The sequence below is a fragment of the Tabrizicola sp. genome, assembly GCF_036781545.1.
In the GTDB taxonomy this organism is placed as follows: domain Bacteria; phylum Pseudomonadota; class Alphaproteobacteria; order Rhodobacterales; family Rhodobacteraceae; genus Tabrizicola.
In genome coordinates this window covers 1-46,404 of the sequence record NZ_DAIQAT010000013.1, presented here as the reverse complement: position 1 = coordinate 46,404, position 46,404 = coordinate 1, and the positions used below count along the sequence as shown (strand labels likewise).

32 protein-coding genes are annotated in these 46,404 nt (G+C 67.5%); 18 read left to right on the top strand and 14 right to left on the bottom strand.

All coding sequences use genetic code 11. From position 1 onward, the window contains the following. From V7Q39_RS04410 to V7Q39_RS04395, 4 genes are all read left to right on the top strand, one after another. Positions 1-820, top strand: an 820-nt coding sequence (locus V7Q39_RS04410) for a Gfo/Idh/MocA family protein (protein ID WP_333815280.1), incomplete at its 5' end; no start/stop codon positions are given. 192 nt (positions 821-1,012) lie between these two features. Next, complete coding sequence (locus tag V7Q39_RS04405; protein WP_333815279.1) at positions 1,013-1,492, top strand: MarR family winged helix-turn-helix transcriptional regulator; 480 nt, start codon at positions 1,013-1,015, stop codon at positions 1,490-1,492. Next, complete coding sequence (locus tag V7Q39_RS04400; RefSeq protein WP_333815277.1) at positions 1,489-2,619, top strand: HlyD family secretion protein; 1,131 nt, start codon at positions 1,489-1,491, stop codon at positions 2,617-2,619. Before V7Q39_RS04405 ends, V7Q39_RS04400 begins: the two co-directional genes overlap by 4 nt. Before the next feature lie 7 nt (positions 2,620-2,626). Further along, positions 2,627-4,159 carry a DHA2 family efflux MFS transporter permease subunit gene (locus V7Q39_RS04395; protein WP_333815276.1) on the top strand — a complete coding sequence of 511 codons (1,533 nt, stop codon included), beginning with the start codon at positions 2,627-2,629 and terminating at the stop codon, positions 4,157-4,159. Positions 4,160-4,210: 51 nt separating this feature from the next. Here V7Q39_RS04395 and V7Q39_RS04390 read toward each other — a convergent pair whose 3' ends face one another. The 9 genes from V7Q39_RS04390 to menC all read right to left on the bottom strand — a co-directional run bounded on the left by V7Q39_RS04390 (position 4,211) and on the right by menC (position 14,823). Then, positions 4,211-5,104: an FAD:protein FMN transferase gene (locus V7Q39_RS04390; protein WP_333815274.1), complete on the bottom strand. Its 894-nt coding sequence runs from the start codon at positions 5,102-5,104 to the stop codon at positions 4,211-4,213. Positions 5,105-5,106: 2 nt separating this feature from the next. After that, a complete protein-coding gene (locus V7Q39_RS04385) occupies positions 5,107-5,661 on the bottom strand; it encodes a nitrous oxide reductase accessory protein NosL (RefSeq protein WP_333815273.1) in 555 nt (184 codons plus the stop codon). Then, positions 5,658-6,479, bottom strand: a complete 822-nt coding sequence (locus V7Q39_RS04380) for an ABC transporter permease (RefSeq protein ID WP_333815271.1) — start codon at positions 6,477-6,479, stop codon at positions 5,658-5,660. The genes V7Q39_RS04385 and V7Q39_RS04380 overlap by 4 nt, the downstream gene beginning before the upstream one ends. Beyond that, positions 6,476-7,372 carry an ABC transporter ATP-binding protein gene (locus V7Q39_RS04375; protein ID WP_333815269.1) on the bottom strand — a complete coding sequence of 299 codons (897 nt, stop codon included), beginning with the start codon at positions 7,370-7,372 and terminating at the stop codon, positions 6,476-6,478. The genes V7Q39_RS04380 and V7Q39_RS04375 overlap by 4 nt, the downstream gene beginning before the upstream one ends. After that, complete coding sequence (locus V7Q39_RS04370) at positions 7,338-8,663, bottom strand: nitrous oxide reductase family maturation protein NosD (protein WP_333815268.1); 1,326 nt, start codon at positions 8,661-8,663, stop codon at positions 7,338-7,340. The genes V7Q39_RS04375 and V7Q39_RS04370 overlap by 35 nt, the downstream gene beginning before the upstream one ends. A gap of 2 nt (positions 8,664-8,665) precedes the next feature. Then, a complete protein-coding gene (gene nosZ, locus V7Q39_RS04365) occupies positions 8,666-10,630 on the bottom strand; it encodes a TAT-dependent nitrous-oxide reductase (protein ID WP_333815267.1) in 1,965 nt (654 codons plus the stop codon). 11 nt (positions 10,631-10,641) lie between these two features. Then, positions 10,642-12,783: a 4Fe-4S binding protein gene (locus V7Q39_RS04360; protein WP_333815265.1), complete on the bottom strand. Its 2,142-nt coding sequence runs from the start codon at positions 12,781-12,783 to the stop codon at positions 10,642-10,644. 181 nt (positions 12,784-12,964) lie between these two features. After that, entirely contained in the window at positions 12,965-13,693 is a 729-nt protein-coding gene (locus V7Q39_RS04355) for a GNAT family N-acetyltransferase (protein ID WP_333815263.1), read from the bottom strand. Next, positions 13,690-14,823, bottom strand: coding sequence for an o-succinylbenzoate synthase (menC, locus tag V7Q39_RS04350; RefSeq protein WP_333815261.1), 1,134 nt, complete (start codon positions 14,821-14,823; stop codon positions 13,690-13,692). The genes V7Q39_RS04355 and menC overlap by 4 nt, the downstream gene beginning before the upstream one ends. A 97-nt stretch (positions 14,824-14,920) precedes the next feature. Between menC and V7Q39_RS04345 the strand changes: the two genes are divergently transcribed. Genes V7Q39_RS04345 through V7Q39_RS04315 form a run of 7 tightly spaced genes read left to right on the top strand, consistent with a single transcriptional unit; the run spans position 14,921 to position 22,662 of the window. Further along, complete coding sequence (locus V7Q39_RS04345; protein ID WP_333815260.1) at positions 14,921-15,847, top strand: MurR/RpiR family transcriptional regulator; 927 nt, start codon at positions 14,921-14,923, stop codon at positions 15,845-15,847. A gap of 26 nt (positions 15,848-15,873) precedes the next feature. Beyond that, positions 15,874-17,457, top strand: a complete 1,584-nt coding sequence (locus V7Q39_RS04340; RefSeq protein WP_333815258.1) for an ABC transporter substrate-binding protein — start codon at positions 15,874-15,876, stop codon at positions 17,455-17,457. Between the two features lie 23 nt (positions 17,458-17,480). Then, complete coding sequence (locus tag V7Q39_RS04335) at positions 17,481-18,407, top strand: ABC transporter permease (RefSeq protein ID WP_333815256.1); 927 nt, start codon at positions 17,481-17,483, stop codon at positions 18,405-18,407. Continuing rightward, positions 18,404-19,243 carry an ABC transporter permease gene (locus V7Q39_RS04330; RefSeq protein ID WP_333815254.1) on the top strand — a complete coding sequence of 280 codons (840 nt, stop codon included), beginning with the start codon at positions 18,404-18,406 and terminating at the stop codon, positions 19,241-19,243. Before V7Q39_RS04335 ends, V7Q39_RS04330 begins: the two co-directional genes overlap by 4 nt. After that, positions 19,240-20,199 (top strand): ABC transporter ATP-binding protein, encoded by a 960-nt coding sequence (locus V7Q39_RS04325; RefSeq protein ID WP_333815253.1) that lies wholly within the window; start codon positions 19,240-19,242, stop codon positions 20,197-20,199. The genes V7Q39_RS04330 and V7Q39_RS04325 overlap by 4 nt, the downstream gene beginning before the upstream one ends. After that, positions 20,196-21,143, top strand: a complete 948-nt coding sequence (locus tag V7Q39_RS04320; RefSeq protein WP_333815252.1) for an ABC transporter ATP-binding protein — start codon at positions 20,196-20,198, stop codon at positions 21,141-21,143. Before V7Q39_RS04325 ends, V7Q39_RS04320 begins: the two co-directional genes overlap by 4 nt. Before the next feature lie 13 nt (positions 21,144-21,156). Then, positions 21,157-22,662, top strand: coding sequence for a M81 family metallopeptidase (locus tag V7Q39_RS04315; RefSeq protein WP_333815251.1), 1,506 nt, complete (start codon positions 21,157-21,159; stop codon positions 22,660-22,662). Between the two features lie 38 nt (positions 22,663-22,700). On the opposite strand, the gene V7Q39_RS04310 is transcribed toward V7Q39_RS04315, so the two are convergent. Beyond that, positions 22,701-26,288: an outer membrane beta-barrel protein gene (locus V7Q39_RS04310; RefSeq protein ID WP_333815250.1), complete on the bottom strand. Its 3,588-nt coding sequence runs from the start codon at positions 26,286-26,288 to the stop codon at positions 22,701-22,703. Further along, the gene (locus V7Q39_RS04305) at positions 26,281-33,477 is read right to left on the bottom strand and encodes a DUF7507 domain-containing protein (protein WP_333815249.1); all 7,197 of its coding nucleotides are present in this window, start codon (positions 33,475-33,477) and stop codon (positions 26,281-26,283) included. The genes V7Q39_RS04310 and V7Q39_RS04305 overlap by 8 nt, the downstream gene beginning before the upstream one ends. A 380-nt stretch (positions 33,478-33,857) precedes the next feature. On the opposite strand from V7Q39_RS04305, the gene V7Q39_RS04300 reads away from it, so the two are divergent. Then, positions 33,858-36,251 carry an HWE histidine kinase domain-containing protein gene (locus V7Q39_RS04300; RefSeq protein WP_333815247.1) on the top strand — a complete coding sequence of 798 codons (2,394 nt, stop codon included), beginning with the start codon at positions 33,858-33,860 and terminating at the stop codon, positions 36,249-36,251. On the opposite strand, the gene V7Q39_RS04295 is transcribed toward V7Q39_RS04300, so the two are convergent. The 3 genes from V7Q39_RS04295 to V7Q39_RS04285 form a co-directional block, all read right to left on the bottom strand. Further along, on the bottom strand, positions 36,248-37,675 hold the full coding sequence (locus tag V7Q39_RS04295) for a UdgX family uracil-DNA binding protein (protein WP_333815245.1): 1,428 nt from the start codon (positions 37,673-37,675) through the stop codon (positions 36,248-36,250). The two genes, V7Q39_RS04300 and V7Q39_RS04295, sit on opposite strands and share 4 nt — an antisense overlap. Further along, on the bottom strand, positions 37,675-38,904 hold the full coding sequence (locus V7Q39_RS04290; protein ID WP_333815244.1) for a putative DNA modification/repair radical SAM protein: 1,230 nt from the start codon (positions 38,902-38,904) through the stop codon (positions 37,675-37,677). Before V7Q39_RS04290 ends, V7Q39_RS04295 begins: the two co-directional genes overlap by 1 nt. An 85-nt stretch (positions 38,905-38,989) precedes the next feature. After that, positions 38,990-39,856, bottom strand: coding sequence for a MurR/RpiR family transcriptional regulator (locus V7Q39_RS04285; protein WP_333815243.1), 867 nt, complete (start codon positions 39,854-39,856; stop codon positions 38,990-38,992). Between the two features lie 125 nt (positions 39,857-39,981). Here V7Q39_RS04285 and V7Q39_RS04280 point away from each other — a divergent pair, with 125 nt between their 5' ends. The 6 genes from V7Q39_RS04280 to V7Q39_RS04255 all read left to right on the top strand — a co-directional run. Then, positions 39,982-41,001: a polyamine ABC transporter substrate-binding protein gene (locus V7Q39_RS04280; RefSeq protein WP_333815242.1), complete on the top strand. Its 1,020-nt coding sequence runs from the start codon at positions 39,982-39,984 to the stop codon at positions 40,999-41,001. After that, positions 41,002-42,069: an ABC transporter ATP-binding protein gene (locus tag V7Q39_RS04275; RefSeq protein WP_333815241.1), complete on the top strand. Its 1,068-nt coding sequence runs from the start codon at positions 41,002-41,004 to the stop codon at positions 42,067-42,069. It abuts the gene before it with no gap. After that, a complete protein-coding gene (locus tag V7Q39_RS04270) occupies positions 42,069-42,953 on the top strand; it encodes an ABC transporter permease (RefSeq protein ID WP_333815240.1) in 885 nt (294 codons plus the stop codon). Before V7Q39_RS04275 ends, V7Q39_RS04270 begins: the two co-directional genes overlap by 1 nt. Further along, positions 42,946-43,782, top strand: a complete 837-nt coding sequence (locus tag V7Q39_RS04265) for an ABC transporter permease (protein WP_333815239.1) — start codon at positions 42,946-42,948, stop codon at positions 43,780-43,782. The genes V7Q39_RS04270 and V7Q39_RS04265 overlap by 8 nt, the downstream gene beginning before the upstream one ends. A gap of 1 nt (position 43,783) precedes the next feature. Then, positions 43,784-44,848, top strand: a complete 1,065-nt coding sequence (locus V7Q39_RS04260; protein WP_333815238.1) for a DmpA family aminopeptidase — start codon at positions 43,784-43,786, stop codon at positions 44,846-44,848. Positions 44,849-44,921: 73 nt separating this feature from the next. After that, positions 44,922-46,404: CocE/NonD family hydrolase (locus V7Q39_RS04255; protein WP_333815237.1), on the top strand; the 1,483-nt coding region annotated here is incomplete at its 3' end.

Genomic DNA, 46,404 nt, shown 5'->3' with positions numbered 1-46,404 from the left:
CCCCGCCATCGACGTGGTCGACATCACCCCCCATCCCGCCGACCGGCTGCCGATCCTAGAAGCGGCGTTGAAGGCGGGCAAACATGTCCTGTCGCAAAAGCCCTTCGTCCTCGACCTCGCCGAGGGCCGCCGCCTTGTCGCGCTGGCCCGGGAGAATGGCGTGAAGCTTGCGGTCAACCAGAACGGCCGCTGGGCACCCCATCTCGCGTATATGCGCGAGGCGGTGCGGGCGGGGCTCATCGGCGAGGTGATCTCTGCCCATGTCTCGATCCACTGGAACCACGGCTGGATCGCCGGAACGCCGTTCGAGACGATGGAGGACGTGATCCTCTACGATTTCGGCATCCACTGGTTCGACTTCCTGCGCAGCATCACCGGTGCCCGGGCGCAGTCCGTCTTCGCCACCGCCGCCCGCGCGACCGGCCAGGCCGCTGCCGCGCCGCTTCTGGCGCAGGTGCTGGTGCAGATGGAGGGCGGGCAGGCCTCGCTGGTGTTCGACGGCGGCACCCCCTTCGGGTCCCGCGACACCACCTTCATCGCGGGCACGAAGGGCAGCCTGCAAAGCGACGGGCCGGACCTTGGCCAGCAATCCGTGATCTTGACCACCGCCGAAGGCGTTGCCCGGCCGAAGCTGTCCGGGACCTGGTTCAACGACGGGTTCCGCGGGGCGATGGGGGCGCTGCTGGTCGCGATCGAGGACGGGGGCGAGCCCGCGAACGGGGCGGAGGAGAATCTCGACAGTCTGGCGCTTGCCTTTGCTGCCATCCAGTCGCGGCGGACGGGTCAGCCGGTCGAGATCGGGACAGTCTCGCGGCTTTGACGGGCCGCTGCCCGCGCGCGGGCAGATTTATTTCCCTTTCCTATCAAGGTCATGATTGCGGACGTTCACGAATTCGCAAGGATTTGCGCAGACCACCTCTGCCTGCCGCCATGCGACGGTCGCAAGGCAGCCATGCAGGTTGGGCGCGCCGAATTTCTTGAATCATAACATTGCTTATAGTAAGCAAGCTCAATGAATTACCGCATCGAGAAACTCGGCCCCCTCTTGCAGGACGCCACCCGCAGGATCTGGACCCGCTTCGAGCAGCGCACGGCCTCGCACGGGTTGTCGGCGGCGCAATGGCGGCTGCTGGGCCATGTCCTGCGCGAAGGCCCGTCGACCCAGACGGCGCTGGCCACGCTGCTGGAGGTGGAGCCGATCAGCGTCTCGCGACTTATCGACCGTATGGAACAGGGCGGCTGGCTGCACCGCGAGCCGCATCCCGACGACCGCCGCGCCCGGATCGTGGTGGCCAGCGACAAGGCCCGCCGCATCGGACCCGAGGCCAAGGAGATCGTGGCCGCGCTGTATGACGAGGCGCTGGCCGGACTGAGTGACGATGACCGGCGCGTGCTGCAGGCCGCCCTGGTGAAGATCATCGAGAACCTGAAGGCCACGGACCCGACCAGGGTTTCCGACGCCCTTCCCGAGAACCTAGAGACCCTGACATGAACGCCCGCACCTCGCCCAACGAACCCGCTGTCGCCCTGCCGGCCGCCGCTGCACCAGCGCCGGCCCCGGCCCACGCCGCCCCTGCGGCCAAACCCGCCCGTCGGCTGCGCAAGGCGCTGCTGATGCTGTCGGTGCCCGCCCTGCTGGTCGCGGGCGGGGCAGTCTGGTGGCTGACCGGCGCCGCGCAGGAAAGCACCGAGAACGCCTATCTGCATCAGGCGCGCATCTCGGTCGCACCGACCGTCGGCGGGCGCGTCGTCGCGGTGAATGTCCACGAACTGCAACCGGTCAAGGCCGGGGACCTTCTGTTCCAGGTCGACCCGCAGCCCTATGAGCTTGCCGTCGCGCAGGCCGAGGTCGCGGTGAACGCGGCGCGCCTGCAGGTGGAGCAGCTGAAGGCCGCCCTGGCCCAGGCCGAGGCGCAAGCCGCGCTGGCCGAGGACGATGCCGGCTACCAGTCCGACGAGCTTGCCCGGCAGGAGGCGCTGTCCGGCAAGGGCGTGACGTCGACCAGTGCGCTGGACCAGACCCGCCATGCCAGCCGCCAGGCCCGCGAGAAGGCCGAGGTGGCGCGGCTGACCGCCGAGGCCGCCCGGGCCGCGCTGGGCGGCGATGCGAAGATCGCGACCGATGACCATCCCGCCGTCCGGGCCGCCCTGGTCGAGCTGGACCGCGCCCGCTACAACCTGTCGGTCACCCGCGTCACCGCGCCTGCGGATGGGCTGATCTATCAGGCCTCCTCGTTCCATGAGGGGGTGATGCTTGCGGCGGGCCAGGCGGTCTTTGCCCTGGTCGAGACCGGCGATGCCTGGGTCGAGGCCAATTTCAAGGAAACCCAGCTGGGCGACCTGGCGCAGGGCCAGCCCGCCAAGGTCGTCTTCGACGCCGCCCCCGGCAAGACCTTCACCGGCAAGGTCGAAGCCATTGGCGCGGGGACGGGAGCCGAGTTCTCGCTGCTGCCCGCCCAGAACGCCACCGGCAACTGGGTGAAGGTGACGCAGCGCGTACCGGTCCGCATCAAGCTGGACGATGCCGAGGGCGCGGCCGCGCTGGCCTCGGGCCTCAGCGCGGAGGTGACGGTCGATACCTCCGCCGCTGCCGACACGCGGCTTGCCGCGAAGGAGTGACGGCGCCATGTCGGACATCCCGGAAGCGGCGCCCACGGGCCCCGCAGGCTCCTCGGTTGCCGTCGAGGTCAAGCACCGCGGGCTGATCACGCTGTCGATCATGGCGGCGACGATCATGCAGGTGCTGGACACCACGATCGCCAACGTGGCCCTGCCCTCGATGACCGGCGACCTTGGCGCCTCGCAGGATACCATCACCTGGGTCCTGACCAGCTATATCGTCGCCTCGGCGATCATGACGCCGGTCACCGGCTGGCTGGCCGACCGGCTGGGCAAGCGCGAACTGTTCCTGATCTCCATCGTCGGCTTCGTGGCCAGTTCGCTGGCCTGCGGCATCGCCTGGAGCCTGCCCTCCATGGTGGCTTTCCGGCTGCTGCAGGGGGTCTTCGGCGCGGCCATCGTGCCGCTGTCGCAGACGTTCCTCCTCGACATCAACCCGCGCGAGAAGGCGGGGCAGGCGATGGCGATGTGGGGCGCGGGGATCATGGTCGGCCCGATCATCGGCCCGACGCTGGGCGGCTGGCTGACCGAAAGCTACAACTGGCGCTGGGTCTTCCTGATCAACCTGCCGGTGGGCGCGCTGGCGCTGCTGGGCTGCCTTGCCTACCTGCCCAAACTGCCCCGCAAACGGCGCAGCTTCGACATGGCGGGCTTCGCGCTGCTGTCGCTGGCCATCGGGTCGTTGCAGCTGATGCTGGACCGCGGCGGCGAGGTCGACTGGTTCTCGGCGATGGAGACCTGGATCTACCTCATGGTCTCGATCTCGGGCTTCTGGATGTTCTGCGTGCATATCCTGACGAAGGAGCACCCGTTCCTCGATCCGCAGATGTTCCGCGACAGCAACTTCCGCATCGGGCTGGTGTTCATCTTCGTGGTCGGGATCATCCTGTTGGCGAGCCTTGCGCTGCTGCCACCGATGCTGTCGCGCATCCTGGGCTATCCAGTGATCACCACCGGCGTGGTCATGGCGCCGCGCGGGGTGGGGACGATGATCTCGATGCTGGTCGTCGGGCGGCTGGTGCGTGTGGTCGATCCCCGCGCGCTGGTGCTGGCGGGGCTGTCGCTGACGGCGCTGTCGCTGTATGAGATGACGGGCTTCACCCCGCAGATGGACAGCTGGCCGATCATCCGCAGCGGGGTGGTGCAGGGGCTGGGGCTGGGGCTGGTGTTCGTGCCGCTCTCCACCATCGCCTTCGCCACGCTGGAGCCGCGCTTCCGCGCCGATGCGACCAGCCTTTTCAGCCTGGTTCGGAACATCGGGTCGTCCATCGGGATATCCCTGGTGACGGCGGCGCTGACCCGCAACGTGCAGATCAACCACGCCGAGCTGGGGGCCTTCATCCAGCCCTACAACCCGGTGCTGGCGCAGGCCTATCCGACGGCCCTGTCGGGGAATGCCACAACGCTGCAGATGCTGGACGGGCTGGTGAACGTGCAGGCGGCGATGATCTCGTATGTCGACGACTTCTACCTGATGATGTGGGTGACGCTGCTGGCGATGCCGCTGGCGCTGATCCTGCGTCGACCGGCACGGGCTTGACCGGTCGCCCCGGTCGGGCGGGGCAGCGGGCGGGTTTGATGGCGCGCTGACTCAGGTTACGGCCCGTTCGACGACCGCGCCGGGAAACGCGCCGACGATCCGCTCCATCGTCTCGCGGTCCCCGGTCAGGCAGCCCGCTGTCGACAGCGCATCCGCCAGCGCGGCGGAGGGGGCGGAGATCGTGACAACGCGCCAGGGCGACAGGACCGGCCGCGCGGTCCGCGGGTCGAGGATGTGGCTGGTGGTGCCATCGCCTGCGAAGGTCATCCCCAGCGGAGCCGAGGTCGCGAGCGCCCGGTTCCGCAGCGCCAGGCTGCCCCCCGCCTGCAGCTGGACCGGCCAGTCGCCTTCGGGCAGGGCCACCATCTCGCCGGTGTCGATCAGCGCGCGGGTCAGGCCGTGCCCGGCCAGCAGTGCGGCGACCCGGTCGGCGATATAGCCCTGAGCGATGCCGTTCAGCGTCAGAGCCATGCCGGGGCGCAGGGTGATCGCCTCCGGCTCCAGCCGGACCGAGACCCAGTCGATCAGCGCCCCGGCCCGCGCCCGGTCGGCGTCGGAAAGCGGTGTCCCGGCCTCGCGCGCGACCGCTTCGGCCCGCCACAACGGCTGAACCGTGGGGTCGAAGCGCCCTTCGCTGGCAGAATGGACCGAACCGGCGAGGGCCAGGCATTCCAGGAGCTCGAATGGCGGTTCGGGAAGCCTGCCGTCGCGGTTCAGCCGGGCCAGGGCGCTGTCGGGCAGATACAGCGAGAACACCCGCTCCAGCCGCCGGATTTCGGCCATGGCAAGCGCGGCGAGATGCGGCGCGTCCGGGTGCTGAAGCCGCAGGGTGACCTTGGCACCGAGGGCGAGGCCGGTCTCGATGTGAAGGCCGGGCTGCTGGGCAAGCGCCATCGAGGGGGCGAGGGCGGCGGAAATCGCGATGAAGCGGCGGCGGGTCAGCATGGTCAGCCCTTTGTTCCGGACAGGGATTTCAGGCGGTCGGAATAGTCGTCGTCACCCCCGGCGGGATCGGGGGGCAGGGGCGCAAGCGCGCTGTCCGGGATCGCCTCCAGCCCCATGACCGAACCGCCGTGCAGCGCTGCGAAAGCTTCGGCCTTGGCCGGATCGGCGAAGGGCGCGAGTTCCGGCGCGCCCATGCCGCCGGTGACATCGGCGCCGACGACATAGGTGGCGGTCGTCGCATCGGTCCAGTTCGTCGCACCCGGCTGCTCCCAAGTCGCCCCTTCGGCCCCCATGTCGCTGACATAGATGGCGAGCACGGTGTTGCTTTGTTCAGGCAGGCGCAGATAGGTGACGAGGTCGGTGACCTGGCTGAAGAACAGCGGCGCACCAGGCAGACCCTCAAGATGGACCTGCCCTTTCGGGCCTTCATGCTCCAGAAGGTTCATCTGGCAGAAATAGCCCAGGGTTTCTGGCGCGAGCGGCAGCGGGTCGGTGTTCTGCGCCACCTCTTCCTTGCAGGCGGCAAGGGCCAGGGCGAAGAGAAGCGCGCGTTTCATGGCGTGACCTTTCGGAAGGCGGCGGCGGCAAGGGCCAGCGCGGCAAAGGGCCAGACGAGGACCGAGGCGAGCGATTGCCAGAGCGGTATGGCATCGGCGGCCCCGCCCACCCCGGCAGCGGCAGCGGTTGCGCCCGAGGCGGTAAGGTTGAACAGGCGGAACGCATCGGCCGGGTTGGCGAGAAGCGTGATGGGGAAGACGTCGGTGGTGAACCAGCCGCCGTTGTCGGCGACGATCGCCGACAGGAGTGCCAGGTCGTAAAGCACGACAAGGCCGAGCCAGAGGCCGATGGCCAGCCCCGCTGCGCCTGACGGGCGGCGCGACAGCGACGACAGCGCGTAGCCCGCGCCGAGGAAGGTCGCGCCCAGCAGGATCGAGGACCAGGACAGCCGCCATAGCGCGGGCAGGCCCTTCACCGCGGTCGGGTCGGACCAAAAGGTCACGGCGGCGGCGAGGCCGTGGCCCAGAAGGACCGCCAGCGTCAGGATGGCGAGATGGGCGAGAAGCTTGCCCAGCAGGATCTCCCATCGCGCGATGGGATAGGCGAGGAGGAGCGGCAGCGTGCCGCGCTCGGTTTCCCCGGCGATGGCGTCGAAGCTCATCAGAAGGGCGAGGAGCGGGATCAGATAGACCGAGAGCGAGGTGAGCGAGGCCACCGTCACCGACAGCCGGTCAACCCCCAGCCCGCCCGTGGGCGCGGACCCGGCCAACGCCAGCACCAGCGAGAACACCCCCATCAGGACCAGCGCGATGGCGACCCAGCGGTTGCGCAGCGCGATACGGAACTCGGTCCGCGCGGTGGAGAGGATGCGGATCATTGGGCGGCCCCCTGACTGAAATGGGCGTAGAGGTCCTCAAGACTGGGCGGCAGGACCTCAAGGTCGGCCACCTTGTCGCCGAGGCCCGCGATCCGGCCCAGCGTCTGAAGCTTCTCGGCCTGCGGGCAGGTCAGGTGCAAGGCACCGTCCACCAGGATCGCTCCCGGCAGCGCCTTCGCGATGTCCGGCGCATAGCCGTTGCGCGCGGTGACATGCAGCGCGACCGGCAGGTCGGCCCGGCGGCGCAATTCGGGCAGCGAGCCCTCGGCCACCATCCGGCCCTTCGACAGGATCACGATGCGGTCGGTCCGCGCCTCGACCTCGGTCAGTGCGTGCGAGGACAAAAGGATCGAGGCCCCCTGCGCCGCCAGAGCGTCGAGGAGCGCATAGAACTCCCGCCGCGAGACCGGGTCGAGGCCCGAGGTCGGCTCGTCCAGCACCAGCAGGCGTGGGTGGCCGATCAGCGCCTGCGCCAGACCGACGCGCTGGCGCATCCCCTTGGAATAGGTGCCGATCCGCCGGCGCGCGGCCTGAGCGAGGCCGACCTTTTCCAGCAGGCCCATCGCCAGCGCAGGGCTTTCGCCGCGGAGCGCAAGGTAGTGCCGGATCTCCTCCAGCCCGGTCAGCGCCGGATGGAAGGCGGCGTTTTCCGGCAGGTAGGCCACCGCGCGGCGGGCGGCGGGCGAACCGGGGGCGGCGTCGCAGATCGTGACCGCGCCGCTGGTGGCCGGGATCAGGCCGAGGATGATCTTCATCAGCGTGGATTTCCCCGCGCCGTTGTGGCCGAGCAGCGCCACACGCTCACCGGGGGCCACCGACAGGCTGACCCCGGTCAGCGCCGCGACCTCGCCAAAGCGCTTAGTGAGTTCCGAGATCGTCAGCGTCGATGTCATCGTAAGTGCCTTTGCTCCAGCGCCCGGCGACCGCTGCTTCCATCGCGGCGATATCGTCGGGGACGGGGATGGTGACCGGCTGCATCAGCGGATGGCTGTCGGTCACGCCGCCCGGCAGGATCGCCGGGAACGAGGACTGCGACCAGCGCACCAGCTGCACCGCCGGAGAGCCGGTGAGAAGGGCCGCCGAGGGTTGCGACCACAGGATATGGTCCATCAGGTCGTTCGGGCGATAGACGCCGTCGGCGATCCCGTCGCCGTTCAGGTCGAAGGCGGGATGGTCCGACCAATAGTTGCCGCGCCCCTCGTAGCTCCATTCCATGAAGCGGGTGCCGACGTATTTCACCTGCTCCTGATTGCCGATGAACGCATTGCCGGTCAGCATGTTGCGCTCGGACCCCGCGGTGAAGTGGATGCCGATGCCGCAGCCCTGAAAGCGGTTGCCGAAGATCAGGTTCTTGTGGGCGTTGTAGATGAAGAGGCATTTCTTCGTGCCGCCCCGCACCAGGTTGCCCGCCACGTCGGCGCTGTTGGCGAAGTTCAGCATCAGCCCATGTTCCCGGTCGCCGAGCGACAGGTTGTCCTTCAGCACCACCCGGTCTGAGAACATGATGGCGAAGCCCAGGTGGTTGCCGATCGAGATGTTGCCCGAGACTTCGCTGTCATGCGTATACATGTAGTGGACGGCGAAGCGCAGGTCGCGGAACAGGTTGTTGCGGTAGGTGCCCTTCTTCGAGGCGTTCGAGAAGATGCCGTCGCGGCCCCAGCGGACATCGTTGCCCTCGACCACGGTGCCGGGGCTGTTCCAGATGTAGATGCCGTTGCCGCGTTCGTTCATCCGCAGGTTCTGCCGGCCCAGGATCACGTTGTTCCGGACCAGCGTATCGAGCCCGCCGTGGACGTCGACGCCGTGCATGTTCTCGACCAGCCGGTTGCCCTCGATCCTTGTGCCGTCGGCGCCCTTGACCACCTTGATCGCGGAATCGATGGCCTGGTTGTCGTTGCCGGATCCGATGATTTCCAGCCCGGTCAGGACGACGCCGTCGCCGGTGACGGTGATCACGGTTCCCTTGCCCTGACCGTCGATCACGGCGGTGCCGTCGCCTTGCAGGATCAGGGTCCGGTCGATGGTGACGGGGCCAAGATAGGCCCCGCCCGAGAGGATGAGCACATCGCCGGGGGCGGCCCCGGCGATGGCCTCGGCCAGCGTGTCCTCGCCCGGCGCGACATGCACTTCCGCCGCCCGGAGGGGCGTGGCAAGCAGCAGGACAAGGGCAAGGACACGCATCATGGTCAGGCCCCGGCGGGTTCCACGAACATCCGGCCGCGCATCTCCATGTGCAGCGCATGGCAGAACCACTGGCAATAGTACCAGTAGACCCCGGCATTCGCCGCCGTGAAGGTGACGGAGGATGTCGCCTGCGGCCCGATCTCCATCGCGACGCCGTGGTTGCCCATGGTGAAGCCGTGGGTCAGGTCGTCGATGTCGTCGAGGTTGGTGACGATCACCGTGACCTCGTCGCCCTCCTTCACGGTGAAGCTTTCCAGCGCGAAGCTGGGGGCCTGGCTGGAGATGTAGACGCGGACCTTCTTCGGGTCGTCCTTGTCGCGGATCACCATGTCCTGCCAGTCGTCCAGGTTCACCCCGTCCGCCTCGGCCTGCTTGCGGGTCTCGGCCCACATCTTGTCCTGACGGTCCCAGACCGACAGCGGGTTCAGCTTCGAGGCCGCCACGGCGATGGCGTCATGCGGTTCGGCAAAGTTCGGCCCGTCATGCACCACCACCATCTTGTCGCCCGAGATGTCGATCAGCTGGTCGTTCTCCGGCTTCAGCGGGCCCACGTTCAGGAAGCGGTCCTTCGAGAACTTGCACAGGCAGACGAGCCACTGGCTTTCCGCCTCCAGCGTCTCGCCCATCACGGTCTTCAGGTGACCGGGCTGGTATTGCACGTCCACCTTGTCCTTGATCGGGTCGACCTGTTCCCCGGCATAGGCCTTGACCGCGTCGGCGATGTTCCACTTCACCACCTGGCTGTCCAGGAACAGCGAGGTATAGGCGTTGCCCTTGCCGTCGAAGGCGGTGTGCAGCGGGCCGAGGCCCAGTTCCGGCTGCGCGACAATGGCGGATTGCGGATCGGCGTTGTCGTTGAACAGCGCGTCGAACCTGGTCACGTCCAGCACGGTGACGGTGGGCGAGAGCTTGCCGCCGATGCAGAGATGAACCTTGTCCGGCGCCATGTTGCAGCCGTGCGGGTTGTTCGGGATCGGGATGTAGCGGGTGAACTGGCTTTTCGCGTCCTTGCGGCCGTCCAGCACCCGGACGCCGTTCAGCTCCTGGCCCTCGCCCGCAGCGACGGCGGCCTCGATCGCGGCGATGTTGAAGACGACGACATGGTCGGCCTCGGCTGCGGTCATGTCGGCCAGCGTCATGCCCATTTCGCTGTTGTAGCTGGTCGAGAAGGCCCACTTGCCTTCGTAATCCGCGTCGCAGTTGTCGAGGTTGCCCGAGACCATCACCTGCCACGCGGGCAGCATCGCCTCGGCATCGACTGCGGTGAAGATGTTCACATAGGTCGAGACGTCCTGCATCGTGCTGCCGTCGTTGACCAGCGGGGCCTCGTCCTCGCCGTTGCAGAAGACGTATTTCGTGCCTGGGAACTTCTGTGGCCGCATCCCGTGGATCGCCTTGGCGTTCGGGATTTCCAGGATCGCGTCGCATTTCATCACGTCGGCGCGGACCCGGGCGACGCGGGTGTTCGCCTTGTCGTTCATGAACAGGTATTTGCCGTCGTATTTGCCGTCGGTGAACGACATGTGGACGTGGTGCAGGTCGCCGTTGTCGTGGATCTTCTTGCCGTTGGCGGCCAGTTGCTTCCTGGTCTTCTCGGTCATCGTGCGCTGATGGATGCGCAGCGATTCGTTGGTCTCGCCCCAGCCGGTGGCCGAGCAGCGGTTGAACACCGGCACCCGCATCAGCTCGCGCATCGAGGGGATGCCGAGGATGCGCATCTCGCCGGTCTGGCCCGAGGACCAGAAGCCGTAATGCGTGTCCAGCTGGCCGGGCGGCACGTTGAAGCCTTCCGTCGCGGCCTGCGCCGCAGTGCTGCCAAGTGCCAGCGCGCCGAGGCCCGCGCCGAGGCCCGCGCCGGTGCCGAGCGCGAGGCGGCCCCCGCCGATGGCGCCCGCAAGCGCCGCTCCGCCAGCCGTGGCCCCCAGAAGGCCGCGGCGTGAGATGCCAGAGGTGGGTCGTTCAGACATGACTGTCCCTTTCATTCAGCTGGTTGGGGTTTGGGTGAGTTCGGATGGCCCGAGATGTTCCGGGCAGGGCTGGCTGCAGCAGTCTCGCGCCGCTTCAGCTTCTTGATGACGACCGGGCATTTGGCGGTCGACTGGTACAGGACCTGGCAATGCAGGCAGTCAATGCATTCGTTCGGGTTGATCTCTCCCGTGGGGTGGATCGACTGGACCGGGCATTCGATTGCGCAGGTCTGGCAGGGGTTGCCGCATTCCTTGTAGCGTTTCAGCCAGTCGAACATCCGCATCCGCGCCGGGATCGCCAGCGCTGCGCCCAGCGGGCAGAGGTAACGGCAGTAGAAGCGTTCCACGAACAGCCCCGCCGCCAGCAGCGCCAGCGCATAGGCGACGAAGGGCCAGGCGCGGACGAACTTCAGGATGATCGCGGTCTTGAACGGTTCCACTTCGGCCAGATGCTCGGCCTGCTCGATGCTCATCAGGCTGACGCCGAAGAGGCCCAGGAAGATCATGTACTTGATCGGCCACAGCCGTTCGTGCAGGCCCCAGGGCAGCGTCCATTGCGGGATGTGCAGCTTGCGGGCGATCTGGTTGGTCAGCTCCTGAAGCGCGCCGAAGGGGCAGAGCCAGCCGCAATAGGCGCCACGACCCCAGAAGATCAGCGCGGCAGCGACGCTGAACCACAGGATGAAGGTGAGGGGGTCCAGCAGGAAGGCCTGCCAAGAAAAGCCCGAGGTCAGCGCCCCGAAAAGCGCCATCAGGTTCACCACCGAAAGTTGCGCATTGGCATACCAGCCCAGGAAGACCAGCGTCACGGTCAGATAGGACATGCGGAACCACCAGAACCGGCGCTCGTTCCGGGTGGCGAATCCCTGGAAGAAGAAGACCAGCGTCAGCACCGCCAGCATCGCCGCCGTCACCGCGATCTCGGGCCGCTTGTCCTGCCAGATGCGCTTCCACAGCGCCTGATGCGCCGCGGTCTCTTCCTGCGCGGCCACCGCCTCGGCCGGGCCGGTGTCTTCGGTCGCGACGGGCACTGCGACGGGGCGCAGGTATTTCTCGGGCAGTTGGTAGCCCAGGTCAAAGGTGGTGAAGAGCTTCTCGATCGGCCCCACCTCGCGGTGTACCAGAAGCTGGATGCGGAACGGCTTGGTCGGGTCGAATCCCACATCGGCGGGAATCTTGAACAGATCGGCCTCGGCGAATTCGGGGGCGCCCTTGGCTTCCACCCCCACCACCCGCTTGTGCATCTTGTCGCGGAACCGCACCGAGACATCGTCCTGGATCAGCACGATCCGGTCGAAGATGCCGCCCCGCACATAGCCCGAGCCCTTGAAGCTGTAGAGCCCTCGCCCGACGATCACGATGGCATTCTCGCCCGGCTGCAGCCAGTTGGCGAGGTTCGCCGCCTCGCCTTCGCCCAGGATTGCCCTGGCGATGGCTGGGTGCGACACCAGCGCCGCCTGCATCTCGATGAAGCTGGTCTCCGGCGGCTCGGTCAGCGCCCTGGCCGCGGCACGCGGGTCACCGAGGCCCGCGAAGGCCGCGTTGACCTGGCCCACGTCCAGCGACAGCCGGCGCAGCGTGCCGTCACCCTCCAGCGTCATCCAGTCCAGGGCCGCCGTCGCATCGGGGTTCACTTCGAAGGCCGGTCCGGCGCTGGCCGCATCGGGCGCGAGGCCCCCCAGCCCCAGCGCCCGCGCCGCCTTCAGCCCGGCCCGCACGATGGAATCGTCGATCACCATCACCGTGACGGTTGCGCCCGAGATGATGTCGAGGTCATGCGAGGTGCCGCCCGACTTCGCCTCGGCCACAAGGTCGACGCCGACATAGCTTTGAGCCAGCGCGTCGATCTTGGCCTGGGGAATGCCGATCAGCACGATGGGCTCGGAATGCTTCAGAAGCTTCACCCCGATGATCCGCGCGTCCTTGTCCACCGCGACGAGGGTGTGGATCGGCTTGCCCGAATAGCCGGTGGTCGACACGAAATCGCTGGTGACGAAGGCCCAGCCTATCGTCTCGCCGCCTTTCAGGACCGGAACCGCAGGCGGATCCTTCCGGATTGGCCCGAAGCCTTCGGCGCCCTCGACCAGTTCTGCTGCAGTCACCTTGGGCAGCAGGTCCTGCAACACCGATTCTGCCGCCGATGGCAGGGGCATCAGCAGGACAACCGCAAGAAGGAATTGGACAAAAGCTTTCATGGGCCCCCCAAAGGCTGGCCCTTGATTACTGCGGTGCGGCGAAGGGGGCCTTGACCAAACTCAAGTCGCTGGGCTGGAGGCCTGGCCCCAGGGAAGGGACCCACGGCCTCTGCCGGAAAGTTACAGATTTTCTAGGCAGTTACCGCCGTGGCGACGCGTCAGGCGCCAGAAGATATTGCCGGCGGGACCTGTCGAAATCCACGATCCGGTGCCCCTTTGCAAAGGCCGCCTGCAGGTCCTGCCGCAGCGCCAGGCGCAGGGCGCGGGCGCGATCCGGGGCGTCGCGCGTGAGCGCCTCCAGATCCTCGGGCAAAGTCAGGTCCAGCGGCACGACGGCTTGCGGCGGTCGCGACCCTCCCTCTGCCAGTGCCGCCGCCACCGGGGCCGCCAGATCCCAGTCCACCATCAGCCGATCCGAGGAGAGCCCGCTGTTGATGCCTGCCATCTCGCCATAGTAATCCGGCAGATAGGTGCCCGAGGTCGCCCCCAGTCGGTGGATGTTCAGGCCCGCATTGGCCGCGCGCAGTGGATCGAAGGTCCAGCGCACATGGCCGATCCCATGATCCAGGCACCAGCGCCGCTGATAGGCTTTCATCCGCAGACCCAGGTGCCGCCCGCGCGCCTCGGGCAGTACGGCCAGCCGGTGCGAATGCTGGACCTGCGGGTCGCGCGTCGGGAAGCCGAAGATATAGGCCAGAAGCCGACCACCCGCGAAGGCCCCGCCGACCAGACCGCCCTCGGCCTGGATCACCATCATCAGGTCGCTCGGGTCGGGCAGGTCGCCCTCGCCCCAGACGGTGCGCTGCAGGTCCTCGGCAGCGCGGAACTCGGCCATGCTGTTGAGATCGCGGAAGACCACCTCGGTCATGCGGCGAAGTCCTGCTGCGACAGCGTGGCGGTCTTCAGATAGTCGAGGTCGAGGGTCACCCCGATCCCCGGGCCCTGCGGCACCGGCATCCGGCCGCTGACGCATTCCAGCTTCTCGCAGATGATGTCGCGGGTGAAGTAGCGGCTGGCCGAGGAAGTATCGCCGGGCTTGGTGAAGTTCGGCAGGGTCGAGAGGTGGATGTTGTGCGCCCGGCCGATGCCGGATTCCAGCATCCCGCCGCACCAGACCGGCACCTGGAAGGCCTGACATAGATCATGGATCTGCCGTGCCGCCGCGTGCCCCCCCGACCGGCCGACCTTGATGTTGATCACCCGCGCAGCATCGGTCTGCAGCGCCTTGCGGGCGTGATCGACGGTACGGATGCATTCATCCAGACAGAGCGGCGTGCGGATGCGCTGTTGCAGGGTGGCGTGGTCGTGGATGTCGTCCCAGGCCAGCGGTTGCTCGATATAATCCAGCGCGAAGTCATCCATCCGGCGGATCAGGTCCCTGTCGGCCAGCGTGTAGCAGCAATTGGCATCGACCGTCAGATGCGCCTCGGGGAAATCCCGACGCACGGCCTGCAGAAGGCCGATGTCATGGCCCGGCTTCACCTTCAGCTTGATCCGCCTGTAGCCCTGCTCCAGGTGCGCCGCCACCCGGTCCAGCGTATCCGCGACGGGGCCGATCCCCAACGAGACGCCGACGTCGATCGCCTCTCCTTCGCCGCCCAGCACGGTCTGAAGCGGCAGTCCCAGCGCTTTCGCCCAGAGGTCCCAGAAGGCCATCTCGACCGTGGCCCGGGCCATGAAATTCGCCCGCCAGGGTGCGAAGAGCCGGGACAGCGATTCGGGATGGGCGAAGGTCTGCCCCAGCACCTGCGGCAGCAGCACCTTCGCCAGCAGGTCCATCGCCCCCGCCACCGTTTCCTCGAGATAGTCGGGCAGCGGATCCATCACCCCTTCGGCATGGCCCTCCAGCCCGTCGGCCCGCAAGGTCAACAGAGGAAACAGCTTTTCCGTCATCGTGCCGGTCGCGATGGTGAAAGGCGTGACCAGCGGCAGGCGCACGAGGCGCAGGGTGGCGCCGTCGATCCGCAGGGGAGCTCGGGTCGCTGCGGGGGTGGGCATGGCGGTCCTCCGGTCTGGCGGGGTCCATTTCAGCTTACTTGCATTATTGACCGAATGAAAGATTCCTGACACGCTTGTCCTGCAGCGGGGGACACCGATGGATCAGGTCAGAAGCACGGGAGCAGAGGACAAGGGCGATGCCCCGTCCGGCGACCTGCGCCAACGCCTGTCCAATGCCGCCGAATGCGGCACCCCCGGCGAGCGGGTCCTTGCGCATTACCTGCTTGCAAACCTGTCCTCGCTGCCGTTCGAGACCGCGGCGACGGTGGCGGCCAAGGTCGGCATGTCCGAGGCGTCGGTCGGACGCTTCTGCCGGTCGATCGGCTATCGCCACCTGAAGGACCTGAAATCCAGCCTGCAGGTGGACCTGGGCGAAAAGGCCTGGCTGATCGGCGACCGGCTGAAGGACTTCCACCGCCGCAGCCAGGAGGGCAATGCCGAACTTGCCCGCGCGCTGGAGCAGGAGATCGCGGCGCTGGTCTCGGTCTACGAGTTGGCGGCGACCCCGGATTTCGCCGCCGCCGTGCACCGGCTGGCCCATCGCCGTGCGGTCTGGGTGGCCGGGTTCCAGACCGAGCGCAGCCATGCGGCGGAGTTGGTTCACAACCTGCAATACCTGCGGGCGGGCGTGCATCTGGCCGATGTCGCGGGCGGGCATTTCGCCGAGGTGCTGCTGTCGGACCCGTCGGAGACGACGCTGGTCCTGATCGACGGCCGCCGCTATTCGCGCCTGACCCGCGACCTTGCCCTTGCCGCGCGCGACGCGGGCATTCCCGTGACGCTGATCACCGACCCCTATTGCGACTGGGCCCCCGGCCTGGTCAGCGAGATGTTCGCCGTGCCGACCGATCTCAACCATTTCTGGGACACGACATCATCCATGTCCTCGCTGATCGGGCTGATGGTGAACGGCGTCTTCCGCGATCTCGGCGCCGAGGTAGAAACCCGGATGGCCCGCGTCTCGACGCTTTACGGCACCTTCATCGGACATACCGCCCCGGGACGAAACCCGGGCAGACCCTGACCCACCCAACAGCAAGAGGACCCGCCATGACCCATTCCTTCCGCAAGAGCCTGCTTGCCGCCAGCGTCAGCCTGGCCGCATTGCTCGCCGCCCAGGCCGCCACCGCTCAGGAGGCCGTCTTCGTGGTGGCCGGCAACGAGGTGGGCGCGCCCACCTACAACCCGATCAAGGCCACGATGCTGAACACGGCGACCGGGCTCATCTTCGACCGTCTGGTCAGCCAGGCTGCCGATCTGTCCTATCACCCCTGGCTCGCCGAAAGCTGGGACGAGGCCCCTGACGGCATGTCCTGGACCTTTCACCTGAAACAGGGGGTGACCTTCCACAACGGCGAGCCCTTCAACGCCGAGGCGGTGAAAGCCTGGATCGAGCTGTTCAAGACCTCCGAGGGCGAAAACGCCTACATGGCCGAGGCCATCGCTTCGGTCGAGGTGATCGACGACCTGACCGTCAAGTTCGTCATGGCGCGGCCCGAGCCCAACCTTCTTTACAACCTCTCCTCGACCTTCATGAGCGTGGTGGAGCCGAAATCCTTTGTCGCGCTCGGCGACGATTACGGCGTGACCGAGGTGTACGGGACCGGCCCCTTCAAGCTGGAAAGCTTCAGCATCGGCCAGGAAACCGTGCTGGTGCGGAACGACGATTACACCTGGGGGCCGCAACTCGCCGCGAACCACGGCCCGGCCAAGATCGAACGCGCCACCTTCCGCGAGATCCCCGAGGATTCGACGGCATTCCTGGAACTCAAGACCGGCGGCGTCGACATGCTGCTTTCGGTCCCGCCCGACCTGACCGGCGAGATCGAGAAGGAGGCGAACCTTGCCGTCGTCACCTTGCCGGGCGCCGATGTCTGGTACATGCCGATAAACGTGACCAAGGCGCCCTTCGACGACATCCGCGTCCGCGAGGCCGCCGCCAAGGCGATCAACCAGGAGGAAATCCTAGCCTCGGTCTTCGGTGGCGTGGGGTCGATCGCAGACACCTTCCTGATTTCCGCCCTGCCCGAAAGCCATGTCTCGGAGAGCGCCAAGATCCACTACGACCCCGACCGCGCCAATGCGCTTCTGGACGAGGCTGGCTGGGTCAAGGGCGCCGACGGCATCCGCAGCAAGGATGGCCAGCCGCTGAAAGTCACACTCTGGACGCAAAGCGACAGCATCTTCCGCCGCCTGACCGAAGTGGTGCAGGCCCAGCTGAAAGCCGTGGGGATCGAGGCCGAGATCACCACCTTCGACAGCTCGATGATCCGCGACCAGTACAAGACCGGCGAGCAGCAGCTGGCGGTGCGGTCCTACAACTGGGACAATGCCGATATCGTCGACTGGTTCTTCGGCGGCGACCGGCTGGGCTATCCGAACGTGTCGATGTTCAACGATCCCAAGGCCGAAGAGCTGCGCGCCGCAGCGATGACGGGCGCGAAGAACATGGAAGAGCGGATCGCCAACTTCACCGCCTATCATGAATACGTGCTGAGCCAGTTCCCGATGGCCCCGATCTATCAGCCGGTCCAGGCGATGGCCTACAACAAGGACCGCCTGTCGGTGCCGGAAAAGATCGACTCGCCCTCGTTCGGGTCGGCGATGTTCATGGACCTGGAAGTCAAGGAGTAGCAGACGACAGCAGGAGCACCGGCATGTTCGCCTATCTGGTCCGACGGGTCCTGATGCTGGTGCCGGTGTTCCTGGCGGTATCGGTCGTCATCTTCTCGATCCTGCACTTCATCCCCGGCGATCCGATCGACAACCTGCTGAAACCCGGGTCGTCGCCGACGGCCCGGGCCGAGATGGAGGTGCGCTACGGACTGGACCGGCCCCTGCCGGTGCAATACGGCATCTGGCTGTCGAAGGTGGTGCGGGGCGATCTGGGCACGGCCATCGTCGCCCGCCGCCCGGTGGCCGACCTGATCGCCCAGGCCCTGCCGCATTCGCTGCGGCTGGGCGGACTTGCCCTGCTGTTCTCCACGCTGGTCGGCGTCGGGCTGGGGGTGGTCGCCGCGCTGAACCGCGACCGCTGGATCGACCGCACGATCATGGGCGGGGTCCTCCTCGGATCGACCATGCCCAGCTTCTGGCTGGGGCTGATCCTGATGCTGGTCTTCTCGGTGCAGCTGGGCTGGTTTCCCGTCTCCGGTGCGCGCGGGTGGCAGTCTCTGGTGCTGCCGGTCCTGACGATCGGCCTCGGTGGCACCGCGCTGGTGGCCCGCATCACCCGCGTCGCGATGATCGAGGCATCCGAGCGCGATTTCGTCATGCTTCTTCACGCCAAGGGCCTGTCGCCCCTGCGCATCCAGCTGGCCCATGTGCTGCGCCACGCGCTGATTCCGGTGGTGACGATCCTCGCCTTGCGCATCGGCTGGATCTTGGGCGGGGCCGTCACGGTCGAGGTGGTCTTCGCCCGCCCCGGTCTCGGCACGCTTCTGATCAAGTCGCTCAGCCAGCACGATTATCCGGTGGTGCAGGCCTGCCTGCTGATGCTCGCGATGGCGGTGATGCTGGGCACGCTTCTGGGCGACATCCTGCAGGCCGCGATGGACCCGCGGGTTAGGGCGGCACTGGCATGATCGCGCCCCTCCGCGCCCTGAAGCAGCCGCAGGGAGGCCTGGCCGGACTGTGGCTGATCCTGCTGATCGCCGCCGCGCTCCTTGCCCCGGTGCTGTCGCCCTATGCCTATGACCTGCAGGACCTGCCGAACGCCTACCGCCCCGCCTCGGCGGCGCACTGGCTTGGCACCGACGAATTCGGCCGAGACCTCCTGACCCGCCTGGTCTGGGGCGCGCGCACCTCGCTCTCGGTCGCGGCGACGGCGATCGCGATTTCGGTCTTCTGCGGCATGATCCTCGGCGCGGCGGCGGCCTGGTTCGGTGGCTGGCTGGACCGCGCGGTGACGGTCGTGGTGGACCTGACCTGGTCCTTTCCGGAAATCCTGATCGCGCTGATTCTGGTTGCCATCATCGGCCCCGGCACGCTGGGCACGATGATCGCCATCTCTGTCGCCTACCTGGCGCAGTTCACCCGCCTGACCCGCGCCCAGATCCTGACCCTGAAGAGCGAGACCTTCATCGAGGCCGCCCGCTCGCTCGGCGCCTCCAACGCGCATATCCTGTTCCGCCATCTACTGCCCAACGCGCTGGCCCCTGTCCTCGTCTCGGCCATGCTGGCGACGGGCGACGCCATCATCCTTGAGGCGACACTGGGCTTTTTCGGCCTTGGCGCGCAGCCCCCGGTTCCCAGCTGGGGCGGCATGATGTCGGCGGGCTCGGCGCTGGTGTTCAAGGCGCCCTGGATCATCATCTACCCCGGTCTCGCTGTCGCGATCACCGTCGTCGCCATCAACCTTTACGGCGACGCGCTGATCGCCGCGCTGGACATCCGCCAGAAACTGCGGAGGGCGCCGTGACCGCGCTTCTGAACCTGTCTTCGGTCAGCGTGGCCATCGGCTCGGCTGCCCTTCTGGACGGCATCTCACTTAGGGTCGACCGCGGGCAGATCGTCGGCCTGGTCGGCGAAAGCGGCTCGGGCAAGTCGCTGACCGCGATGGCGGCGATGGGGCTTCTGCCGCTGATCGGCGGGCGGATCACGGGCGGCACCGTGCGCTTCGACGGGCAGGACATGGGCGCGATGACCGAGAGCCAGCGGCGCGCCCTGCGTGGACGGCGGATCGGCTTCGTCACCCAGAACCCGATGACGGCGCTCGACCCGGTGCAGCGGATCGGCGAGCAGGTGGACGTGGTTTCGCGGTTGCATCTTGGCCTGCCGCAACCCGCCGCCCGCGCCCGCACGCTGGAGCTGCTGACCCAGCTGCGCATTCCGGATGCCGCCTCGGTCGCCGAGGCCTGGCCGCACCAGCTTTCGGGCGGGATGAAGCAGCGAATCGTCATCGCGATGGCCTTGGCGGGCGAGCCCGACCTGATCATCGCCGACGAGCCGACCACCGCGCTGGATGTGACGGTGCAGGCGCAGATCATCCAGATCCTCGGCGCGCTGGTCCGCGACCGGGGGCTGGCGCTTCTGCTGATCACCCATGACATGGGCGTTGTGGCGCAGGTCTGTGACCGGGTCGCCGTCCTCTACGCCGGTCGGCTGGCCGAGGAAGGCCCGGTCGACGGCATCTTCGCAGCGCCCACACATCCCTATACCGCCGCGCTGATCGGCTGCATCCCGCAAGAGGGTATGGCGAAGGGCAGCCTGCGCGGCATCCCCGGCTCTGTCCCTTCTGCGCTGGCGATGCCGTCCGGCTGCCGCTTCCATCCGCGCTGCACCCGGGCGAGTGACCTCTGCCGAAGCGCGGTGCCGCTACCTGAACGCTACGGCCAGGGCATTGTCGCCTGCCATCACGCGGGGGTTCCGGCATGACCGCGCCGCTGATCCGGATCGAGCAGCTGACCCGGCGCTTCCAATCCGGCGGCGGCGTTCTGGCCCGCCCCCGTGCCATGCTGGCGGTGCGCGACGTCTCGCTGGACATTGCCAGGGGCGAGGCCCTGGGCGTCGTCGGCGAAAGCGGCTGCGGCAAGTCCACCCTCGCCCGACTGGTGCTGCGCCTGATCGAGCCGACGTCGGGCCGCGTCAGCTTTGATGGCACCGAGATCACCGCCCTGCCCCCGGCCGCACTGCGCCGGATGCGCCGCCGGATGGCGATGGTGTTCCAGGATCCCTATTCCAGCCTCGACCCGCGCCACAGCCTGGCCCAGGTTCTGGCCGAACCCTTCCAGGTTCAGGGCCAGCCCCTGCCGCCGGACACCATTCCCGCGCTGCTGGCCGAGGTCGGCCTGCCGGAAAGCCTCGCCGCCAGCCACCCGCACCAGCTGTCGGGTGGCCAGCGCCAGCGGGTCGGCATCGCGCGCGCCCTCGCGCTCCGGCCCGACTTCGCGGTGCTGGACGAACCGACCGCCAGCCTCGACGTGTCGATCCAGGCGCAGATCATCGCGCTTCTGGCCGAACTGCGTGACCGGCTGGGGCTGACCTACCTGTTCATCAGCCACGACCTTGGCCTCGTGCGCTACTTCTGCGACCGGATCGTGGTGATGTATCTGGGCGCCGTGGTCGAGATCCTGCCCGACCCCGCCGCCCGACCGCGCCATCCCTACACCCGCGCACTGATGGAGGCGCGCTTCGCCCCCGACCCCGCGCAGCGCAAGTCGCTCGCCCCGCTCACTGGCGAAATCCCCAGCCCCTTCGCCCTGCCGCCCGGCTGCGCCTTCGCCGCCCGCTGCCCCAGGGCGACCGACCGCTGCCGTCGCGAAAGTCCCGCGCTCTCTGCCGATCCCACCCATCCCGTTGCCTGTTTCCACCCGCTCTGAAAGGCCCCTCTCCATGTCCTTCCACGTCCTGACCGGCGCGTTCGTCCACGAAAGCAATACTTTCAAGAAGGGCGAGACCACGCTGCAGGATTTCCGCAACGATGTTCTGGACCTGGGCCAGACCGCCGTCGACCGCTTCAGGGACGTGAACGAAGAACTCGCCGGTTTCCTTGACGCTGGCCGTGCGGGTGGCTGGCGCATCACTCATACCGTCTCGGCCCATGCCACCCCCGGTGCCCCGGTCTCACGCGAGGCCTTCGATCATATCGCCGGGATCATCTGCGACGCGGCGCGGGAGCATCGGGCGACGCTGGACGGCATTCTCCTGGCACTGCACGGGTCGATGGTTCCCAGCTTCTGCGAGGATGGCGAGGGCGAGCTTCTGCGCCGCCTGCGGGCTATCGTCGGGCCGGATTTGCCAATCGCGGCCACGCTGGACCTGCATGCGATGGTGACGCCTGCCATGGTCGATCAGGCGCAGATCTTCGTCAGCTACAAGACCTACCCGCATATCGACATGCGCGCCACCGGGCTGCACGCGGGCCGCTTGCTGGACGCCACGATGCGGGGCCAGGTCCGTCCGCGCACGATCCGCGCCCATGTGCCGATGCTGGACGAGGCCAATGCCGGACGCACCGACGTGGCAGAGACCGCCGCGCTCTACACCCGCGCGGCGGCGCGTGAAGCAGAGCCGGGGATCCTCGCCGTCTCGGTCAATGCGGGCTTCTCCGAGGCCGACATCACCGAGATGGGGCCGACCGTGCTGGTCACGCATGACGCGGGGGCCGAGGCGCGGGCCGAGGCCATCGCCCGCGACCTGGCGCGCAGCATCTGGGCCGGACGCGGCAATGTGGCGAACAGCTTCCTGACCCCGGCGGACGCCGCGGCAGAGGCGCGCGACTTCGATGCCAGCAAGGGTCCTCTGATCATCGCCGACTATGCCGACAACCCTGGCGCCGGGGCCTATGGCGATGCGACCGCGCTCCTTGCCGCGCTTCTGGATACGGGTGCCCAGCCCGGCGCCTTCGCCCCCATGATAGACCCCGAAGCTGCCGCGACCCTGCACCGGCACCGCCCGGGCGACCAGGTCACGCTCGACCTCGGCGGCAAGTGCGATCCTTCCTTCGGCGGCGGTCCTCTGCGGCTGACCGGCGAGGTCATTCACCTGTCGGATGGCACCTATACCGGCGACGGCCCGATTCTCGGCGGCATCACCCACAGCTTCGGCCCGACCGCCGTCTTGCGGGTGGAGGGCATCGACATCCTCGTCGTCACCCTGCCGGGCCAGATGCTCGACCTCCAGCAGGTCCGCACCTTCGGGATCGAGCCCGCGCGCCAGCGCTTCCTGGTGGTCAAGTCGATGCAGCACTTCCGCGCCGCCTTCGAGCCCATCGCAGCCAGGGTGATCGTCTGCGATACCGGGGCGCTCGCCACCCCGCAGGCCCGGCTGCGCCCCTATCACCGGGTGCGCCGGCCGGTCTGGCCGCTCGACCCCGACATCAGCTTCGATCTCGCCTGACCCGCCGCCCTTTCGGCCTGCGCCCGAAGGCACAGGTGTCAGAACTTGGCGATCAGGTTCAGGAACAGGCCCGAGCCGGTATAGTCGATCTCGGTCAGATCGTCCGAGACCTTGCCCCATTCATAGCCAAGCCCCAGCTTCGCGTTGTTGCCGAAGTGCCGGTAGATCGCCAGAAGCGCCCCGGTATCGGTCAGGCTGGCCCCTTCGGTCACAAGCACCCGGCCCTCGGCCAGCATGTCCCACTTGTGCACGATGTTCCAGTCCAGCCGCAGGATGCCGAGATGGGCGGTGTTGTCGACGAAGTCCTCCGTCCCGCGATCGGCAATCCGCGAGGTGCGGAACCCGTATTTCGCCCCCAGCGTCAGCCGGGTCGTGAGGTCATAGTTGCCGTCGATCGAGAAGACATGGCTGATCTGCAGCGGCCCTTCGGTCTCGCCATTGGCCGAGACCTGATCCACCCCCGGCAGGTCGCGCAGGTAGGTGTAGCGCATCAAGAGGTTCAGCCGCTCGTTGTCCACCGGGCGATAGGCATAGCCGACGCTCGCCTCGACATATTCGCCGTCCAGGAAGCTGTCCTGGTCGCTGGTGGATTTCAGCGCGTCCAGATTGGCCAGGAAGCGCCAGTTGTCGTTCACCTTGTATTCGAAGCCGCCCGACAGCGCCCAGGTCTTGCGGTCCTGCGGCAGGCCCTCGCCGTCTTCCGTCCGGTATTCCAGCCGGGCGCGGGCCGAGACCGCCTTGTCGCCCTTGTAGGCGACCCCCAGCGAGATCGCATCGCGGTCGAAATCGCCGTTGACGGTGTCGCGCACCGTCCCGGTCTCGATCCCGCCCGAGAAGGTCCAGCGCGCATCGGGGGTGTAGGTCACGCCGAAGGTCCGCGCCAGCGATTGCCGGGCGCCGTAAAGGTCCCAGCCACTTTCCGTCCAGCTGGTCAGGCTGTCGGAATAGCGGTAGCGCCCGCCCAGCACGACCTTGCCGCGGTCGCGCCCGACCAGTTCATAGGCCGCGCCGGTGCGGCTGGGGTCGAGCGTGTAGCCGAGATAGACCTCGTTGTCCGCCGTCGGCCGGTAGGACAGCTTTGCCTTCGCGCCCGAGCCCTTGTCCCCGTCGGAAACCTCGCCCGCGAGCGACAGCTTTTCGGACAGCCGCGTGTCGAAGCCCAGGCCCAGCCTGTCGTTGCGACCGATGGCCCCTTCGGTGGCAAGCGTCGACTGGCCGAAGACATAAAGGAGAAGGTCGTCGCTGGGTCTGTAGTTCAGCCGCAATCCAAGGTCGGTCCGGCGCCCGGTATCCCCGGGCTTGGTCAGGATGCGCTGGTCCAGATAGCCCAGCCCCGCCTCGATCGACCAGACCGGGGTCAGGTCATAGGCGACCCGCACCTCGGCGCTGTCCTTGCGGTCGCCGCCCACCTTGTCGAAGGTCTCGGCGTCCAGCCCGAAGGTCAGGCGATCCGTGACCTCGACTTCCGCGTTCAGGCCCAGCAGGGTCTGATCCTCGGCGATATCCTCGGTCAGGGTCGAGAAGCCCTCGTCCTTGCGTTCGGCATAGATGCCGACGAAGCCCGGCCGCGACAGCCCCAGCTCGACAAGATCGAAATGCGAATCGAACCGGTAGGCCTGCGCCTTGCCGCCACCGCCGATGCCGTTCGAGGTGATGGTCAGGCCGCCGTCGGTCGAGAACGACCGCCCGATGCCGGGACCGTCGGTCTGCGCCACCTCGGCCTCGATGAAACTGCTCTCGCCCAGCTCGTAGCGCAGGTCCGCGCCAGTCATCCTTTGGTCGGCCGCGCCGGTGTTTTCCGACAATGCGGTCACGCCCAGGGTCAGCCGGTCGCTGGCGGCGATGGTCGCCCGGCCGCCGACCGAGCTGCCGTCCAGGTCGCCGGTGGTGGGCGTGTATTCGTACTGGACCACCAGGTTCGCGTCCAGGCTGCCGCTTCCCTCGGAAATCAGCCCGCCGTCATCGGCGGACGAGCCCAGGGGCCGGGTCAGGATCAGCACGCCCTGCAGATAGTCAATCTGGTAGTCGACGCCCTCGGTCAGAACCGCCCGTCCGACCACCCGGCCGGTCACGGGGTCGATCGTCTCGATGGTGATCGTCTCGGACCCGATGTCGATATCCTGCCGCGACAAGAAATAGACCGACCCGCCGGTTCCGCGCAGGATGTCGCGCTGCGGCAGGGTGTCGGGCTGCGCGGCATAAAGCGTGACCGTCGCGCGCGGGTCGCCGCTTGCGGTGACGCTGGGGGTCACGTAGCGCAGCTCGGCGCCGTAAAGCCCGCGCGACTGGCGCAGAAAGGTGGTGCCGTCGATGTTCGACTTGAAGTCGCCCCAAGTCAGCGAGGAGGCTTCCTTCTGGACCTTCAGGTAGAACCGGCCCGAGGTCGGCGCATCGTCATAGGACGTGCTGTCGTCCCCATAGGTCGGGTAAAGGTTCGACGGGTCCATCCGGTCGATGATGCGCCGCGGATCCTTGTCGCCCAGGCGGCGGAAGGCATCCTTGACCGGCCCGTCGCCGGTGTCGATCGAGCCGGTGATCGTATAGCCCGCCGCCGTAGTGCCCTTGGCATAGCCCGCAAGGCGCCCGTCGACATAGGTATCGTCATAGTCCGGGTCGGCCTCGACCTGTTCGTCTTGCAGACGCTTGCCCAGGGTCAGGTCGGCGATGCCGACGTAGAACCAGTCCGAGACCGGAATGTTCACGTCGCGGACCACCGAGGCCCCGTTCGCCTTCACCGTCACCACATGGTCGCCCGGGGGCAGGATGCGGCTGACGACGAAGCGCCCGTCGGGATCGACGGGGACGGTCTCTCCCATCACCTCGACCGCGGTGCCGACATTACCGCCCGAGACCGTCACCTGCCCGCCCCGGACCGGAATGGTCTTGCGGCGGGTGCGATCCTCTGCCTCGCCCGCGGCGGTGACAGGGCCGGTCGTGTCATGCGTCTCGAAGGCCGCGCTGCTGCGGACCAGGTCCAGCGCCACGGTCTCGTCATAACGCCCGGCACTGTCATAGACGCGCAGCGCATAGGCCAGCTCGCCCGAGCCCTCGCCCGGCATGGTCCATTGCGCCTCGCCGTTCGGCTGGGTGGGAACGCGCGCGACGACCGGGCGCCCGCGCGCGGCCATGTCGTAGATCACGATCTCGGCGCGGTCGATCCAGGCCGGATAGTTCGACGAGGCGCGGAAGGTCACGTCCTCGCCCGCCCGGTAGGCGGCCCGCAGGTCGCTGGTCGAGACGTTCAGGATGGTGCGGGGCACCAGCCCGTCATAGCGCACGTCGATGTCCGCTGCCGCCGCCTGCCGGTCGGTCGTCCGCTGCGGGACGGCCGGGGCTAGGGCACCGGCAACCGTCTCGCCCTCGACCGAGATCGAGTAGCCCAGCTTGGCGAAACCCGCCCCCGGCGCGCTTTCGATCACCTCGGCGTTCTCGCCCACCGGCATCTCGACGACGACGTTGCCATTCGCCCGTTTGCAATCCCCGGGCTGCGGCAGCATGTCGTCCCGGCAGACCGTCTGGGCGGCCCCCGGCAGGGCCGACAGGGTCAGCGCCACCAGCGTCGTGGACGTCAGGAGACCGGCACGGCGCCTCGCATGACTGATCTTCACCTCGAAACCCTCAGCCATCATTACGCACCACCGTCTTTTCAATCGTAAGCTTGGTTCGGCCAACCTCGCGCCATTCGCGACGGATGTGCCGTTCCACAAGGTCCATCAACGCCTTCGCACGCTTCACTCCGGCGGCATCGGCATTCTTCGCGATGAAGTAGGACAGCCGCAGCGTCGGCGCTTCCCCGGCGATCTGGGGCAGCAGCTTGCCGATCCCCGCCACCAGCCCCGGCGCCAGCGCCGCGCTGCCGCCCTCGGACACGAAGGCATTGGCGTTCAGGTCGATCCGAACCACCTTGCCGATCGAGGCGCCGAAGTTCATCTCGACCATCTTGCCGGGGGTCAGCCGCATCACCAGCGGATTCTCCGTCGTCACCCGGTAGCCCGCAGGCAGCGACCGCGTGTCGAGCTTCAGGATGAAGTTCGAGCCACGATCCGCCGGCAGCATGGCGCAGGGCACGCTGTAGCGTCCGAAGGCATCGGTGGTGATGACCGTTCCGTCCACACCGACCAGGCGCACGCCAGCCAGCCCGGGTTCGGTTCCGTCATCCTCGACCACCGCAGGGGCGCCGCCATACTTGCCGTATTTCCCGCCCGGGTCGTAGGCATCTTCCGTCACCGGCGCGCCTTTCGGCGGGTTCTGATAGCCGTCGCGGTTGCGGTCGTCGAAGACCTTGCCGATCACGTCGCCGCAGTCGAACACGCCTTCCGGCTCGATCCGCACCACGGCCGTGGCCCGCTCGGCCAGCAGCCCGTTGGTCTCGGGGTTCCGCAGGCTGGCGACGTTCACAAGGTCGCCAGCCGAGGCGCTGTTGGTCACGCGGGCCTGCAGCGTCGCCACCACCGTCGTCAGCGGCGGCACCGGCACGTCCGGCCAGGTGATGATGCGGCCCTGGACCTGGACATCCACCGGCACACCGCCCAGCGTCGCCGTGCCGTCGATATAGAACATGCCGGGCGGCAGAACGTCGACGATGTCGAGCTGCCCCGAGACCACCGGATTGTCGTTCCGCACCGTGATCGTATAGGGCACCACGCTGCCGCGCGTCACCACCGAGCGCGGGGTGGTCTTGGTCAGCGAAAGGCCCGTGGGCGCCAGGCTGGGATCGACCACCAGTTCCGTCGGGTCGTCCACCGTATTGCCGTCGGTATCGTCGCCGTCGTCCGACACGTCGCTCACCGGCACCGGCACGACCGAAGGCGGCAGGCCCGGCGGCACCACGGTCTCGCCGTCGGCGGTCACGCTGTTGCGCACGCCGCCACCGCTGACCGCCTCGACCGTCAGCGTGAAGGTCGCGGTGTAGGTCGCGGTCTCGCCCACCGCAAGCGTGCCCTCGGGCGAGCCTGCGCTGGCCGAGACGAAGGTCGGCCCGGAGTCCAGCGTCAGCCCGGCACCTGCCATCGTCGTGAAGGTGTCGGTCAGCGCCAGGTCCGCGATCGAGGTGTTCGACAGGTTCTCGACCGTGATGGTGAAGGTGACGAGGTCGCCCACCCCCCGGATGCCATCGCCGTTGTCGGTGACCGCAAGCGTCTTCGTCGTCTCGATCAGGCCGACCGGGGCCTGGTAGACCGTCTCGGTCGTGGTGTCGCAGACCGTGGGCACCACCACCGAGCAGATCTCGTAGTCGACCGTGTAGGGTCCTGCCGGCAGTCCGGGCGCCAGCGTGATCAGTCCGGTCGCCGGATCCAGCGTCACGCCGGGGTTCGAGCTGCCCAGAACCCGGATCGTCACGTTATCCAGCGTTGCGGGCTGGCCCGCCACCGTATCCGAAGCCAGCATCGACGTCGTCGTGCCGCCATTGGTGGTGAAGGGCGGGAAGACCTCCGGTATCGCTTCGATGGCGATGGTCGGCGCGATCTCGGTGTCGTCGTCGATGACCGACAGGCTGCCGCCTGGGCCGTAGTGGCCGGTGACGGTTGCGGTGTTCACCACCTCGCCCGCCGCGATGTCGTCCGGGGTGATCGTGTAGGTCGCGGTGAACGTCGTGCCGTCGACCCCGCCGGGGTCCAGCGAGGCGATGGGCCCGCCGGTGATCGTGACGCCGGGCAGCACGTCGGCCAGCGTGATGCCGGTCAGCGTCACGTTGCCGGCGTTGGTCACCACGAAGGTATAGGGGATCTGGTCACCCGCCACCGCCCCAAGCGCGATGCCCGAAATGTCGGCGATCTTGTCCAGCTCGATGGCAGCACCCTGCCCCAGCGGCACGACCGTATCCTCGTCCAGCGTCGGATCGGTGCCGGATTCGTCACTGACATCCACTCCGGCGGGGGAGGTCCCCGTCGCCGTCGCACGGTTGCGCACCTCGCCCGCGTTGATGTCGGCCTGCGTCACCGCATAGGTCGCGGTGAAGGCCGTGGAATTGCTTTCGCCGGGGGCAAGGCTGATCGGCCCGCCCGACAGAACGACGTCCGGCAGGGGGTCAGTCAGGAAGATGTTGGTCAGGGGCACGTTGCCGGTGTTCTGGACGGTGAAGCTGTAGGTGATCACCTCGCCGACCGCGGTGGGCGATCCGATGCCCGAGGCATCGGCCGTCTTGACCAGGGTGATCGACGGGGTCTGCACCAGCGGCGTGACCAGCGGGATGTCATTGTCGACCGCCGTACCTGAATCGTCGTCGACCACGGTGCCGAACGGGTCGGTGCCCTGGGTCACCGCCTGGTTCACCACCTCTTGGTCGTTGATGTCGTCCTGCGTCACCGCATAGGTGCCGGTGAAGGTGGTACTGTCGGTCTGCCCCGGCGCAAGCGTGATCGGTCCCCCCGCCAGGAGGCCGCCCAGAAGCGGGTCGCTGACGGTGACGCCGGTCAGCGTCACGTTGCCGGTGTTCGTCACCTCTAAGGTGTAGACGATCGGTTCGCCCGGCACGACCGGGGTCGACAGGCCCGAGGTATCGGCACGCTTCACCAGTGCGATGGAGGGGGCGAAGGCCGGGATCACCGGGGTCGGGTCGTTCTCGCCCGCCTCGTTTGCCGCGCGGTTGCCGTTCGGATCGGGATCCGCGCCGTCGTCCGACAGGTCGCGAAGTTGCGGATTGGTGGCCGAGGTCTGGCCCGAGAGCGCGCCGACGGCATCGACCGTCGCCTGGTTCTCGTAGCGCCCGCCCGAGGGCAGGACCGGCGGCAGCGGCGCGGTCGGCTGCACCCGCAGGGCGAAGTCGATCTGGCAGCTTGCACCGATGGCCAGGCTGAAGCCGCTCGCCACTGTGGGCGCACCCGCGCCGTTGAAGCCCGCGTTCAGCCCGCCGCAGGTCCCCGAGGGGGCCGAAAGCAGGGTGTAGGACCCCGCCGCCAGCGGATCGGTCGCCGGGCTTGCCAGGCTGACCTGGGTCCCGAACAGCGGCGCCGCGCCGTCAAGGTCATCGGCGACCGTGACCGCGTCCAGCGCTTCCAGGCTGAGGTTCTCCACCACCAGGGTGAAGGGCACGTTGAAACTGCCGTCCGCGTTCAGCGTCACCGCTCCGGCGCGCTTGGCGATGCCGACGCTGGCCTGCGGGACCAGCGGATACAGATAGCCGGTTGCCGCCGTATTCCCGGGAAGCGTGATCGCACCGATCACCGTCGGACTCGAAACGGTGCCCCCCGCCGTGCCGGCCGAGGTCTGGCCATCCGCCAGCCGCGGTTCGTCCACCGCGCCACGGGTGATGGTGTAGCTGCCCTCGGGCAGCAGCGGGAACAGGTAGCTGCCATCCGGCGCGGTGGTCACGGTCTGCGAGACCGACGTCCCGTCCAGCGCGGTCCCGCTCAACGTCATCGTGACGCCGCCGACGAAAGTGTCGCCCGTGGTGATCGCGCCGTCATCGGCGAAGTCGCGGAAGACCACACCTGCGATCGAGGAGGCGTTCACCACCACCGAGCCGAAATTCGTGTTGTTGTCCGGGTTGATATCGCGCGAGCTGGTCCCCACCGAGGCGGTGTTGAACCGCGTCTGCGGCGAGATGGCGATCGAGACCACCCGCACCGGCACGGTGATTGTCGCGGTGCCGCCGCTGGCAAAGGTGTTCAGGCTACAGGTGAACGAGGTCCCCCCCGCCGCCCCGGTACAGCTTGCCGCCGGGGTGGAATCGGTGGTCGAAATCGTCGGCGGACCGGTCAGTTCCATGCCCGGTGGCAGGTCGTCGACCAGGTTGGTGCCGTCGGCCTCGGCCAGAAGCGCGCCGGCGTTGTTGCGCACCAGGATCGTCCAGGTGAAGGGATCACGCAGGTTGACCGAGGCGGGACTCGCCACCTTGGAGACCAGCTCGATATCGGTACGGGTGCGCACCGTGGTGACTTCATCCTCGGTGTTGTTCAGTGGATTGCTCTCGAACCCGGCCAGCACCTCGTCGGAGGACACGGTCGCCACGTTGGTCGTGCTGCCCTTGGCAGCGCCGCGCATGGTGACCAGCATCACCCGCTCTTCCCCGGCCGGGACCGTGCCGAAGGTGCAGGTGATCGTGCCGCCCAGGCTGCCCACTGCCGGAAGCGTTCCACAGCTGCCGCCCGGCGCCGAGACCGAAACGAAGGTCAGGCGATCCGCGGGCAGCGTGTCGGTGATGTTGAAGTTCTCGGCCGCCGAGGGCCCGTTGTTGCGCGCGGTGATCGTGTAGACCGTGTCATCGCCCACCGCCACCGGGTCGACGCTGTCGGTCTTGTTGATCAGAAGGTCCAGCACCGGATCTTCCACCTCGGTATCGACCGAGTCGCTGTTGTTCGTCGTATCGGTCTCGGGCGTGTCGGTCGCCACTGTGACGCCGTTGGTGATGGTGGTGCCCCGGGTCACGTCGTTCGGGCGGACCAGGATGGTCACGGTCTGTTGCGCCCCGTTGCCGAGCGTGCCGAAGTTGCAGACGATGGTATCGTTGCCCAGCGCGGTCGGTGACGAGGTGCTGGGCGTCGTGCAGGACCCGGTCGATGGCGTCGCCGAAACGAAAGTCAGCCCGGCGGGCAGCGTATCGGTGATCCGCACCGCCTCGGCCGAGCTGAGCCCGTTGGCGATGTTGGTCGCGGTGACGACATAGGTCAGCGTCTGACCCGCGACCGAGGGGTTGGGCGTCGCGGTTTTCGCGACCGTCACGTCGGCACGCGGCGTCACGGTAAAGGTCGCGCTGCCGCTGTTGTTGCCCAGCGCGTTGTCGGGCGTCACCGACGAGATCGCGCTTGCACTGTTCGTGCGCAGTCCACCGTCACCGCCCGGACGGACCGAAACCGTCACCGTGGCGCAGGTTGCCGCCGAACATACCGGAACCGCGGTAAACGAGCAGTCCAGCCGCGCGCTGGTTCCTCCGGTCGACACCACGGCGCAGCTGCCGCCGGTGGTGTTGCCCGGGCTCAGCGAGTAGGAGACGACCCCCGCGCCAGTCGGACCGGTGGCACTGTTGATCAGGCCCAGAAGATCGTCCGACAGCGTCACCGACTGCGACGTGACCGGCCCGGCATTCGTCAGCTGGATGGTGAAGGTCTCGACATCTCCGGCGACGACGGTTCCCGGCGCGGCGGACTTCGTCACGCTCAGGTCGGCCGCACCCTCCGGCACCACGCTGCCGACGCCGACGTCGATGGTGTTGTTGCCGAGGTCCGGGTCCGGGAAATTCGGGTTGGGCGAGGTGACGGACAAGCCGTTCGTCAGCGTCCCGGCCGCCGTGACCAGCGTGGTCAGCACCGCTTCCGGCGTGCTTTCCCCGACGCCGAGCGGTGCGCCTGCCGTGTAGTCGCGCGAGCAGGTCACGCTCAGCGGTCCCGTCCCGCTGGCGGGCGAGCAGGTCCAGCCGCTCAAGGCGATGCTGGTCAGGTCCAGGCCCGCGGGCAGCGTGTCGGTCATCACCACTGTCCCAACGAAGGGGCGGTTGCCCAGGTTCGTCGTGCCGATCCGCCAATCATAGCTGTTGCCGATGACGGCCAGCGCCGGGCTCGGACCCGACTTGTTCGCCCGAAGGTCGGCGGTCGGTTGCGAGATGGTCGCGCCGCCGTCGGACGCGGTGTTGTTGCCCGGAACCGGATCGACCGGCCCGGCCGAGGTGATGCTGGCGGTGTTGACCGGCGAGCCCACGGTCAGCGCCGTCGTGGCCACCTCGATGCTGCCCAGAGACACGTTCGCGCCCGGACCTGCCCCGCTGGCCCGCGTGCATTGCACCTGCTGTCCGGTCGTCGTGCAGCTCCAGCCGCTGCCAGCCGAAGGCGTCACCGAGACGATGCCATAGTTTGCCGGAATGGTGTCGGTGATGACGATGGGGCCCAGCACCGGGTCGCCGGAATACTGCGCGCTCAGCGTGAAGACCACCGGATCGCCGACGAAGACGGAACCCGACGGCGCGCGCGACTTGGCGATCGACAGGTCGCTGCCCGCAGTGACGGTGGTGTTGAAGGTCGCGGTGTTGTTCGCGGTGATCGGGTCGCTCGGCGTCACCATCTGCACGCTGCCCGCAACCGTGAGCGTCGACCCCGCCGCCGCGAAGATCTGCCCGGTGATGTCGCGGCTGACGCTGCTGCCCACCGGGATCGTTCCAGCCACAGTGCAGCTGTAGGTCGATCCCGCCAGGGTGCAGCCTGCCGGGGCGGAGGTATTGGTCAACCCGGTCGGGATCGGAACCGTGAAGGTGAAGTTCGTGACCGGGTCCGGCCCGTTGTTGGTGGCCGTGAAGCTGTAGGTCGCGATGCTGCCCGAAGAGGCCGTCGCCGGCCCCGTCACGGTCAGGCCGATGTCGGCGCCCTCGGTGACCGTCGTGGTCTCGGTCACGTCGTTGTTGGCGGCGTTGGTTTCCGGCGCAATCGTCGGCACGCGCGCGCCCATGACCACGCTGCCCTGCACGGTCGTGCGCACGCCCGCCGTGACCGAAGCGCTGGCGCTATCGGCCAGCGGGGGAACCGTACAGGTGACGGTGGCCGGTCCGGTGGCGGGAAGCGGCGAACAGCCGGTGATCGTGCCGGAGGCGCTTTCCAGCACCGTGCTGGCCGGAATGATCAGCTGCAACGTGTTGCCGGGGGCATCGTCGAAGCCGTTGTTCGTGACCGTCACCTGATATGTCACCAACCCGCCGGCCGGTGTCGGGTCCGACCCGGCGTCGTTGATGTTGGTGACCCAGTCCACATCCTGCGCCGTCGCCGCAGCCGTGGCCGAGAAGAGCGTGAGGATCGCGATTCCCGCGACGCGCGAGAGGCGTCGGGCGGCGCGGCGGGGGGTTAGGAGGGCGAGGACGCAAGCAAGAACCAGAACTACCAGAACAGACACCATGCTCAACATTTACCAATCACCGGAATATCCGGCCCCTGCGCTTCCATCACGCATCCGCTTCTAAGTGGCCGGGTTCCCGACTTCAAAGCGCAGATTGCCGCGACGCTTCAAATCTGGGCTGACGTTGCGGAAGTAACACAATCTGGCCGCGTCGAGCGCCAGATGCGCTAGATCAGGGGCGCGATCTGCCGCGCTGATACGACTTGGCTCGGGTGTTGAACCCCGACGAAGCGGACAGCGCCCTGCCGACCGGCAGCGCCCCATGCGCTGTGCGAAGCGATCTTCGCCTGATCCAAGGCGGCGATGCGGTCCTGACGACAAGAGGCCGCTGGAACCTCGCCACCGGTCAAGCGTTGGGCCGGTTTGGACAGGAAGCGCTGATGGTGAGGTCGATATCCACGGTTCCCGGCATGGCCGATCTGATCGCCCGCTTCGACTGGGCCGCCACACCGCTTGGACCGCGCGAAAGCTGGCCGCAAAGCTTGAGGACCGCCGTCGACATCCTGCAGAATTCTGGCCATGCCATGCAGCTGGCTTGGGGGCCGAAGCGGACGATCCTTTACAACGATGCCTATGCCCCGATGCTGGGCGCCCGGCATCCGACGGCCCTTGGCCAACCCTTCGATGTGGCCTGGCCGGAGATCTGGCCAGAGATCCAGCCCCTGGTCGACAAGGTCTTTGAGGGAAACACCATCCGCAACGTGGAATTTCCGCTGGTGATGACGCGGAACGGCTATCCCGAGGAGACCTGGTGGAACTTTTCCTATTCGCCGGTGCGGGACGAGACCGGGGCCGTAAGGGGCCTGCTGAACGTCACGGTGGATGCCACCGCGAAAGTGCGGGCCGAACGGGCTGAACGGGCGCTGCACGAAAGCGAGGAACGTCAGGCATTTCTGTTGCGGCTGGGCGATGAACTGCGGCCGCTTGCCGATGCCGCGATGCTTCGGGCCCGTGGCTGTGAACTTCTTGGGAAGCGCCTGAATGTCGCGCGAGTTTATCATCTGGAGTACGACCCGGCACAGGGGGTCGGCGTGATCGCCGACGATTTCCGGACCGGGGGCCTGCCAAGCCTTGCGGGCCGCTACCCTTTCAAGGCGCTCCGCACGACCTATGAGCACGTCGCCGGGGGCGCGACCTGGATCATGCCGGACATGACCGCCGATGAAAGCCTCGCCGCCTCTGAGCGCGAGGTTTTCCTCACGCAGGGCGCGATGTCCTGGGTGGACGTCCCGCTGCTGAAGGACGGGAAGCTGGCAGGCGCCCTGTGTGTGGTCGATGATCGGCCGCGTGTCTGGACGCCGCAGGAAACCCGGCTGGTGGAGGACACCGCAGAAAGGCTTTGGGCCTTGATGCAGCGCGCCCGTGCCGAGGCGGCGCTGCGGGAAAGCGAGATCAGGTTCCGGCAATTCGGCGCCTCGTCGCTGGCGGCCATCTGGATCAGGGACGCCAGGAGTTTCGCCTTCGAATATGTGAACGACACGGTAGAGCGCGTGTTCGGCCTGACCCCGCAGCAACTGGCAGCGGATGAACGGGTGCTGGGGGCGTTGATCGTGCCCGAGGAGCGGGATGATATGTCGCAGCGGGTGCTCCGGATCGCCCGGGGCGAGACCCTGATCAGCGAGTACCGCATCCGGCGGGCCAGCGACCAAAGCTTCCGCTGGATCCGCAGCATCGGCTTCCCCATCCACGATACCCGGGGCGAGGTGGTGCGGATCGGCGGCATTGCCGAGGACATCACCGAGACCAAGCTCGCACGCGAGCACCAGCAGGTGCTGGTCTCGGAGCTGCAGCATCGGGTGCGCAACCTGATGACGGTTATCCGCACCATCGCCGCGCGCACGGTGCGCGGGGCGGCGACGCCCGAGGACTACCGCAACAGCCTTGACGGCCGGCTGACGGCACTGGCGCGGGTACAGATGCTGCTCACCCGGTCGGCCAGTCGCGGCGCGCCGCTGCGCGAGGTGATCGAGGCCGAGCTTCGCGCCAAGGCCGAAGATGACAGCCGGTTCGACCTGTCAGGGCCGGAGGTACAGCTTTCCCCCAAGGTGGTCGAGGTGCTGGCGCTGGCTTTCCACGAGCTTTGCACCAATGCGATGAAATACGGCGCGCTGTCGGTGCCGGGCGGGGTGATCCGGGTCCGCTGGCGGCGGATGGATCGCGAGGGTTTCCCCTGGCTGGAGCTGGCCTGGGTCGAGACCGGGGCCCCGCTCACCTCGCCCCCCGCACGGCACGGCTTCGGCAGCGAACTGATCGAGCGGCGTATTCCTTACGAGCTGGGCGGGCGGGGGGTGCTGAGCTTCGCGCCGGGGGGCGCGACCTGCCACCTGGAGTTTCCGCTGCAGGATCATGAAAGCGTACTGGACACGGAGGCGCCGCCGCTCGCCGCGGTCTTTGGAGGAGTGCTCGACATGGCAAACAAGCTGGATCTGGGAAACCGTAAGGTGCTGGTGGTCGAGGATGACTTCTACATAGCCGCCGATCTGGCGGCCTCGCTGCGGGATGCGAAGGCGATGGTGCTGGGTCCCTACCCGTCAGAGGCCGAGGCGCTGGAGGCGGTGGGGTTGGAGGCTCCGGAGGCGGCGGTGCTGGACATCAACCTGGGCGACGGGGGGCCGAGGTTCGACCTTGCCCGCCAACTGCGGCGGCGGGGGATCCCCTTCGTCTTCCTGACCGGCTACAGCAGCGAGGTCATCCCGGAGGACCTGTCGGATGTGCCGTTGATCGAGAAACCGACCGATTTCCACAGCCTGATCGACCTTCTGGCGACGTTCTAGGCTTCTTTCGTGATCGCCCAAGCCCGGGCCAGATCGCGGGTCAGGCGGGTTTCGGCTTCGGCCCGGGCGGTCGGATCGGGCAGACGCAGGGCATGGGCCGGGTGCAGCGAGATCAGGACCGGGATGCCGTCCGGCCCGGCTTCCTCCGTCCCGCAGCGCTGCAAAAGCCGCGCACCGGAGCCGGTCAGAGCCTCGGCCGCCGTCGCACCCAGCGCCAGGATCAGCTTCGGGCGCAAGAGCTTCCGTTCCAGGTCCAGCCACCATCGGCACTGCACAACCTCGCCCGCCGTGGGCCGCTGGTGCAGTCGCCGCTTGCCACGGGGCAGGAATTTGAAATGCTTCACCGCATTGGTGAGATAGGCCGCGCTGCGCGACAGCCCGGCAGCCGTGGCGCAGCGGTCGAAGACCTGGCCCGCCGGACCAACGAAGGGCCGCCCGGCCAGGTCCTCGGCATCGCCCGGCTGTTCGCCGACGATCATGAGTCCGGCATCCCCCGGTCCCTCGCCAGCGACGGCCTGGGTCGCGCAACCGCCGATGGGACAGCGCCGACAGGCGTCCAGCGCGGGCTTCATCGTGGCGAGGCTCAGGCCCTCGGGCAAGGCCGGGCGCTGTGGGAGAATTCGCTCGACATGGGGCAGGGGAAAGGTCGGCGCCGCCTCCTGCATCGCGCGGGCGCGGGCGGGGGCCTGGCGGATCATTTCCGGGATCAGCGCGGCCTCGGGCAGGTTCTTCCAGTATTTGCGCGGCATCTCGGAGGTCATGGCCGAGACCATCAACCGCGCGGGGTTGAAGATATTGGCGAAATAGGTCCGCCAGAGGTCTTCGGTCGCGTCCGGCGGCGGGCGGGGGCCGGGTTCGGTCAGGGAAAACGACAGCTGTCCCGCCTCGAAGCGGGCGGTCAGTCCGGGCGTGGCGATGATCCAGTCCATGTCACCGAAGCGGCGAGCGAAGAAGGGCGCGGCGGCCTCGACGATGGGATGGTCGGGCTGGAACCAGGCGGCAAAGGCGCGACGGGTGGCACCGGGCGCAGACAGTTCGCGAAAACGGACGAAAGCGTGCATCTTGTGGATGTCGCGGTGGACGGCCTTTTCCTGCTGGAGCAGCCGGAGCATCGCCACGTCCGACCGGTCGCCCCAGCGCAGGCTGCCCTCCGACAGGCGGAGGACGAGGTCGTAGGCGCGGTGAAATCTTTCCGGGTCCGAATGGCAGAGCGCGGTCTCCAGCGTGGCGATCGCCTCGCGCGGAAGGTGCAGCGCCTTGCCCTTCCCCGCGGCGACCTCTCCGCCCGCGAACAGGTCGGATCCGCCGTCCCCCTCGATCCGCCACAGAACCTGCCCGGCCGGGACACCCGCCAGCGCCAACGCACGCGCCCGGCTGCGCCAGATCGCGACGGTGCCGATCCGGGGCAGAAAAACGCTCAGCATCAGAAGAGCGTCAGCTGCTCGGCCCGGGGGGCGAACCGCGCGCGCAGGTTGACGTCATCCAGCCGTCGGCCCGGGGTCCAGCCCGGAAGCTGGATGAAGGGCCGCGCATGACGCAAGACGCAGCCCATCCGCGTCAGATCCTCATAGCGCAGCTCGCGATGGCGGCGGGCCTCGAGGATGCGGGTCACCGACCTGGCCCCGAAACCCGGGATCCGCAGAAGGGTTTCGCGCGGCGCCTTGTTCACCTCGACCGGAAAGCGGTCGCGGTTGGCCAGGGCCCAGGCCGTCTTCGGATCGACCTCAAGGTCGAGCATCCCCGCCTCGGGCACGATCTCGGCCAGATCGAAGGCATAGAACCGCAGCAGCCAGTCGGCCTGGTACAGGCGGTGCTCCCGCAGAAGCGGCGGGCGGATCAGGGGCAGCAGCTGCGAGGCATCCGGGATCGGCGAGAAGGCGGAATAGTAGACCCGTCCCATCTGGTAAGATGCATAAAGCTGTGCAGCAGTGGTCAGGACCTGCCCGTCGGTCGCCGCATCGGCCCCGACGATCATCTGGGTCGACTGGCCGGCGGGCGCGAAGCGGGCGGGCCGGCTGCCCCGGTGACCGGTCTCGCGCGAGGCTTCGCGCCGCGCCCGCACATCGGCCATCGCCTTGCGGATGGTCTGGCCGGATTTCTGCGGGGCGAGCGCCGTCAGCGCCGTCTCGGTCGGAAGCTCCACATTGATCGACAGCCGGTCCGCCCAGCGCCCCGCTTCCTCGATCAGCTTGGGGGCGGCGTCGGGGATGGTTTTCAGGTGGATATAGCCGCGGAATTTCTCGGCCTCGCGCAGGGTGCGGACGATGCGGACCATGTCGGCCATGGTGTCGTCGGGCGAGCGGATGATGCCCGAGGAGAGGAACAGCCCCTCGATGTAGTTGCGGCGGTAGAATTCGACCGTCAGCCGCACGACCTCCTCGACGGAGAACCGTGCCCGCTCCACACGGGACGAGGCCCGGTTCACGCAATAGGCGCAGTCGTAGATGCAGAAGTTGGTCATCAGGATCTTCAGAAGCGAGATGCATCGCCCGTCGGGGGCATAGGCATGGCAGATCCCCGCCCCGCCCGAGGACCCAAGCCCGGCGCCATCCGCAGACGACCGCCGCTCGCCGCCGGAAGAAGCGCAGGACGCATCGTATTTTGCGGCATCCGCCAGGATCGCCAGTTTCTCGGACAGGGTGCGCTTGGCCATTTGTTCACTATATGTTCTAAATACGCTTCCGGGCAAGCCGACAGGGCGCTTCACACGCCATTGTCATCGGTCCGGACGGTAGGTGCTAATACAGCCCCAGGCCCCGCATGATCGGCGGCCAGTCCTTGATCCGCTTGCGGGCCTTCTCGGGCGCGCGACCGGCGACTTCGTGGATCAGCACGTTCATCAGCGTGGTCATCGGGCCGGTGCTTTCCAGGAAGGCATCGACCTTGGTCACGACATGGAAGACGAAGGGCGTCTCGGCGCTGGCCCAGGTATTCAGCTCGTCCGTGACCACCACCACCTGCATCCCCAGCTCCCGCGCGGTCTGCAGGATGGGCAGCGCCTCGCGCGCATAGGGGGCCATGTCGACCATCACCAGGCAGCGCGTCTCCTCGGCCCGGCGGAACGACGGGATCCATTCCACCAGTCCCCCGTCATGCGGCGACAGGAACCGGACCGACCCCCGGACAATGGCCAGACGGCGCGCGAAATCCTCGGCGATGCCGCGGATGGTCTGGAAGCCGGTGACGAAGACCTCGTCCGCCGATGCGATGGCGTCGATGGCCTGCGGCCAGGCGGGTTTCTCCACCTCATGCGCCAACGCCAGCACCGCATCGGCGTCGCGCTTCAGGATCGCACCGATCTCTCCATCCAGCAGCCGGAAATAGCGGTCCGAAGGCGAGACATGGGCATGGACCAGCGCCGCCTGCAGGTCTTCCTTCAGCCCTTGCAGCCCCTTGTAGCCCGCCCGCTTGAGAAACCGGCTGACGGTGATCTCGCTGACACCCGTTTTCGCGGCGATCGAGGCACCGGTTTCCAGCCCCAGCGTCGCCTCGTTCAGGATCAGCCACTGGGCGATCACCGCCTCGGATTTGGTCAAACCCCCGGAAATGCCGCGCAATCTTGCGGCAAGAGGCGATTCTTCGGGGGCGGATGGCAGTTCGTTCATGACAGAGTTTACAGCAAATCTACAGAATGATAGCGTTCTGTCATGAACATAACATGCCCGAGTCGCCCCCGCCAAGCCCTTTTGCCCCGGCGGACCGACCCGAAGGTACCAATCGGGAGAAGATCATGAAGGCATTTGGATTGGCCGCCGCGCTTGCCACGGTCGCCGGGATGGCCCAGGCCGACGGCAAGCTCGCGCTCTACAACTGGGGCGACTACATCAACCCCGAGGTCCTGACCCGCTTCACCGCAGAAACCGGCATCGCGGTGACGCTGGACACCTATTCCTCGAACGAGGAGATGCTGGCGAAGATCCAGGCCGGGGCGACCGGGTATGACATCGTCTTCCCCTCGGTCCACATGAACGACATCATGATCAAGCTCGGCCTTCTGGAAAAGACCGGCATCAACACCGCGCCGGACTTCAAGAACATCGACCCGGCGTTTTTCCGCGCCAAGGAAGACCCGAGCAGCGAATACTGCCTGCCCTATGCGTGGGGCACGGTCGGCATCTTCTACAACGAGGACATCACCGGCCCGATCACCGGCTGGGCGGATTTCTTCGCCATCCCGGAAAAGACCGGGGCGAAGATCACGCTTCTGGACGACATGCGCGAGGTGCTGGCCATCGGTCACATCATGAACGGGACCTCGGTCAACTCGACCGACCCGGCCGAGGTGCAGGCCGCGGCCGACTACGTTCTGGCGCACAAGGCAGCCGTCAACGCCTTCACCTATGAAGTGCCGCCGATGCTGACCTCGGGCGATATCGCGGCGGGGCATTTCTTCGTCGGCGGCAACGTCTTCTTCACCGAGATGCCGAACATCAAATACATCATCCCGGCCGAGGGCGGCACGATGTATCAGGAGAACATCTGCGTGCTGGCCTCGGCGCCGGACAAGGAGAACGCGAAGAAGTTCATGGAATTCTACCTGAAGCCCGAGATCGCTGCCCTGAACGTCGCGCAGCAGTTCAACGGCACGCCGAACATCCCGGCCAACGCGCTGACGCCAGAGTTCATCAGGTCGAACCCCAACATCAACGTGGGCGCCGATACGATGACCCGCCTGCAGATCTTCGAGGATATCGGCGCGGCGCTGAAGCTTTACGACCGGGCCTGGAACACGATCCGCACGGCGCAGTGAATGGCTGACCTTCTGGAGATCACTGCGGCGCGGCGGGAATTCGTCACGCCGGAAGGCGGGCGGCTGGCCGCGCTGGACGGGGTGGACCTGACGGTCGGCGCGAACGAGTTCGTCACTTTGCTTGGCCCCTCGGGTTGCGGAAAGACCACGCTTCTGCGCGCCATCTCGGGCTTCGAGATGCTGGACAGCGGGACGATGCGGCTGGGGGGCGCGGATCTGACCGCCCTGCCCCCCTTCCGCCGCCCGGTGAACACCGTGTTTCAAAGCTATGCCCTCTTCGGCCACATGACCGTGGCGCGGAACGTGGGCTACGCGCTGGAGGTGGCGGGGGTGCCGCGGCCTGCGCGCGACGGTCAGGTCGCCGAGGCGCTGGAGAAGGTCGGCCTCTCGGGCCTCGGCGCCCGCAGGCCGGGGCAGCTCTCCGGCGGGCAGCGGCAGCGGGTGGCGCTGGCCCGCGCGATCATCGCCAAGCCCCGGCTTCTGCTGCTGGACGAACCCCTGTCCGCGCTGGACCGCAACCTGCGCCAGCAGATGCAGCTGGAGCTGAAGACGCTGCAAAACAACCTTGGCATCGCCTTCATCTTCGTCACGCACGACCAGGAAGAGGCGCTGACCATGTCAGACCGGATCGTGGTGATGCGCGCCGGAAAGATCGAGCAGATCGGCACCCCGCGCGACATCTACCGCCGCCCGAGAAACCGCTTCGTGGCCGAGTTCATCGGCGAGACCAACCTTTTCCCGGTCACGGTGGACCGGATCGAGGGCGACCTGGCCCTGGCGCGAACGGCGGAGGGGGTGGAACTGTCGCTCCCCTCGAGCGGGCGGTCGGTGGGCGAGCGGATCACCGCGATTCTGCGCCCGGCGGATTTCACCTTGGGCCGCGAAGGCATCGCCGGACGGGTGACACGGGCGGTCTATCTGGGGTCGGATCTCTACATCTTCGTCCAGCCACAGGCGGGCGGACCCGAAATCCGCGTCATCGCCCGCGACGGTGCGGGCCTTGCCGAAGGTGCCGCGGTGCGCCTGGCGCATGACCCGGCGCAGGTGCATGTGCTGGAGGCCGCGTGATGGCGCTGAAGCGGCAATCCGTCGTGCTGGGGGTGCTGCTGGCCCCGGTCACGCTGTTCCTCGGCATCTTCTTCCTGCTGCCGCTGCTCATCATCGCGCTTTTCTCGGTCCTCACCCCCGGCCTCTACGGCGGGGTGGAATGGGCCTTCTACCACTGGAACTACGGCCGCATCTTCGGCTGGGCCGACGGGCTGAACGAAATTTACGAGCCGATCTACCTGCGGATCCTGCTCCGCTCGCTCGCCTTCGCCGCCCTGACCGTCGTCCTGACGCTGGCCCTCTGCTACCCTGTCGCCTTCTGGGTCAGCCGGTTGTCAGAGCGTTGGCGGCTGGTCTTCCTGTTCCTGATCACCCTGCCCTTCTTCTGCAGCCTGATCGTCCGGCTCTACGCCTGGCTTCTGATCCTGAAACCCTCGGGCCTGTTGAACACGGTCCTGCTCTGGACCGGAGTGATCAGCCAGCCGCTAGAAATCCTCTACACCCCCACGGCGGTCGTCCTCGGCATGGTCTATGTCATGGTGCCCTTCATGTTCCTGCCGCTCTATGCCGCCGTCGACAACCTCGACCGCGCGCAGGTCGAGGCCTCGCTGGACCTTGGTGCCAACCGGGTACAGACCTTCCTGAAAGTGATCCTGCCGCAGACGCTGCCCGGCATCATGGGCGGGGCAGTGATCGTCTTCATCCCATCGGTCGGCAACTTCGTGGTGCCCGATGTGCTGGGCGGCGCGAAGGGGCTGATGATCGGCAACCTGGTGGAGCAGCAATTCCTCTCGGCGCGCAACTGGCCCTTCGGTTCGGCGCTGTCGATGATCATCATGACGGTGGTCCTGACCGTGCTGATGCTGTCGGTCACCCGGGCCAGAAAGGCAGGCGGCCATGCGTAACCCCGCAGGCTGGGCGGCGCTGACCCTGTTCTCGCTGGCCTTCTTCGCCTTCATCTACGCGCCCTTGTTCGTGATCATTGGCTATTCGTTCAACTCGAACCCGGTCAACATGATGATCTGGGAGAGGTTCACCTTCGACTGGTACACCGGCCTTCTGGGCCTGTCGGACCGGGCGACCGACGTGTCGAACCGGGCGGCCTATGTCGAAAGCACCGACCAGATGCTTGCCGCGCTGCGCACCTCGCTGACCGTGGCGGTCGTCACCACCACGATCTCCACCGTGATCGGCACCGCGACGGCCATCGCGCTGGCCCGCTACCGCTTCCGGCTGCGCGGGGTCTACAACGGCTTTCTCATGCTGCCGATGATGATGCCCGACATCGTGCTGGGGATCGGCCTTCTCATCTTCTTCGTCACCATCGGCATGAACCTGTCGATGTTGACCATCATCATCGGCCACTGCACTTTCCTCACCTCCTATGTCTTCATCATCGTCCAGGCCCGCATCGCCGGGATCGACCCCGCGCTGGAGGAAGCCTCGGCCGACCTCGGCGCCTCCGAATGGGTCACGCTGCGCAAGGTGCTCTTGCCCCAGCTCGCCCCCGGCATCCTGGGCGGGGCGCTTCTGGCCTTCGTCATCTCGATGGACGACCTCGTCATCACCTATTTCATCTCGGGCACCGGCGACACGACGCTGCCGGTCTTCATCTTCGGCATGATCCGCCGCGGCGTGAAACCCGAGATCAACGCCATCGCCACGCTGATCATCCTTGCCTCGGTGGTGATCGCAGCGCTGGGCCTGTGGCTTCGCAGCAGAAAGACCGACTGACATGACCCGACCCCGCGCCCGCGACCTGGGCCTGCCCTTCCCCGGCACGCCCGGGCCGCTGAACGCCATCACCGACGTGGTCGGAGTGGCCGTGGGCTTCTGCACGCTCACCGACCCGGCAAAGAAGATGCGCACCGGCGTCACCGCGATCCTGCCCCGCCCGGGGACCGAGCCGCAGCCGGTCTGGGCCGGGCACTATGCGCTGAACGGCAATGGCGAGATGACCGGCACGCACTGGATCAACGACGCCGGCTATTTCCTGGGTCCTATCCTGATCACCAACACCCACGGCGTCGGCGCCGCGCATACCGGCGCAACCCGCTGGATGATCGGCCACTATGCCGACTACTTCGCCAATCACCACGCCTGGGCGATGCCGGTGGTGGCCGAAACCTATGACGGTCTCCTGAACGACATCAACGCGCTGCACGTCCAGCCCGACCACGCCATCGCCGCGCTGGAAGCCCGCAGCACCGGCCCGGTCACTGAGGGCTCCACCGGCGGCGGCAACGGGATGATCGCCTACGAGTTCAAGGGCGGCACCGGCACCGCCTCGCGCCGGATCGTGCTGGGCGGGCAGGACTACACCGTCGCCGCGCTGGTGCAGGCCAATCACGGCATCCGCCCCTGGCTGACCATCCTTGGCCGCCCCGTCGGCCAGCTGATCCCCGAAGACACGCTGCGCAGTGCCGAAATGGGGTCGATCATCGTGATCCTCGCCACCGACGCCCCTCTCTCCGGCCTCGCGCTGCGCCAGGTCGCCAAGCGCGCCGCGCTCGGTATCGGACGCGGCGGCACCCCCGGCGGCAACAACTCGGGCGACATCTTCCTCGCCTTCTCCACCGCCAACCCGGGCCCGATGCCGCAATTCGCCCCTGCCGTGGCCCTGAAGCACGAGCTGAACATCGACCTGCTCGACGACCTCTATCTCGCCGCCGTGCAATCCGTCGAAGAAGCCGTCGTCAACGCCATGGTCGCGGGCGAGGACGTGCCGACCGTCAAGCCCGAGGGGATGATCTGCCGGGCACTGGACCACGAAAGGCTGAAGGCGATCTTCCGCGCCTGACGAAGTGCCACGACGCTTGATCGGCTTGCTGAACGATTGTATAGCAAGAGGGAGGGCATGGCGGAGGGGTCGCGTGGCGCAGGTTCGCAGGGAGTTCCCGCATCAGGTCGAGGTGGTCGAGAACCTGTGGATCCCGCTGCCGGACGGCACACGGCTGGCGGCCAAGCTGTGGCGCCCGGCCGAGGGGCGGCATCCGGCGATCCTGGAATACCTGCCGTACCGCAAGCATGACGGCACCCGAAGCCGCGACCAGGGGATGCACCTGTATCTGGCGGGGCACGGCTATGCCTGCCTCAGGGTCGACATCCGCGGCTGTGGCGAAAGCGAGGGGCTGCTGCATGACGAGTATTCAGAGGTCGAACAGCAGGACGGCTGCGACCTGATCGCCTGGATCGCGGGGCAGGACTGGTGCGACGGGCAGGTGGCGATGATCGGCATCAGCTGGGGCGGGTTCAACGGCTTGCAGATCGCGGCGCGTCAACCCCCGGCGCTGAAAACTGTGATCGCGGTGGGCTTCACCGACGATCGCTACGCCACGGATGTGCATTATATCGGCGGCTGCCTGTCGAAGGACAACCTGGACTGGTCGGGCACGATGGTGGCGGGCATGGACCTGCCACCCGACCCGGCGCTGCATGGGGCAGCCTGGCGCGACCTGTGGCTGCAACGGATCGCGGCAAACCGGCCCTGGGGGCTGACCTGGATGCAACACCAGCGGCGCGATGAGTATTGGCGGCAAGGTTCGGTCTGCGAGGATTTCGCCGCGATCCGGGTTCCGGTCTATGCGGTGTCCGGCTGGGCGGACAACTATTCGGAAGCGGTGCCCCGGCTGGTCGCGGGACTGGGAGCCGAGAGATGCCGCGGGCTCGTCGGCCCCTGGGCGCATTCCTTCCCGATGGATGTCACCGTCGGTCCGGCAATCGGCTGGCTGCAAGAGGTGCTGCGCTGGTGCGACCACTGGCTGAAGGGGCACGACACCGGGATCATGCAGGAACCGGCGCTGCGGGTCTGGATGCAGGAAAGCGTGCCGCCGCAGACCTGCTATCATGACCGTCCGGGGCGCTGGATCGGCGAAGACAGCTGGCCGAGCCCCCGGATCGAGGACTGGCGGCTCTATCCGGCCGGTGGCGGCTTGCGCGACAGGCCCGAGGCGGGGGCGGCAAAGCTGTGCTCGCCGCTCTGGGTGGGCGCGGCTGCGGGTGAGATCGGGCGCTATGGCGCGGATGCCGACTGGCCGACCGACCAGCGCGAGGATGATGGCGGCTCGCTGGTCTGGACGAGTGCGCCGCTGGAGGAGCGGGTGGAAATCCTCGGCACGCCCCGACTTCGGTTGCGGGTCGCCTCGGACAGGCCCCTGGCGCTGGTGGCGGTGCGGCTTTGCGACGTGGCACCGGACGGGGCCTCGACCCGGGTGACGCTGGGTCTGCTGAATCTCACGCATCATACCGGGCATGATCGGCCACAGGCGCTTGTTCCCGGTGCGCCGGTCGAGGTGGTGGTAGAACTGGACGACATCGCCCATGCCTTCCCGCCGGGGCACCGGATCGGGCTGTCGC

What these genes read in the sequence shown, in the direction of transcription:
- V7Q39_RS04295 (WP_333815245.1), bottom strand. Translation starts at nt 37,675, where the DNA reads ATGCTGAGCGTTTTTCTGCCCCGGATCGGCACCGTCGCGATCTGGCGC.
- V7Q39_RS04300 (WP_333815247.1), top strand. Translation starts at nt 33,858, where the DNA reads ATGGTGAGGTCGATATCCACGGTTCCCGGCATGGCCGATCTGATCGCC.
- V7Q39_RS04380 (WP_333815271.1), bottom strand. Translation starts at nt 6,479, where the DNA reads ATGATCCGCATCCTCTCCACCGCGCGGACCGAGTTCCGTATCGCGCTG.
- V7Q39_RS04290 (WP_333815244.1), bottom strand. Translation starts at nt 38,904, where the DNA reads ATGGCCAAGCGCACCCTGTCCGAGAAACTGGCGATCCTGGCGGATGCC.
- V7Q39_RS04285 (WP_333815243.1), bottom strand. Translation starts at nt 39,856, where the DNA reads ATGAACGAACTGCCATCCGCCCCCGAAGAATCGCCTCTTGCCGCAAGA.
- V7Q39_RS04385 (WP_333815273.1), bottom strand. Translation starts at nt 5,661, where the DNA reads ATGAAACGCGCGCTTCTCTTCGCCCTGGCCCTTGCCGCCTGCAAGGAA.
- V7Q39_RS04260 (WP_333815238.1), top strand. Translation starts at nt 43,784, where the DNA reads ATGACCCGACCCCGCGCCCGCGACCTGGGCCTGCCCTTCCCCGGCACG.
- V7Q39_RS04405 (WP_333815279.1), top strand. Translation starts at nt 1,013, where the DNA reads ATGAATTACCGCATCGAGAAACTCGGCCCCCTCTTGCAGGACGCCACC.
- V7Q39_RS04355 (WP_333815263.1), bottom strand. Translation starts at nt 13,693, where the DNA reads ATGACCGAGGTGGTCTTCCGCGATCTCAACAGCATGGCCGAGTTCCGC.
- V7Q39_RS04275 (WP_333815241.1), top strand. Translation starts at nt 41,002, where the DNA reads ATGGCTGACCTTCTGGAGATCACTGCGGCGCGGCGGGAATTCGTCACG.
- V7Q39_RS04305 (WP_333815249.1), bottom strand. Translation starts at nt 33,477, where the DNA reads ATGGTGTCTGTTCTGGTAGTTCTGGTTCTTGCTTGCGTCCTCGCCCTC.
- V7Q39_RS04395 (WP_333815276.1), top strand. Translation starts at nt 2,627, where the DNA reads ATGTCGGACATCCCGGAAGCGGCGCCCACGGGCCCCGCAGGCTCCTCG.
- V7Q39_RS04340 (WP_333815258.1), top strand. Translation starts at nt 15,874, where the DNA reads ATGACCCATTCCTTCCGCAAGAGCCTGCTTGCCGCCAGCGTCAGCCTG.
- V7Q39_RS04310 (WP_333815250.1), bottom strand. Translation starts at nt 26,288, where the DNA reads ATGGCTGAGGGTTTCGAGGTGAAGATCAGTCATGCGAGGCGCCGTGCC.
- V7Q39_RS04400 (WP_333815277.1), top strand. Translation starts at nt 1,489, where the DNA reads ATGAACGCCCGCACCTCGCCCAACGAACCCGCTGTCGCCCTGCCGGCC.
- V7Q39_RS04360 (WP_333815265.1), bottom strand. Translation starts at nt 12,783, where the DNA reads ATGCCCCTGCCATCGGCGGCAGAATCGGTGTTGCAGGACCTGCTGCCC.
- nosZ (WP_333815267.1), bottom strand. Translation starts at nt 10,630, where the DNA reads ATGTCTGAACGACCCACCTCTGGCATCTCACGCCGCGGCCTTCTGGGG.
- V7Q39_RS04370 (WP_333815268.1), bottom strand. Translation starts at nt 8,663, where the DNA reads ATGATGCGTGTCCTTGCCCTTGTCCTGCTGCTTGCCACGCCCCTCCGG.
- V7Q39_RS04390 (WP_333815274.1), bottom strand. Translation starts at nt 5,104, where the DNA reads ATGCTGACCCGCCGCCGCTTCATCGCGATTTCCGCCGCCCTCGCCCCC.
- V7Q39_RS04375 (WP_333815269.1), bottom strand. Translation starts at nt 7,372, where the DNA reads ATGACATCGACGCTGACGATCTCGGAACTCACTAAGCGCTTTGGCGAG.
- V7Q39_RS04345 (WP_333815260.1), top strand. Translation starts at nt 14,921, where the DNA reads ATGGATCAGGTCAGAAGCACGGGAGCAGAGGACAAGGGCGATGCCCCG.
- V7Q39_RS04280 (WP_333815242.1), top strand. Translation starts at nt 39,982, where the DNA reads ATGAAGGCATTTGGATTGGCCGCCGCGCTTGCCACGGTCGCCGGGATG.
- V7Q39_RS04270 (WP_333815240.1), top strand. Translation starts at nt 42,069, where the DNA reads ATGGCGCTGAAGCGGCAATCCGTCGTGCTGGGGGTGCTGCTGGCCCCG.
- V7Q39_RS04330 (WP_333815254.1), top strand. Translation starts at nt 18,404, where the DNA reads ATGATCGCGCCCCTCCGCGCCCTGAAGCAGCCGCAGGGAGGCCTGGCC.
- V7Q39_RS04315 (WP_333815251.1), top strand. Translation starts at nt 21,157, where the DNA reads ATGTCCTTCCACGTCCTGACCGGCGCGTTCGTCCACGAAAGCAATACT.
- menC (WP_333815261.1), bottom strand. Translation starts at nt 14,823, where the DNA reads ATGCCCACCCCCGCAGCGACCCGAGCTCCCCTGCGGATCGACGGCGCC.
- V7Q39_RS04320 (WP_333815252.1), top strand. Translation starts at nt 20,196, where the DNA reads ATGACCGCGCCGCTGATCCGGATCGAGCAGCTGACCCGGCGCTTCCAA.
- V7Q39_RS04335 (WP_333815256.1), top strand. Translation starts at nt 17,481, where the DNA reads ATGTTCGCCTATCTGGTCCGACGGGTCCTGATGCTGGTGCCGGTGTTC.
- V7Q39_RS04265 (WP_333815239.1), top strand. Translation starts at nt 42,946, where the DNA reads ATGCGTAACCCCGCAGGCTGGGCGGCGCTGACCCTGTTCTCGCTGGCC.